This window comes from Carboxylicivirga agarovorans (assembly GCF_050589845.1).
Lineage (GTDB): Bacteria > Bacteroidota > Bacteroidia > Bacteroidales > Marinilabiliaceae > Carboxylicivirga > Carboxylicivirga agarovorans.
On the sequence record NZ_JBNGPA010000009.1, the window covers coordinates 115,343 to 173,013 of the forward strand.

Genomic DNA, 57,671 nt, shown 5'->3' on the forward strand with positions numbered 1-57,671 from the left:
TCATCGAAGCGTGGAATATAAGATGTAAAACGTTGTTCGAGTATAGCCTTATCAGTAACTGAAAATCCAATATTATATTCTAATGATAACTCTTGCAATATCTTTTCTAATCGTTCATCTTTGAAGACAAACAATCCTTCCTTCCAAGCCGTAGCTTGCTCAACATTAGCTACAGCGACATTAAACGATTGTTTATCTTTATTATAAGTGGCATGCTCATTAGGTTTGACAAAATGCTCATATCCCCCGTCCGAGATTCTAACAGAAATGCTCCCTTCAACAAGGGTCGTTATTATTTGATTACTGAAAGAGCGGTTGTATACGTTATAGGATGTACCATAGTTTTTTATTTCAATACCGTCTGCCACAACAATAAATGGCGAATGCTTATTGTGTGCTACTTCAAAATAAGCTTCTCCTTTTAAGTTTACTTTCCTCACTTCACTGTCGGAAAATTGATTCGGATAATACAGCTCTGATTGTGAATTAAGATAAACTTTACTCCCATCAGCTAAAATAAGGGTAAACTTCTTACCTATCGGTACTCTCAGTGTATGATACTCGACTGAGGCACTTTTATCCTGCAGTATCTCTTTTGAATAGTCAACCTCTGATTTGCTTGCAGAAACTAGTTCATTACTTACCACCAGATTCACATCTTCTTCTTTCGATAAATCATATGTTTTACCTGGATTTGAGATAAGTGTAACCTCCTCATTGGAAACGGCCGCAATTATTATTTCTTCGGCAGGCTGATTGATATGCTTTAACACCAAAACTGAAGATACGAGAGTAACGATAACAACGGCAGCATAACGCATAAAGAGGTTCATTGCATGTTTACGACTCAATTGTTTTCTGTTTGCTTCTACTCGCTTTAAAAACAGGTACCGCCTCTCTGACATATCAATGTCCGCACGTTTATTTTTAGTGAAAAATTCTTTTAGTTGTCTGTAGTATACAACATTATCCTGACTGTAATTCAACCAGGCATCCAAAAGTTCAGATTCATCACTGGTGATATTACCGGTGATACTTCTGCTTAATATTCTCCACTCTATATTTTTCATTTTTTATGCTTCTAATATTATGACACTTGGGCATTGAAATACAGTGACTAAAAAAAATATAAATTCATTAATAAATGTATAATGATCGTGATATTTACCCCTAATTCTGTCCTGATAGCTTTATAAGCCCGTTTTATCAAGGTACCGACCGTATTAATGGATACATCTAATTCTTCAGCTACATCTTTATATTTTTCACCATAAATAACACACCTGGTAAAAACCAATTTAGATTTTGGTGACAGTTTATCAATTAGCGCATGTACCTGCTTAACCTTCTGACTAAAAAGCTCATTTGGCTCATCATCTTGTTCGGCTAACAACATGGCTTCCATTACCCGGTCTTTGTGATTATCAACCACCCCCAGGTTGCGTAGTCTATTGAGTGACTTATTTTGCACAATTTTACCCAGATATGTATAAACACTTTTTACCTCATTAAAACGCTGTGGCTGTTCAATAAATGAAGTAAATACATCCATTACAATATCCTTTGCTGTCTCTGTATCCTGCAAATGATACTCAGCCACTCTGACCAGTTTTTCGAAATAAAGATCAAATAACTGTGCAAAGGCATTACTATTACCCTTTTTTAATTGATTTAATAGAATGGAGTCATTACTTTTCATTCACATTTCACTTTTCCCGATTGCAAAACAAAATTAAAAAAAAATGAGTTGCTGAATCAATACTCAGTTAATCATTCAAATGATAAAAAAATAGCTTTAAGCAGGACTCAAAGCTATTTTTTACTATTAACAAGCAATTATTCACCTGTATTTAGTCTTCGTGGGTTTTATTTAAACAACACTTTCAAAACGTGTTTATCATCATAGAAACGTTTAGCCAATTGTTGGATATCATAGGCCGTTATTTCATCAAATTGCTTGTGTACATCATCTTCTGATAGTTCATTTCCTGCCATATAACACGATAATGCATTATCACGGATCGCATTGTTATTTACTTCTTCGTTATCAAGGGTGCGTTTAATACCGTTTAACTCAAAATCAGATATAGGCGTTTCGCTAATGTCCTTAAACTGACTATCAATGTAATCCAGGTAAGGTACTACTTTACTTTTCTCAGTACCAAAATTAATTCTTAATTGTGCATAAGCTGTAGGCTGTGCGCTATACTTACTCGCCAGGTGTACATTATACAAACCACCTCGCTTGATTCTTAATTCTGTTTCGGCGCGTGACTTAACCAGTTTTTCAAGAAATTTTAAGGTCGCCATTTCTTTGTAGGATAAGGACTCAAACAAAGCGTAATAAGTATTGGTGCCTCCGACTAAACTTGTAGCAGGTACTTCTTGTCTCACAACATATTCTTCATCGTCAAAGTCAAGCGGATAGTGATTGATGTACTGTTCTTTTTCACCACCTTTATCTAATGAACCAAGGTATTTGATTAACATGGGTTTTACTTTTTCCACAGACATACTACCAGATATGTAATACATCCAGTCGTTTCCATGGTTGAATTTAGCATTAAACATGGCTTTCGATTTTTCGGCTTCAATGCTTCCAAAATAATCAGGATCTTGTGGTGAAAGGTTTTGTCGGTTGGCCAAAAATACCTCATTGCTAAACTCTTGCTCAGCCTGTGCCCGGTTCCTTTTTTGCATCAAACCTCTCAAGACAAAAGCCTGTGTTTGTGGCGCCAATGCTTCAATTGTCGGACCTTTTATATTCATTAACAATAGCTGAAGAAGCTTCTCGAAATCAGCATTGGCACATTGTCCCTGCACTTGCTCGTGCGTCTCGTGCATGGCCAATTGAAACTTTAGGTTATTCAATTCCTTATATGTCAAGATCGATTCATGGGTATTATTGCCGCATCCTAATACGCGATTATAATATGGTAATACCTCCGCAGCCGGCACATCGGATTCATCATAAACGGAAGTCCCCCCCGGACTGACTCCCAAGATATTCATCCCTGGCTTTTTATTCTGATTATAAACAATGGTTAAGCCATTGTTCAGTTTAAACTGCACCACTTCTTCGCTCAAGTGTTTTGAGTCAGCAATTTTACCTGATTGCGTCAGCAGCGAAGCATCAAACTTTGCCATCTCATGCTTTACTTCACGATAACGGTTGTTGGACTTGTCATTGACAATATCCATCACTTGATTTTTAGTCAGCACTGGGGCATTCGCAGGCATATTGGCCATGATAACCGTATTCTCCAATTGAAGATGGGCCTGACAGTATTTAATAAAATCAGCATTACTGAATTGCTTAACTGCCCGGTCGTATACACTCGAATAATCAGTGTAAGAATAATAGGGTTGTCCCCATATAAAACTATATTCCAGTACCATCTGATAATCAAAGTCTTCTTGTTTGGTTTTCCAATGGCGGTAATAATGCTTTTTCAAATTGCTCACTTCCTTATCCGTCAGTCCAAATTCCAACATATGGTGATATGCTGACATTATCTTTTTCAGGGCATCGTATTCGTTATTCGGTGTAGGCACCACAGATATTACCAATTGGCGATATCCAACCGGTAATGTCTTATATTCAACTTGCCCATAACGCATTAACGGGCTCTGCAAGCTCTGGGTAATTCTTTTATTAATAAAGGTCTTAAACAGGCTCCCGTATATCTCATTTTTAATAAACGTCTCTTTGTCGGCACATATTTTTTCCTTGTTACGGCTCATCACCGCAATGTTAGCCGACCTGATCTGCTTGTGCCTGTTTTCCTCAAAAACAACCTCTTCACTATCTGCACTTTCAAAAGGTGTAAATGTAGTGGCATTGTCAGCAGCTTTTACATTGCCAAATTTTGACGCTAATATTTTTTTAGAGGCTTCGATATCAATATCGCCCTCAATGGCAATCGCTATTGTATGCGGATTAAACCATTTTGTATAGAATTCTTTAATTCGATCAACTTCAATGGTTTTAACCAATTCCATATTACCAAGGTTATCCATTCCTGCATACGGACTATAAGCATATAATAGCTTTGAAACCACTTCTTGTTGAGGATTAACAGGTGCTTTACTTAACTTCTCTTCAACAATCACCTTGCGTACTTTATCGATCTCTTCTGGTATAAAATTCAGACCATACATCCAACCGTGAATAATGCTCAAAGCCTTGTCGTTTTGCTCCTGGTCATTTTTATCTATCTCCGAAATGCCATAAAGGATCTTATACTTATAAGTGGAAGCTATACTCTTAATCTTGTGTGTATCAAAAAACTCCTCGCAAGTACCCTCCAGGTTATTCTGAGAACACTGCACTGTTACGTGCTCAACAAAATGCGCCAGCCCTTTTTCATTATATCCTTCAATACTACTACCTGTTTTTTGCAACATGGTGTAGTTAATGTGCTCTGAATTCGTCTTAATCAGATAATAAGTGAGTCCATTTTCTAGAGTTCCCTTAACTATTTTATCGTTTACAGGCTGCGATGCCATCGACACCAGGGCTTGAATAGAAAGCACAATGCTCAGACCTATTTTTAAATACTTCATTATTTACTTATTTAAATAGTGGCTTTTCCACTTTTGTTGTATTCAACCCGAAATATGGATTAATCCACCGAATTGAACGAACTATTGAAAAAAAGAGCCCGGGTTATCATCCATCCGGGCTCATCGTATTGCAGTCAATTTAATTACTAGATTACAATGGCCTCTTCTCCGTACAGGCTGATAATTTTATCTTCTACTTCTTTAATCATCTCGACCTCTCGGGCTTTGTAAGCCTTTAAGTACTTATAAAATTTGGTCAATACCTCTTTACTGGTATCGCCTTCATCGTATTTATCCCATAGTACAATGCAAGCATCTTCGGTGATGGCCGTTTTGGCATTTTCAAGCATAATATCTACCGAACGGGCACCGCTCATAAAATGAAGCGGCTCTTCATCGGCATCGTACCAGGCATAAAAAGGATAGCCGGTAGCACCAAGCTCCTGAGCTAATGCCAGTGCTTTTTTGTCATAGCTAATATTCAGGGTGATACTAATGAACTCTTTGTTATAAAAATCGCCCAATACCTTTTTAGGAAACACCGCTTGCTTCATCTGGGCACAAGGGCCGCACCCGCGCATGGTAAAATCAACAAATACCCTTTTGTTTTCTTTTTTGGCCAACTCACAGGCCTCCGTAAATTTTAAGTCGTGAAACTTAACCCCTTGCGCATTAGCCATGGTTGCCGCCAAAATAACCATGGCAAAAATCATCATCTTCTTCATAATACGATACTTTGTGGTGCCGCTTACACGGCACCGTCATTTATTTTTTATATTTCCATTCCAATTAATTCTTCAAACAACTGCTGAGCCACCAGATAATTTGCCTGTAATTCCGGGTATTGAGCCAATAACTCGTCTTTATCTTCACGCCCTGAAAATTTAAGCCAACTAACCACTATATCATCCATAAAAACCCGAACTCTTCCCCCGGGAGTAGTTGGCCAAAAGTAAACCTGAGTAACAACAGGAAACCCCTGGCTATATACAAAATCCATAATGGCTTCATCATCTTGTTCAGCATAACCACCAGGGAAGTCAGCGGAAGGAAAAATGAACAATTGATTTTGTTCATCCGTATCGTAAAAATCACCCATTGTATCACTCCAATCCCATCTTATAAAATCACGGTTAGGATTAGCCTGAGCATATTTGCCATATAGGGGGGCAAACTCCAATGCCCAATCATTTCCATATTTTGGTTCCAGAATATTATCAAAAAGGATTTTTTCCATCATAACAGCCTCGAAATTAGTGGCGCGTCCCCATTTATCGAACAACAAAATGGTACCATCCTCCTGAATTTCCAATTCCTCATTGGCAGTAGATATAATGCTTAATGGACCTTCAACATAATAGGATTGACGCTCAAAAACAAGTTCAGCCACCCGTTGCCAACCAGTTACCGGATCATATTTCCAGTTATACTTTTCAACCATGCCCCCAATGGAGTCTGCCAGGATTAATTTTAATGGCGCAAATTCATTAGCGAAATATTCATTATTGCTATAAAATGACTTTTCAATAGCCTCTAATATAGTTACCTTTTCATCTTTTGACTTTGAACAATTTCCCACTGTTAAGTCCAACTTTTTACCTCCTGTATATTGGTAATCGGAGATATCTACATCGTCGATGACGATGACTCCATAATTTTGATTAAATACATACTTCAGGTGCTGAAGCGGGTCATCTGAATCGGACAAATCGTATTTCGGCTCAACAGGATCAAATTCCAGTTTATCTTCGTTACAGGCTATAAGAGAAAGTATCATACAACCTAGAAACAGTAATTGATATATTAACTTATTCATGTGTTTTAATTTTATGGATTCGTTTAATTAACAGTTTCACCAGGTCGTTCCGGTCGCACATGTCGCTCAATTTTGTCGTTAAGCTCAGTAACATCCATTGGCAACGATAAGGTGTAAGCAGGATCCCCTTCATAAAGGGTAAACACGACTTTACGGGTACCATCCTCCAATGGAAACTCGTGTGTTAACTCAGGCATACCCCATCGGCGCAAGTCGAACCATCTTATACCATCGAAACATAACTCACGATAGCGTTCTTGTTTAACAGCCGTTAAGGCATCTCCACTAATGGCAGGTACTTCTGATTCAAAGCGAGCAGCCCTTAGTTTATTTAACTCAGCAATGGCATCACCTGAAGTCATGGCCAACGCTTCCGCCTTATTTAGAAATGCCTCTACACTGCGTATATTGGAGAAGAACACTGTATGCTTATTAATATTTTCAGTAACTTTTGATAAGTTGTTCTCTCTATCAAAAAATACAATTTTTCTTAGGTCTCCTGTTTCGTAACTTTCGACTAAGGCTGGTGATGGAACATAAGCACCCGCTGCCGAACCAGTGGTATTATAAGTAAAAGCATTAGCCTGGAAACCATTGAAATGGGTGAATAGTATCTCTGAGTTGCTTTCATTGATAAAGTTGGGAATATCAATATCTTCAAATACATCAACAATGGTATCATTCTTTGCTAAATGATCCGATAAGTTATAGAAGGTTTCCAACTGTTCCATTTTATCGGCATATTCAATCACCTTAGTGAATTGCTTGGTCGTCAGAAAAATACGGGTAGCCAAAACACAGGCCGCTTCGTAATTAGGACGATAGATGGTGACTGCTTCAGTACTTTCAGCAAATTTGTCAACACTCCGCACAATGTTCTCAATCATCAAATCATACACCTCTTTATGAGTCGATCGTACATACAACTCATCAGCAATACCTGTGTTCGTATTAATGGGCACACACTTGCTTTGGGCAGCCGATGCGGCATCCACATAGGGCGTTCCATACAGGTTGGCCAGGTAGTAATAATACAAAGCTCTGTAGAAATAGATCTCACCGTACAAACTGGCCATCTCACTCTCCGTTCCGCTAACGGATTCAAGCTCTTTCTCTATGGCATTACACAAGACAATACCGGCATAAAGCTCTTCATACATCTTATCTTTAGCCTCGGCATTGTTATAATCATATTCAACACTTTGCTGCCAGGCATAAAAACCAAAGGTCTTCACCCGATTATCTTGTTCGGAATTTTTCACCTGATAGATGGAACTCACGTTATCCGACATTAATTCCACATTGTTATCAAGAGGAACCTCCCCCTTAATCAGCTCACCATAGATGAGCTCTTTAAAATGATGTGGTTTTGTTGGCACAATTAAGTCTTGTGATGTTTCTTCCAGGAAATCACCACATGAGACCAATGCCATTGCCGTTATGATATATATAAATAGTTTTTTCATTTCTTAATTGATTAGAGTGTTACATTAAGTGAGAATGAGTAAGAAGGCATGGACGGCAATACTCTTTGGCCTCCCAGCTGCTCTGGATTTTGTCCATTTAGTTCCGAATCGGCAATAAAAAACAAGTTACTGCCTGTAACACTGCAGCTCATAGCTTGTAAACCTATTTTTTGGCAAAACCGCTCAGTAAACTGATAACGTAAACTCATGGTGTTACACTTCAAATAATCGCCTGACACCACCCGGTGATTACCTTGATTATACATTTGCCAGTAGTTCTGGCCAACGATGAAATCACCTGAACGATCGACCATTAAATTATTATCACTCAACACCGGAATATCAGTGATTAATTCATCCCCGGGCTTTTGCCATCTGTTAGCAAACTCGGACGACATGCTTTGCTCGGGCAATGGTAAAATACTGTTTGTATTATCGTACAAATCAAACAGGCGAATTTTATTCCCCATGGACAAGGTGAAAGCAGTTGAGAAACTTAATCGTTTATATCTCAAGTTCATATTCAAGCCTGCTACTGTAATCGGCTCGCGACGGCCACTGTATACCAAAGCCTGGTTAATGGCCTCTTCCTGAGTATTTACCAAAGCATTGCCTTCTTCATCATAAAACACCTGCCCACCAAAAGTTGGTAAACCTTGATTATCAAGACCTGCAAACTGATAAGAATAGAAACTATTGACGCTACTTCCATCTTTAATTAAGCCACCGTTAAGGTATGCCTGATAGTCATTCAGGTTAGGATTACCGCTATCGGTCACCGTATTTTTATTATAACCTGTATTTACGCCTAAACTCCAACTAAAGTCCTGCTTCTGAATCAGATTCATACTCATGGTTAAATCCCATCCTTCATTCACAATAGTACCTGAGTTCATGGCAAAACCGGTTGCACCATTGGTTGGTGTGACTCTTCTTCGGATAATCTGATCTTCACCTTTCTTGTAGTAATAGGCATAAGACCCCATGATAAAACCATTAAACAATGCAAAATCAGTCCCGATTTGATACGAACGGGTGCGCTCCCAGCTTAGGTTTGGATTAGGATATTTTGAAAGCAAAGACAAATACTGTTGTGAAGTCGCATCTAACGAACCAACACGTGCAATCATACTAGGGGTTTGTTCATCACTGACATTCCCCTGGTAACCATAGGAGCCCTTTAAGCTTAATCCATCAATAAAGCCAATAGTCTCCTTTACAAAGTTTTCCTGGGCAATGTTCCAACGACCTGAGACGGACCAAACAGGCAGAAAGCGAGCGTTTTGATCCTGCCCAAATCTGTTGGAGCCATCGGTTCTGACATTAAAATTAGCGATATACTTGTTTTGAATACTATACCTTAGGGTACCATAAAAAGAAAGGGTATTATTTATCGTATTACTAATGATCGGCCTGTTATTAACCAGGTAATTACGATAGGCTTCATATTCCTCCGGCACATTGGTAACAAACTTCATTCCCCGCTCGGGGTAATAGCCAAACAACTTTTGCTCAAAACCCTCGTATTTTACACTTCGCACTTCTGTTCCTAGCTGAATATCCAGGAAGTGATTATTAAAGTTCTTAGTATAAAGAAAGGCTCCCCTGGCATTTAAGGAGGAGGAAGTTGGTTTTTTTGAATACAACTCGCCTCCAAAAGGATTTTCAACAGTTAGCTTATGTCCATCAGGGATAGGCTCACCATAGGGTACCTGCCTTTTTCCTGTAATGTAAAATGAACGGTCATTAGCCCACTCCTCCAAGTCAGTTATACTCGTATTATACGAAAACAGTCCGCTAAATTTAAAATCTTTATTAAACTGATAATCGGCATTAAAGAGAGTATTGATAACTGTGGTAGTTTGATCAGAACCAGTATTGTTAAGTTCATTCATGATATTGTAATACACATATTGCTCGTTTTCGACTACTGCATTAGTACCTGGATAATAATGTAAGGTCCCATCGGCATTGTGTAATGGTATTGCACGTGAGGTATAACGGGCATAGTTGGTCAAATCAACCGACGAATGAGTGCGTTCGGTATTAGTAAAAGACGAATTTAAGCCAAATCCTACTTTAAACTTATCTGTAATGTTGTAATTAACTTTCAAATTGGCCGTATAGCGCTTTGAACTTGTATTTAGCTGAATACCCCGATCATCGGCAAAACTTACAGATGAATAATAATTTGATTTACGATCTCCGCCGCTAATACTTACATTATGATTTTGACTGAATGAATTATTCATTAAGTGACCTAACCAGTCGGTGTTACTGCCTCGCAGGTAATCCACTTGTTTATTAAACTCATCATAGCTCAGTTCTTTATTATGCAACTGTTTCCACAACAGTTCATATCCAATCTCCGGATTGACACTACCGGTATAAGACAAGCCACGATTAACGATTTCTTCAGATACGGCCACACGCTGGGCAGAATTCAATACCTTATAATCGTCGTAAGTCGGCGCCTGGTTAACGGTTAAGTTAGTAGAGTAGTTCACGTTCATTTTTCCGGACTTACCTTTTTTGGTTGTAATAACCACCACACCGTTGGCCGCTTTCACACCATAAATGGCAGTAGCAGATACATCTTTTAATATATCGATACGCTCAATATCCGATGGATTTAAAAAGGAAATGGCATTACCCACTAAGTTAACCTGATCTAAGCTATTTAACTCGGCATTGGTAATTTTCACAGGATCAGTCATGATGACGCCGTCTACTACCCAGATTGGTTCCCGGTTACCCAGAATAGACGATGAACCCCTGATACGGATTTTAGGTGTAGCTCCAGGAGTAGAAGAGGCATTTAGAACCTGCATACCAGCCACTTTACCCTGTAACATTTTATCAATTGTTAAACCAACTGGTTCCAATGCTTCTTCAGCCTTAAGGCTCTGCACGGTTCCGGTTAACTGTCGCTTGTCAATTTTTTCATAACCGGTTACCAGCACCTCACCAAGGTCTTGCATATCCCTCACCAGCTCCACATTCACCATTAATTCATGCATTGGCACTAAAACTTCCTGTGTTTCCATACCAATAAACGAAAACTGCATCACCACTTCCTTTTGCTCAATCTTAAACTGGTATTCACCATTGGCATCAGAAATGGTTCCCAATGAACCATCCTGTAAAGTAATATTAGCACCTGGCACCGGCTCTCCGTTTTCATCACGGACCACGCCGACAATTGTTTTGTACCTTCCCGTTTGTTTCTTTCGAATTGAGATGGTTCCACTCTTAAACTCATAAGTAAGGCCAGTATCTTCAAGTACTTGATCTAAAACAGTTCTGACACTTTTATTAGTCACATTAAGCGTAATGCGTCCTAACTGCTCCACATCTTCATTTCGATAGATGATGTATATTCCTGACTGTGAACGTAACTCATCAAAGAATACCTGAGGCCTTACATTTTCTAATTTTATACTCACCTTGACTTCATCAAGCCTATCCTTTTTATCTTGAGCGAACAAAGAAACTGAACTGATGCAACTATGCACAAGCATAAAGCATATAATTGCCCAGAATCTAAGCTGCGTTTTATTGTATAGTCTATTTTTTTTCATTGATCTCTTTTCAGTAATTTCTTTCGGATGGCAAAGGTATATTTTCAGGTTAAGCCAATTAGAATATCATTGAAACAACCTGAAAACACACAACTACACTATAAAATTGATTTTAGGTATTTAATCACACTCGGATTATTGGGTAACATGCCGTTAAATGCTTCGGTTTTCATTTCAGGTGAAATAATAATTGCCTTTGGCACATATTTGGTCTTATAAACGTATTTGAACGATTGGTTATATGGTTTACCCAATCCTTTTTCATAATCAGCATCGTACCATAAATTCACAATATCAGGCATATGCATCGTGGTTAATAAATCTTTCCATTTTTTATCAGCCGGCGTCGTACAAACATTAATGAATACCACATTTTTCTTTTTAAACTTCTCAGCCAACATCTGCAGGTTCGCCAATTGATCGCCTGATTGAGAATTGTCAAAGTCCCAAATGTGTAAATAAATATATTTGCCTTTAAAATCGTATAAATTCACATACTCTCCTTCAGGATTCATAAAAGAGGCATCCTCACAAGGGGTACCTTTAATATACATCGAAATAATCTGATAGCGCTGCAACAGTTTAGCAGCATAATAACTCTTGCTAAAATAGTTGTCACCCATTACTTCCCTGTATTTTTCAATAATAGGTTCAATAAAAGAATAACGATACGGTGAATATTCTTCATATAATTTCGCATCAAAGCCAATATTCACTTTACCAGGTTCCATTAAGTCGAAAATCTGAGCATACATGTCTAATTCCGCAAAATTGACTTCAGACTCCAAATCCCTTACCTCTTTTTGCAGTCTACTTTGTTCCAAAAAATTACCTGAGGCCTGCATCTTATCCTGTGCAGTTTTTAATTTTTTTGATGCTGCCACAACACCTGTGTTATCCAATCGATCTTCAAGCGATGTAAAAACATCATAGGTATCTGAATTCAATTGCTTGAATCGACCAATTGCGCCTGCTCTCATACGTCCACTCAATTCAATGGTTGTATTATCCACATAGAAGAAACGATTCCAAAAGGCATCTCTTTTACCATCATCCACACATGAGAAATACACAAAGCACTTCTGACCATCTGTATCCGCATTAATCTCAATACTAAAACTGCCATTGTCTGTCATGGCTTCACCCAGGCACTTACGACCTTCAAAGTCGTAAATTAACACTTTACTTTCTTTCATCCCTTTGATGGTTCCCTTAACGGTCACGGGTTCCACCTTTGCATAAATAAGATTTGCACTAAGCAGCAAAGTCAATCCTATTGCCAACCTTTTCATTAATTTAATCTTCATAATTTTCATCTATTAATTTAATCACACTAATTATGGTGTATTAAATAGTACCCGAGTATTTTTTCTTCGGTGACAATTATTTCAAAAAAAATGAGATTTTTTATTTATTACTTAACCATAAAGCTTTATATGCGTTATTGTTCTTAGGTCATTTAATAACCACAATAAAGCCAGTATCAGAAATTATGAATAGGTTATTGAGAAACTTGTCTTAGTAGTAATAGACGCCATAAATTTCATATAATCTCCAATCCCGATCATTCTACTAAGCAGGTGCAAGGACTCATAAGAACGGATTTCATTAGTGCAATATCAAATAGATAATTCAGCAAAAACTAATCTATCGATGTTCTTTTTTAATACTCTAATTGCATTTTGAACACGCTCTCTTCATTTTCAAATTTACACACCTATATAGTCAATCTAACCAAGGAATAACACATAAATATTTGAGGATTACCCGGATTTTAAATAGCGGTTTACCACACAAATAAGTAATTATTCATAAATAATATCTCCAACTCCATTTCTGCTGGCAAATCCGAAGTTAACGCCATGAAGAGTTTAGTTTGCCGAGACGACTTGCACTGTAAAAATATATTTTCAAAACGGATAAAGTCGAATATATTAAATTTGTGATATATGAAATAATATTAGTCCGCAAAATGGCTGTTACACGCTTCGTACCAACCAGTAATCTGCTATGACTATTAAGCGGTCCAGGCGTTATTAAGCCCTTGCAAGTGCAGCTCTGACCATTTGCAGAACTGATGATGAGTAAATCAGAGTGTCTATAATAAGTCGTAGGAATACTTTCGCGAAAACTGCAGCAATTACCCATTTCGATCCATATAACTTCTATGCATACATGAAGCTATACTCCTCAATCATCAAATGAGCATTATAGCTCACAAAAGTTGCATAACTCACTAAATTTTATATCTTTACACAAACACCTTTTTATTTCCTCACCAAACCAAACAGGATGAAACGCACTGGTTTTATATTCCTCTTGCAACTTTTAGTATTCACACTATTTGCATTTAATAACTCAATTACCCTTACCATTAAAATTAACCAAATTGAAAACAGTGATGGACATATTCTAATGGTGGTTAGTGATTCAGATGGTAACACGATTAAAGAAATTACTCAAATCATTATCGATAACCAGTGCACCATCACACTTGGTCAACTAAAGGCAGGTAATTATGCCTTTAAATACTTTCACGATGCCAACGAGAATCAGGAATTAGATACGAACCTTTTTGGCATTCCCAAAGAAGGTTATGGTTTTTCAAACAATGCAAAAAGTACATTTGGCCCTCCCGCTTTCGAAAAAACAGTTTTTAGCCTGCAAAATGACACCATCCACAATTGTGTGATCACATATTTTTAAAAATACAAGCTTAGTTTATGGAAATGATGCAAATTGTTAAAGAAGATATCCAGGCACAAGCGATACGGTGCATTGAAACTGTAAACCTCCTTTGGTCGCAAACTTACAATACTGATGGAAAACCTGACTGGTCGCATATTTTACCTTTTTACGACGATACAATACTATTTCGCGACTCCATCCAGGAAATAAAAGGGAAAGATGAATTTAAGGCCATGACCGAGCGCCTGACAAAACGCTCATCCGACCTAAAAATGAACTTAATACACTCGCAGTTACTCGTCAACATTGTTTTTATCGAATGGGAAATGACTATTGGCTTTAAAAAATACCCAAATTCATTATTGTATGGTGCGTCTCGCTTGACACTGAACGAGTCTGGTAAGATCATTGAGCAGCGTGATTATTACGATTTATGGGGTGATATTTTTGATAACATACCCCGTTTTGGTAAAGCATACCGTCGATTTATGAAAAAGAAATTCGGCTAATTAAGCACCCTAACACACTCACCACAAGGAACAGACAAAATTTAGCACAAACTATCTTATAATTAAACGCTATGAAAAAAGAACTTTTTATCCTCTTGCTCTTATCTTCAATCGTTTTTATTGCACAGGCACAAGATAAAACAGGCATTCGTCTCGGAATAAAAGGGGGCTATAATATTGCCACCCAATATGGAATTACGCCACCTGATTTGACTTACGATGTTAGCTCTAAAGCTCTAAACGGTTTCAGTGGTGGCATCATGCTTCTTTTCCCTATAACCAATGCTTTTGCTGTCCAGCAAGAATATATATACAGTAATAAAGGATCGATACAGAATATCAGTATGACCCTCCCTCCTGAAATGGGCAATACCCAGGTAAATACATCAACTGAATACAAAATCAATTATTTTGAAATGCCCATAGTGTTCCGATATACCTTTGCACGCATTGGCAATGTTGGTATTTATGGATGTAGTGGTTTCTCTCTATCCATGTTGCTGAATGGTGAATACACACTGGATGTAAAAACCAATACGCCCACATTTACCACTACCGATGGTATCAACTTCGAAGCAGGACATGATGTATCAACTGCACAACAATCCACGCATGACATTGAAGGACTAGATGAGTTTGATTACAGCTTTATCTATGGCATTGGTGCCCATTTTAAGCTGTTAAAACTAAACCTATTTGTGGATTACCGACAAGTTATAGGCTGGAATACCTTAGAGATGCCTGTAGCTCCAGATGAGCCAGACACCGCACCACTGCGCAACCAAAGCTATACCATATCATTTGGAATGTATTTTTGGTAAGTTCACTTTCTCTGCAGTTCGAAATAGCTATACACAAACGAGGAACACAACTAATGAAGAACAAAAACTTCAAAAAATACTTTAAACAATACGAATGGTCCAATGTATGGTCCATGCTCAGGAATAGCCGATTAGATCCAAATATTTGCACAGAGCACTTTAAAGATAAACTTGTTGTTCTAACAGGCGCTACATCCGGCATTGGCAGGTTAACGGCGCACAAATATGCCTCACAGGGAGCCAACCTGATTTGCATCAATAGAAATCCAGAAAAATCGGAGCAGCTAAAACAAGAGATTGAACGCCAGCACCAGGTTAACTGCAACTATAAAATTGCCGACCTGAGCATTCTTAGTGATATTCACCGGGTGGCTGATGAATTGTCAGAACTGAAGGAACCCATCGATGTGCTCATCCACAACGCAGGAGTATATTTAACCAGAAAAGAAACAACAGTTGATGGACTGGAAAAAGTATTAGTCGTACACTACCTCTCATCCTTCATCATCAACTATAAACTCAAAGAGAAGTTAATGCAGCAAAAAGAGGCTCGCATACTTCTCATTAATTCTGAAGGACACCGTTTTGCTGCCTGGGGCCTTAATCTTGATGACTTAAACTGGAAACATCGGCGCTACTCAGGTCTTAAGAGTTATGGCTCGGCTAAATTGGCTCAGTTACAATCCATGCTCCTATTTAACGAGCAATTTAAAAAGTCGGGGGTCATTATGATAGCCATGCATCCCGGAGCTGTCAAATCAGAAACAGGACAGGAAAATGGTGCAATCTACCGCTGGTTAAAACATCACTTACTTGATAAAACATTAAAAGAAGCTGACATATCGGCTGAAGCCATTTATTATTTGGGAGTATCTAATAAGCTACACGATATGGGAGATCATTTTTTTAACCTTACCACACCAGAAAAACCTGCACCTCCGGCAATGGATTATGAAGCAGCAAAGCTTTTATGGCAGGTAAGTATTGAACTGGCACAAATAGAAAAGAGCATGTAATAACAACACGCAAATAAAATCATGATGGAACAAAATACATATGATAGTATTGTAGTTGGTGCAGGAATTGCTGGCTTGACATCGGCCACCTATTTAGCGCGTGCAGGACAAAAGGTATTGCTCATTGAAAAAAACAAAGAAGTGGGCGGTTTGGTCAATACTTTTACGCGTGATGGCTTTCAGTTTGAAGCAGGCGTCAGAGCATTGGAAAATGCTGGCGTTATATTCCCCATGTTGAAAGACTTAGGCATTGAACTCGATTTTGTCGAAAGTCCCGTTTCACTTGGTATAGAAAACGAAATCATCCATATTAAAGACATCTATAGTCTCAAGGATTACCAACAGATGCTTACCAGGCTCTTTCCTGAAGATAAAGATGAAATATGTAATTTGATGGTCATCATACGAAAGGTCATGAAGCACATGGATGTCTTGTATGGCATTGAAAATCCAGCTTTTAAAGACTTAAAGACAGATACTTCCTACCTTTGTAAACAGTTATTGCCCTGGCTACCCAAATTTTTATTGACGATGGGTAAAATCAATGGCATGAATATGCCTGTTGAGGATTACCTTAAGAGATTGCTCAGCAATGATTCATTGAGAGACATGGTGGCTCAGCATTTTTTTAAGAACACACCTACGTTTTTTGCCCTCAGCTATTTCTCATTGTATCTTGATTATTTTTATCCCAAAGGTGGTGTGGGCAGGCTTGCCGAAGCACTGCACGACAAGTTCCTGAGATATGGTGGTGCGTTTGCAATGCAAACAAGTGTTATAAGTATAGATGCTGGGAAAAGACAAGTTGTCGACAATAAGGGACTGTCTTACAACTATAACCATATGGTTTGGGCTGCCGACCTAAAAACGTTTTACCAACAAACAAACACAGATAAATTACAGGCCAAAATCGCGCGTGCCTTTGAAAAGAAAAAAGCACCATTATTAGCGAGTCGAGGTGGTGATTCTGTCTTTAGCCTGTATCTGCAGATCGATGAACCGCTTCATAGCTTCAGGCAGATAGCCAATGGCCACTTCTTCTATATCCCCTCCGCAAAAGGTCTTGGCAATACCCACTGGGGTGAACTGAAAACCATGCTTCACAATTGGGCTGACACCAGCAGGCAAGACATATATAATTGGCTGGACAAATTTACAGCTCTCAACACTTATGAAATATCAATCCCCGGATTAAAGGATGAATTACAGGTACCGCCTGGTAAAACCGGAATGATTGTAAGTTTATTGAGTGATTACGACCTTTTTAAACAAATTAAAGAAGATGGCTGGTACGATGATTTTAAAAAAGCACTTGAAGACAGAATGATACGGGTTTTAAATAACAGTATCTATCCCATGCTGGCTAACAAGCTTATTAAACAATTTTCCTTCACCCCGCTTGGAATTAAAGAACGTGTTGGTAGCTCAGAAGGTGCAATCACCGGCTGGTCATTTCAAGAGCAAATACCTGTTATGCACAAAATTCAATATTCAGACCGATCTACCCATACACCTATTCCTAATATTTTTCAGGCAGGCCAATGGGCATTCAGTCCGGCAGGAGTGCCTATGTCAATACTTACCGGAAAGTTAGCTGCTGATAATATTTTAAAACGAGCCAGAAGATATTAGTGCAAGTTTGCCTAGTTTATGAATTGGTATGGGGTACGAGTTTTATAAATTATAAGATTGAGTTCTGAACACCACGAAAGAATGGAGAAGGAAAAACCGGAAGGCTGCATTCTAGCATCTATTGAAAACTCTTTGAGTTTACAACAGTTTCAACAGCTCATCATTATCATCATAATTTAGCTGTTTGGAGAACTAAAAGTATCTCTTAATTTTATGGTTCAATTTGTCCAATAAGTTTTGAAGTCAAACAATTAAAACACTCCAATATAAAAATCAAGACATGAAAAAAGATATTTACGGATGTGCCTGTTGTAGTCCCCAATTTGGAGAGATTTTTAAAGAAAACAAGAGTGTTGGAGAGTTGGCTTCAATAGATCCGGCAACTCTTAAAACAGATCAACTCCTAGATGAGAGTAACAGCATGATCCCTCGCCGTACTTTTATAAGGAACAGTGCGATTGCTGCGGGATCAGCATTTCTTTTACCTGGGGTTATTTCCTGCGCAAAGGGAAAGCATGAGCCAGCAACTGTATTCAAGGGTGGAACGATTCTTACAGTTGATGGTAATTTTTCCCAGGCTGAAGCCATTGCGATCAGAAATAATAAAATCATAGCCGTAGGTGATGAGAAAAAAGTGCTTGCTGATGCGGGTAAGGATGCAAAAATTATTGATCTTAAGGGAAAAATCATGCTTCCAGGATTCATCGATCCGCATACCCATGTAGTTGCTGGATCGGTGGTTGACAGCATAATGGACTACGTCGGGATGGCTCGATTTGGAACTGTCAGTGAGGTTCTGGAGCACCTTAAGAGTTTAACAAAGGCTAAGGCTGAAGGCGAGTGGGTTGTAGTCCGTAACTTTGATCCTTCTGTTCAAACGGGGCCGGATGAGCTAACTTTCACTGAATTGGATGCGATCTCAACACAACACCCTATTTTTCTTCTAAACGCATCGGGGCACCTGGCCTATGCCAATTCAAAAGCCTTTGAAGTGGCTGGAATCACCGAAGATATAGAGAATCCTCCTGGAGCTGAATTTGTGCGAGATGCCAATGGCCAGTTAACAGGCGTAATGAAAAACAATGTTACCTACGCAAAAGTCCTTAATAAGTATCCGGCAATGGCTGAAGTCAATCCTTCCGAAGCATTGCTGGAATTGTTGGAAAAGTGGAGCCGTTTAGGTCTCACTACAGCGAGTGAACTAGCACTGGGCGGGCTCTCGCAAAGTCCTGCTGATGTATCGATCCTCCGGCAGGTATCACAATCGGGAAGGCTCAATGTGCGCCTTCGTTCCTATCCTTTTTATTCCATTGGAGAGAAAGCCTGGGATGCAGCCGGCGTTAAACCCGGCGATGGCGATGCCCTGTCGAGAATAGCAGGATATAAGCTGGTGGCTGATGGTTCCAATCAGGGATATACAGGCTTACAGCGTGAACCCTACTTAAATTCAGACAGCAAAGGGCTTGCCTATATGGCGGCTGAAGATTTGAAAACCAGGGCTATTGAGCGTGCTAAAAAAGGTTGGCACCTCGCCATACATGGTAACGGTGATGCAGCGATTGATAATATTTTAAATGCCTGCAAAGCCATGCGCGATGCAGGTATTGATATGAAAAAGGTACGGGTTCGAATTGAGCATTGTTCCATACTTCACGACGAACAAATTGCCCTTATGAAAGATTTGGGGGTATCGGCAAGTTTTCTCATTGGGCATGTTCATTACTGGGGTGTTGCCATGCGCGATGAAATATTTGGTGAAGAGAAGGCCCGTCTGTTAGATCGATATAAGAGTGCGGAGGAAGCAGGTGTCGGATTCACGCTGCATTCCGATTTTATGGTTACTGATCCGAATCCCTTACATATGATAGAGATGGCTGTAACCCGCAGAACCTGGAAAGAGCCAGATTACAAATTGGCACCGGAAGAAGCCATTTCAGTGGAGATGGCCATACGGGCATTAACCTCAGAAGCTGCCTGGCAACTGTTTTCCGAGCATGAGATTGGAAGTATAGAGGTTGGCAAACTTGCAGATTTAGTCATTCTGGATAAGGATCCCCGAAAAGTTAATCCTGATGCTATTAAAGATGTTAAGGTGCTAGAAACCTGGATGAATGGAAAAAAGGTTTATTCGGTCTAGAAAATCTTCCAGATCACCTGCGTTGATGAAGTAGACACAGGTGTTTCCAGAATATCTGGGTTTGTGGAGACAAATTATACTTATTCATCGACTTTTCAAGAATTTTATATCATAAAAAGCCTGTAAGAAATTCTTACAGGCTTTCAATAGTGAGAATATCTAATATAATTACTTACCGACCTTTTTTAAAATTGTCATCGTAATAGGCACTTAGCGATTTGTAAAAACTAAAACAAAGCACAATCAGCAATAATGCAAAAGGCAAACCTGTTAAAATGGATGCCGTCTGCAAGGCTGTTAAGCCACCGCCAACAAGCAGAATGCCGGCTACCAATCCTTCCATAGATGCCCAAAATACTTTCTGTCCTACAGGCGCATCATGTCGTCCGCCAGAGGTAAGTGTATCTACCACCATAGATCCAGAATCAGATGATGTAATAAAAAAGCTGGCTACGAGAATAACTGCAATAAGCGATGATAAAAAAGCAAATGGATATTGCTCCAGTAACTTATAGATTGCTGTTGCTACATTTTCATTCACCGCTTCTGTAATGACAGTATTACCTATTAGCTCCTGATAAAGTGCACTACCGCCAAAAACAGACATCCAAACAAATGTCAACAAGGTTGGAACAAGCAATACACCCAAGATAAACTCTTTCACGGTTCTTCCTTTTGAAATGCGCGCAATGAAAATACCCACAAATGGTGACCATGAAATCCACCAGGCCCAATAAAACACGGTCCAAGAATTTTGCCAGTGCTTGGCTTCGTTAACGCCTTTATATGATTCTGTCCAGAAGCTTAATTCAAAAAACTCATTCAGGTAATGCCCCAGGTTCTGTACAAACGATTTGGCAATAAAGACGGTTGGCCCTACAACAATGACAAATATTAAGAGGATAAGTGCAAAACGCATATTCCACTCACTTAATCGCCTTATGCCCTTATCAAGACCAAGTATTAACGATAAAGTTGCCATGCCTGTAATGGCAATAATCAATACAATCTGAACGGTAGTGTTGAGTTCGAAATTAAACAGGTAGCTTAAACCTGCATTGACCTGTTGTACGCCAAAGCCAAGTGAAGTAGCCAGACCGAAAATAGTTGCAATCACTGATATAATATCTATTGCATCACCAATGGGTCCGTATATTTTATCACCTAACAGGGGGTGGAAGATGGAGCGAATAGTCAAAGGCAGCTTGCGGTTAAAAGTGAAGAAGGCCAGAGCCAGTCCTACAATGGCATACACTGCCCACGCATGTACTCCCCAGTGCAAAAAAGTGATACCCATTGCTGATTTGGCGGCTTCTATTTTATCAGTATTATCGGTTAAGGGGTTACTATTGTAGTGAAAAATAGGCTCCGCCACACTCCAGAAAAGCAAACCAATACCCATACCTGCACTAAAGAGCATGGCAAACCAGCCTTTCTTTGAGAACTCTGGCCGAGCATCCTTACCCCCTAATCGTATCTTACCAAATTTGCTGAATCCTAAAAACAATGCAAATAACAGCATGACGTTCACCATTAGTATAAAAAACCAACCGGTGTTATTTGAAACTGTAGATTGTATCTGGGAAAAATACTTTTCCATTGGCTTTCCAACAATAAGTGTGGTAACTACCAACACTGAAATAACCAATAAGGAAGTTATAAAAACAGGCCCATTAGCTTTAATGCCTAAAAATGTCCGTTTGTCGCTTCTTTTATATTTCTGTTCCATAATATCTTACTAAAAATAATAACCGATGTTAATGTTAAAGCGCATATGCCAATCGGCATCTTCTGTTCCCGCTGCAAAGGCATTAGTCCACTCAGGTCCCAACCAGGCGTGGTTTTTACCCCAGGCTGAATCCACATAAGTATAGATTGGCCCAGCTGCTATAAGGCAACCAAGCACATTCATATATGAGTCGTGAAAACCATCTTTGGTTTTATTAAACCAGGAGAAATCATTGTAAAACATGAGGTAATCAATCAGTTCATGCTTGCAGGGTATTGTATAAGAAGCACCAGCACTAACAACCTGACCTTTAGCTGCTACATTGTACGGAGCGCCGTATGCGGCCATTTCAATCACATCTTTGTATTGAGCCGAGTCATTTGGGTTCTTATTAAAGGTCAATGCCTGTAATTTCAGTCCCAGCTTTTTGCCACTATAGCGATAACCTACTGCCAATGCAGAGTGATTTCCCATCTTATTAGTGACAACATTGTACAATCCTCCATACATAACTGATAATGACAGGCTGGATATATTGTTCGACCCAAAGTTATAAGCCACTTTTATATTAGCTTGGTTAACTTCTTTGTTTCGGCCTGATACATCATAAGAATAGCGATTGGGAGAGATAGCTGAGGTATTACCAAAATTCAATTCTTCTGCATTTTTATAAAACGCTGCTTGTAACTGTATATGCGTATAAGTCTTTACCCATTTAATTCCCATATCATGGTCATCTTCCAACCCGACATAATAAGGCAGGTTAAAAAACCAGCTATTGGAGTTGTATGGCTGCAAACCAAACGGCACCTGGTTAAGTCCAAGCTGCCATGTACTGTTATTTTCACTGTTATACTCTATCCAACCCTGCTTTAACATGCCTCCTCCAAAACCATTCGAATAGAAACGATATTCGGCGTTAAAACCGATTTTCTTATAGCCACCTGAGGCATTGATGCGAAAAACATCATACCCAAAATCACCCCCTCTCTTAACTTGTTCATCTTTCCAATCCGATAAGTTGTAGTTGAAGCGCAAAGCTCCGCCTATATTAACTTTGGGTTTCTCATTGGACTGTGTAAAAGCAGTAATCCCACAACACATTAGCATTAAAGCAATAATAAAAACCTTTCCCATTTTCATACAGTATTTTTTACACTATTTCCCAGTAGCAACCAATCCTCTAATCACAAGTGTTCTTATTAACACTTCTCTCCCGCAGTTCTTATCAATAGTATTTGTAGATATTTTTTTTGAAGTGGCAAAGGTATATAAGAAGTGCGGCACTGCCAAATTTGTTCTATACAAACAATAACAACTCAAGTAGTTTTAACATTAAACAAAGATCTCAAAACAAGAAATTTTAAGACTTAGAGCTAATATGTAGATTTATTAAATAATCATCAAATAATTATTTCTATAGACCTAACTCATACCTTTCGATTGTCACTTCTCTTTTTTATTCCGATATGATTGACCAAAACACTTAAAAATATCTCTTTTGAGCAATAAATCGTTCCTCACATTCACATCGTTTTCTAAACGTCTACCCGCGCCTTCTTTATTCATTGTTAACTCATGGTATCTGATCAAGTTGAATACATCATTCATGATAAAAAAGATTTATAAGCTCTAGTATTTACCTATAACTGAATCGGACTGTTGTAAGCGCGAAACAGCATGTTCTATAAAATACGTAACAGCCGATACTGTAATACCTACTATGTTGGCATCAAGATCCATGAAGATTGGTATCTCAAATATAATCAGACACAAGGTTGTCAATCCCCCTGAAATCATTGAAATAAGGGCTGCATTAGCATTAGGTCTTTTGATAAACAAGGCAACCAATACCGGAATTATCATACCCGATACCATAAAAGAATACGAGTGAAGCATCAGCTCCAGCACGCTGGTAACTTTGAGAGCAATAAACAAGGCCAGTATTCCAATAATTAATGTGATCAGTTGCGAGTAACGAAGGTTATATTTCGATTTGTGCAATTTAAACACATCGGTCAGCACATTGCCCGATGCAGCCATTAGGCAACTATCGGCGGTTGACATGATGGCTGAAAAGTATGCAGAGAGGACAATTCCCATAAAGCCCACCGGCAATATGGTTCTTAAGAGCACAGGCAGCCCCATTTCAGCATCAAGGTTAGATAAGGTATAGTCAACCAGCAATCCGTTTTCCAGTGCAACACGGGCAAACATCCCCAGGGTGACACCCAGAAAGGCCATTAAAGGATACTCAAACAAACCCGCAATAAACCAGCCTCTTTGCGCTGTCCTTGTGTCTTTTGCAGCATAGATACGCTGATAAAGGGTCATACCTATAAACCAGATAGGTACAATGGTAAACATCCAGTTGACAATTTGCTGCCAGGAAATAGCAGTCAGACTCAGAAAGTCAGGCTCTAAGGTATTTCTAATCGTTTCTACACCACCAACTTTGATATAAGCAAAAGGCAAAGCAACCAGTAACAAGCCACTCATCAATACGATCCACTGTATGGTATCAGTATAGATGACCGCCTTTAGCCCGCCCAGCACGGTGTATATCACAGCAATGGTTCCCATCACCAATAAAGCCATTTCAAGACTCAACTCCGGGAAGGTGGAGGCAGCCAGTTTTGCACCTGCCAGTATTTGTGAGGATGTAAAACCAATATAACCAATAGCCGAAATAATACCGGCAAACAAGGCCACCCGCTTATTGTAAACGCTGCCAAGAAACTGCGGAAAGGTTAGGAATTTTTTGGCTTTACCCATTTTTGATACCTTGGGAATTAGTATAACAGCACTCAGCCAGGCTCCGACCAAACCGGTAAACAGCAACCAACTACCGGATAAGCCCATCAGAAAACCTAAACCTCCCAGACCAATTGAAAAACCACCACCCACATCAGTAGCTACTACCGACAAACCAATATGACCGGCTTTAAGAGTCCTTCCACCCACATAGTAATCATCAGGCGTTTTATTTCTCATCATAAAGAAAAAGCCTACTCCGAGCATCGCAAGGAGATAAATAACAAAAATGAGAATATCGATAATATGCATGTAATCTACTGTAAATTTGGAATGATTATTAACCAAAAAAGGGGTAAAGCGCAAAACTTAAGCTTTTAAATATTACTTACTACTAGGTTTAGCAGCTGTTCTGGTTTGAGTGAAATAGCAAGCTTAAGTTATTAAGGATATACAGGAAGGAGGAATTAATGAACACAAAAAAGAACATCATTTCTGATGCCTGAAGAACCTACTAAACCCTGCAACAAAACCAAGCTGCAGCTTTACCCCAATTCACTTATTTAAGTTCTATTGCGAGCTCTATTTTAGTAGTACGCCCAACATACCTGACATACCCTTTACTAACTAAAGAATATATAACTTCCTTTCCTTTGCTGTAAGAAAGGTTCGTTTGCCTTATTATTTCGCCATAGATACATTGTCCTTGTTGTTGTAAGAGCAATAGTATTTCCTTTTCCTTTTCGTTACTTAATGATGTGAGTTTGATAGATCTTACTTCTTTCATACCTACATTTTCTTTCTATTGTTGATTGTTGGTTATAGCTTTTATATAGTACTTACAGTTATTCCATCCCTTTGCACCCCGATGACAAAAAACATTTTTGTAGATGAGTAAAGGGGGATTCTCAATCGTTATTTGTCCCAGATACAATTCGCAGGTTTTGGTATATGGACATACATATTTAGACATAACGGGAGGTTTTATCAGGTGAAGTGTGTTTATAAAGAATATTCATACTCTCAATACTACCGGCAATGTTGGTATTTTTAATTAGTGTACCGGCATAATGATAGTTGGCTCTTAAAAACGTTTTATTCATTGGTAGCGAATTGAGACGGGCAATAGTATACAAAGAGGAGATTCCCTGCTTGCACATTTCAGCCTCCATCGTTTGCAGAATATAAGTTGCCAAACGATTACCCTGATGCGCTTTCAGAGTGGCAAAATCGGTCATTTCTGCATTACATCCTTTTCGATCCACTTCGGCTGCTGCCACAGCTACTATTTGCCCATTCTTCTCGGCTCCAAAATAGTGAATATCGTTCTCCATAGACTCCAGTAAGAAGTCCGGGTCATGAATAGGAAAAGGATATGTTTCAAAAATCTCGTTATATATATGCGCTATCTGATCAATGTCATCAACAGACAGAGGTCGTATTGTACAGCTTGAGTCACGCAACTTTTCCCCCTCTGTTTTTTGATAAAGCAGCTGCCCCAACCCATTCAGCTTATCTTTTTCAATCCCAAGAAGTCTGTCTGAATCAAGAAATTTAGAAATAAAGAATACATCTTCATCATCGCTATAAAACTGAGGTATGGCTGCCTCAAGTATAAATCCATTGGCATAAAAGAGAGGGGCTGCCCACTTAGGCACCTTACAAAATATCTTACTATAACCTTCTGTACGTGCCATTTTTGATAAACGCTCAGGCATTATAGTAGCATCACGCTTATCCAGTTTCATCAGGTAAACACGATCATTGTGCTTACCATGTTGTATCAAAGAACCGTTTCCAATACTTTCTACTACATCACTTACTATCGTCTCTTCTTTGTAAACGTTCATTGTTTTCAGGTATTAAAGAAATTACATCTGACGAATCAGATAAAAGTTTTTCAATCCCAATGGCTTTCGATTCATCCCGTTCACTGATATTCAGTTCAAGGGTACAATCCTCGCATTGGTGCTCACACATTTTATGGTCATAGTTATCCGGCTCCTTATAGGTTGTAATAACGCCTTCGTAATTGCGCAGAACAACTTTATTGGTAGACCATGAAATAATATAGTTAGGCATCACCGGAATTTTACCTCCTCCTCCCGGTGCATCTATAACATAGGTAGGTCGTGCAAAGCCACTGGTGTGTCCAACCAGACTCTCCATTATCTCAATACCCTTGCCTATAGGAGTTCTGAAATGCGATAGTCCTTCAGAAAGATCGCATTGATACAAATAATATGGGCGAACCCGGTTCTGCACCAGTTTATGCAATAGTTTTCGCATAATTCTCGGACAATCATTGACATCAGCCAGCAATACTGATTGATTACCAAGAGGGAAGCCTCCATCTGCCAGGCGAGCAAGTGCTTCTTTAGCTGAGCTGGTGATTTCATTGGGGTGATTAAAATGAGTATTAATCCATAACGGCTGATGCTTCTTTAATATCGAAACCAGCTTATCGGTGATACGATATGGCAACACCACCGGCATTCTAGTTCCTATACGAATGACTTCAACATGAGAAAGAGCCCTTAATTCAGTCAATAACCAGTCAATCTTTTCGTCAGACAACATAAAAGGGTCACCACCAGACAACAAAACATCCCTTACCTGCGTATTTTGCCTGATATACTCAATACCTTTAAGCATTTGTTCTTTAGAGGGTACAAAGTCGGTATCGCCAACTTTTCGTTTGCGCGTGCAGTGGCGGCAATACATAGCACACATGTTACTTACATGAAACAATACCCTATCAGGATAACGATGTGTAATACCCTCTACAGGACTGTCTTTATCCTCCGAAAGGGGATCAGGCATCTCTGATTTTAAAACAGATAATTCTTCAATACCTCCAAAGGCCTGCTTAAAAACAGGGTCGTTGCGGTAATTATTCTGATCAATTAAAGAAAGATAATAGGGCGTAATGGATAATGGAAATTTCTGAAAGGTTTCTTTTAAAGCTTGACGCTCCGTATTGTTGAAATTTATGCCCGTAAGGTGTTCAAAGGTTTCTAGATTGCGAATGGAATTTTTAAGCTGCCACTTCCAATCTTTCCACTTGGAAGCTTCGCCTGTTTTTTCAATTTTATTTTCGATCTCTTGCTGAATCTCATTATAAATCATCCAATTGTTTAATTGTTTCTATGCGAACAAAATTAGATAAAAAACAAGAGATATCCTAATTCCGGCATTTCTATGCCATAACAGATAACATAAACCTAAGCCTTACTCTACTTATTCCACTTCTGAATCTAATTCACCTTGTTGCTCATTATCAATCTTTAACATGATAATAGGAGAAGCATCCACCTGATCAATATCCAACAGGGCAACCAATGATTCCAATCCACCCTCTAATTTTGACAATTCTTCACCGTTTAATTTTTCCAAACGTTCAGATAATTGTTCGTGTAGCAAAGGAGGAATAGTTTTTAATAGTTCATCGCCTGCTGATGTCAGCACAATATTAGCTACGCGCTTATCACCCGCTTTAGGTAATCGGGCCAGATAACCTTTTTTTTCCAGTCGGTTAATAATACCACTGACGGTACTGGAATTCAGGTTGACATACTTACGTATTTCACCTTGTGTCGCCTGGTAGTTAGGCGACTCTCTAAGGTAGCTAAGGCATAATACCTGTGGTATACTTACGCCATGCTCCTTTTGTATTTTCTTAGATTCAATATCTATTGAACGAACAATCTTCCTGATTTTGATGAGTATCTCTTGTGTGTCCATTAGTTAATCTTAATTAACGCAACTATCTATTCTTTATCAAAGCTATCTACAACAATGGCACCCATAGATGCCGGGAATGAGATGATTATTATTCTTTTTATAGCAATATACGTATCTGAAAGTATCGGCAATTTATTTAGTGCAAATAGTACAATTATTACAACACAAACAGTGACAAAATAATCAAACAAAACTCTAAATATATAGGTTCTAATTCGGTTTTTTACTTTACCCTCATATATACCCCTGAAAGCATAGATACTAATAAAACTTAGACTTAGAGTAAAAACGACAACTAAGTTAATAGCTGGTAGGGTTCTACTCATATTCCACGCCTCTTCGGTAAAGGCAATAGGGACAGAGAGAACTGATGAGCCAATGATAAGTTGGCTTAAATCTTCTATGTCAAGTTTTTTAATCATTTAACAAATGTACTCAATAAAGCGATTAATCAAATATGGGTTTTGTGAGACATTTAATAATAGTAAATTACAAGCGTTCCACTCATCCAGCACATTATTAGCAATTTAAACATTCTGAATATAGAGTCCTATTTACTTCTTGTTTCAATGTTTATTGCAAATTGAAATTATAAGTTAATAATTAACAGCCACAACGCGATCTGTAGGAAATGGAAAAATAATCTATCTATATAATATTTCATTAACAGGCTTAATTTCGCATTCTTTTTTGGCGTATCTTACACACGGTATTTTTATTGTTTTACTAGCTGTTGTAAGTATTTTGCGAGATGTTGTTAGTCATTGATAACCAAAGTGCTTTTATAAAGAAATTTAAACGTCAGTTTCTTTCAGAGCAGGATTTTGATTATGTGTTTTTCGACCATAATCAGCCTATTACATTATCTGCCAAAACGGAGATAAAAGGAATCATCTTATCAGGTGGTAAGGGCAACCCGTATGAACCTCTAAATCTCACTTCCAATTTTGTTGCGCTAATGAATTTTGATGTGCCTGTGCTAGGTTTTTGCCTGGGACATGAAATTATTGCAGTAAGTTACAGGGGGCGTATAAAAAAGCTCTCTGAATATAGCGGTAAAAAAGAAACAATCACCATTACCAAACCTGACGATCCCATTTTTGAAAACTTGAATAAAACTGAGGTAGCATTAGTGAAGCGTCATGCTTATTATGTTGCCGAGCTTCCAGCTACTTTTGAAAGCCTCGCAACATCAGATACATGTTTTTCTGAAATCATAAAGCACAAAGAAAAACCAATTTACGGATTTCAGTCGCACCCCGAAGTATCTGGAACCGATGGAGTACTAATGGTGAAAAACTTCCTGAAAATTTGTAAGATCATATAATATAAATAGTTAATCTCTGGCATTAATAACCATTTACACCCATTGTACAGGCTATTGATGTCATTTACTTAAATTCAATTAGTATTATAAATTAATAAATGAAAGTTGCTTTAATTTACAACAAAGATATCAGCGGTGTAATTAACACCTTTGGTATGCAAAACAAGGAGTTCTACAATGAACTAACTGTTAAAAAAGTAGCGGAAAGTCTTGAAAAAGCCGGCCATAATGTGGCTGTACTCGATGGCAATAAGCAAATTATTGAACGCCTGGAAAATTTTATGCCCAGAGTGAACGAAGGAGAACAGATGGGTATGATTTTTAATATGGCATATGGTATTCAGGGCGAATCTCGCTATACCCATATACCAAGTATGCTCGAAATGCTTGGTTTACCTTATGTTGGTTCTTCTCCATCGGGCCATGCTCTCGCATTAGATAAGGTACTGACTAAAATTATATGGAAAAACAACGGCCTACCAACTCCTGATTTCTGGGTCTTCAACAGTCCCGATGAAGATATGTCATCAGTGAAATTTCCAGTAATTGTAAAACCCAAAATGGAGAGTGTATCATTTGGATTAAAAGTAGTTTATAATCAAGAAGATTTAAGAGAAGCGGTTCATTTTATTGTTACTGAATTTGGCCAGCAGGCATTGGTAGAGCAGTTCATTAGAGGCAGGGAGTTTTGTGTGGGGCTAATTGGTAACTCTCCGGTTGAGTCCTTTCCAGTGTTAGAAATCGATTTGGAAGGAGATCCGGATGCCATTCAAACAGTTGACGACAAACAAAGTAAACCTAAAAGAAAAGTATGTCCTGCACATATCTCTGATGAACTGTCTGAAAAAATGCAAAAGATCAGCATTGAAGCTTTTAAGGCATTAAACTTAAGAGATTTTGCACGTGTTGACATTCGACTGGATGAAGATGATAATATTTACTTGCTGGAAATTAACTCCATGGCTAGCCTCGGGGAATCAGGTTCATATCCTACAGCTGCAAAAGTTGCCGGGTATAACTTTGAAGCTTTGGTCAATAAAATGCTCGACGTAGCCTCAGTACGTTATTTTACCAATACCTTACCCCAAGCTGAAACTTCAAAACCAGTTGCCAAAAGTAACCCTACAGCACGTATGCGTACATTTATCAAAACAAGGCAGCAACGAACAGAGAAGCTCTTAAAACAGTTGGTAGATACTGATACTTACGTAAGAAATGTGGAAGGTGTCAATTACTGTTCGGGAATGATCAGTTCAGAACTGAGTCAACTGGGATTTACACAAGAGGTTTATCCGCAGCTTGAAGTGGGTAATATACTATATTTTTCAAATTCATTCAATCAGGATGTTGATTATCTAATCATTCAACCATTGGATAACCGTATTAAGCTGGCAAAACACGAAAACTATAATGAGCAAGAACAATACCTTGAAGGAACAGGGATTTGGGAAAACAAAGGAGGAATTGCCATTTTAATATCTGCATTACAAGCACTAAAGTTTTCAAGAAATCTTAGAAAACTTAAAATAGGCATCCTCCTGATAACCGATTCTTCGATTGACGGAAGGTATTCCAAAGCAATTATTCAACAGAAGACTGAGAGAGCTAAAGCTGTCATATCATTAAGTGGCTCTTCTAAAAGCGGCGGGATGATTTTATCCCGTTCCGGCTCTGCCTTATATCGCCTTGAAACAAAATTGATTAAGAAGGATAATTCTGAGAATGTGTCAGCCACCGCCATGAATTTTAATAAAACACTGGCATCAATTACTGACATTTCGCATAATGATAGCAACAATATTATTGCACCTTATAACATTGAATTCAGAAGCAATATTTTTAAGATGACTGCATATGGATCGGCCGGAATTAGTATTCGATATAATTCTCCTGAAAAACTTGATGAGATAGAGAAAAAGATAAAAAAAATAATAACCGCACAAAAACGCAGTAAAATATTTCAGGTTAAAATTGAGGGTGGTTTAAAAAGGCCTGCAATGGCAGTTACAACAAAGTCTAAACAATTTTATAATAGCATTTGTGAACTGGCAAAGAAAATTGATGTACGCATAACCGAAGAACATCGTTGGAGCTCTGCTGACATATGTCACATCAATAAAGATATGCCAATCATAGATGGGTTAGGCCCAGTTGGAGAGTATTTGCCATCGGATAACGAAAGAATAATCCGTCATAGTTTAATTGAAAGGGCCTTACTTCTTGCACTGGTATTAAAGAATTAGAAAACGTATCAATAACCCGAATTAAAAACTCCTGGTGTAATTTTAACCAGGAGTTATTTTGCTAAATATTAATTACATAAAGATAATTAAACAGTAAAAACAAGGCAAGCTATTGAGCTCTTACACGATACAATATTGCTTTCTAATCATTAGAATAAGGACTACCAAAAACATTTTAAACATTAAGAACCAATAGTTCTTATTACAGTTTTTCTTTCGTTTGCTTTTACCCATGCCACATATCTATAAAAAGTAGCACGACTTATATTTACAATTTGAAGAATATCATAGATGGTTCTGGATTTATCTTGCCACAGCTGGTAACATGCATAAGCCGTTTTCTTCGCTTCAAGAGTTAGGCCTTTCTTTCTACCTCCGATTCGTCCTCTCAACCTGGCAGTCTCAAGACCGGCAAGTGTTCGTTCACGAATTAGCTCTTTCGAACTCTTCAATGTATGCAAATATATTCAAGTTCAAATGACCTTGTACAGTAGTTGTGTCTATACAATTATTTAAAGTTATACATTCAACACCCTTGTCCCGAAAACCAGATACCATGTCAAAAAGATGCTTTAATGATCTTCCCGGTCTATCGAGTTTCCAAATAACAACCACATCACCTACTCTTGTGTGTCTAACATCTTTTCAAGTTCAGGACGTCCTTTTACTGCACTTTTATATTGTACCTAAACATCAATGGTAAAATACTGGAGTATTTGACATTTATAAATCTATCATCGAACTTGAATTTCATGTGCATTCCTGGTAATCAAAATAGAAGCTTACTTTAACAGGGATATAAAGTGAGTTATAATACCGAATAATGCACTTTCTTCTACAAACTACCAATCGATTAATCATTTTCTTACTTAGGAATGGACGTGTGCATTTTTAGGCAGGACAATTGCTCTGGGTCAATACCAGGCAATGGCGCTAACTACATATTAAAACTAATTATCATGTTACTAAAAAAAGGTTCAAAAGGTGCTGAAGTTAAGAAACTCCAACAGGCTTTAAACATTGATAATGACGGTATCTTCGGCAAAGACACCGAAGCAGCTGTCAAGATTTTTCAGCAGGAAAATAATCTTGTTGTTGACGGCATTGCTGGTCCCAATACTCTCAAATTAATAAATGAGTTAAGTGCCTCAACTGATATTAGCGAAAAGGTATACACCCCATATCAGGACCTCAGGGTACACAAGTACTTTCTGCCCAAAGGTGAGTATAAAGAAGGTCCCACTTCAAAGGAATACCTTTTCCTGCATCACACTGCCGGTTGGCACACCCCTTACAAAACCATTGCTGGCTGGGCCAATGATGAGAGGGGGCCTGTGGCTACCGAATTTGTATTAGGTGGTCAGTCCATAAAAGGGAATAATAAGCAATATGATGGTGAGTTGGTGCAATGCCTGCCTGAAGGTGCATTTGGATGGCATCTTGGCAAAAACGGTTCTCGACATATGCACACCCATTCGGTTGGTATTGAAATATGTAATTTCGGTTACCTTAAAAACGGTAAAACCTATGTGAATACAAAAGCTGCCAGTGATCAAATAGTGAAGTTGAACACCCCGTTTCGTGGTTATCAGGAATGGCATAAATACTCTGACAAGCAAATTGAAACACTACGAATGTTCATTCTGTGGATTGCCAACAGGGACTCCATTGATGTTCGCAAGGGCCTGGTGACTGAAATTAAACAACAGGGGCCTAAGGCCTTTGAATATAATCCTAATGCTTTTGATGGAAGTATAAAGGGTATGTGGTCGCATTCTAATGTGAGGAAAGATAAATTTGATGTGTTTCCTCAGGATAATTTAATGGATATGTTGTTGAGTTTGTAGCGTGCAAAGACATAGCCGGATACTTACATTTTTATTATCCAAACTCAATTTCTTTTCCCTCATGCTTCTTTAAAACTTCTTTGAGGTTATTCTTTAGAAGAGTTGCAGCGACTTCCGGTTTTCCATTCGAATCGCTCAGTAACCGACTTGAATCGTAGTAAAAATCAAGATCCTTTAATAGCTTTTTAACAACATACTTACCAATGACATCAAAACCGGAGTTTGCCTGTAAATCATCGAGGTAATCCCCTACTTTATCCAGTACTTTACTCTTAATTTTATCTAAATAAGTGTCATTGTATTCCTGTAAGGCTCCTTCTTTGGCTTTGACATACGGTTCACTGTTATATAATTTATCAAAACTGTATAATTCATCGGTATGCTGCGGATATCTGTATAAAAACCTGGCCCAATACACCATCTCAAAATCAAAGTTATTGCTTGCACCAATATTCAACAGTCATTCAGTTATTGAATCTTTCCACCATTCCTGTAATGTACCGGCATCAGGCTTGTTGGCCAAGCCATGAATACCAATTATTATCTTGCCCATAGTCATTATTTAAAATTTTCACATTACTACTTTGGGTTAATTATCTAGAACTTACGTTTTAAAGAAGTTCTTGATTTTCTTTTGACCATCTTTCTTATATGATACCTGGAAGACTGTTTCAATATCATTTGCTTGCCCTATGATATTTGCATAATAGTGCATAATATATCCTAGCACTTTCAGTCGGTAGATGTTATTATGAAACTTATTAAAGCCCTTGAATATTTCTGTTGATAACTTCCTTGAATAGGCTTCATTCCCCCTGTTTAATATTATCTGAATTGAATTGTCAAGAGATTTAAAATGACGGCTTCCAATATATCCGCTATAGCGTTGTACAGCTGGGTGATTAGGATCAGTTCCTCGCAGATATAACAAAAAGTATTTACCATGATTTTTAATGCGCTCATCTATACTCTCCTTCCCAGGCTCCATACAGGCAGCCATCGCTTTAGCAAATAATGAGTTATAGGATTTAGGATTGTTATTTTTAACCTTATCGATTGTACGCAGTAATTCTTTAAAAATTGCGTGCGGTACATTCATTGAAACCGAAATTTTAATGTCTTCAGCATTGCTCAATTCCTTTCTCAGGTATTTTCTCACATCGCTCACCTTGTTATGATCGATCATTCCCCAAAGGGCAGCTGCATCAACAATTTTTCTGGCTTTTCGTTTGCGTAACGTTCCTCCTTCTTCCCATTCAAAACCTAAATTCAAACTAAAGTTAAGATCATCAATTTTAGGTCCTTTCACAAAGCCCTCTGTTTCGGCCATCAGGTCGCCTGACCATGAAAAGGAATCATCAAACCACTTATCGTCGCGTGACCTTTCTGAACTCGAAACAACCTGCAAATCACCGTTTTTATTTTTACGCTCAATAAATTCAACTTCCTTTCCATGCTCGACTCCCACTCCTTTATTGGCAATTTTTAATTTCATACCAAATCCTCGTGAGCGTTTGATTGTTTTCTCCAAAAGAAAGCGCTTAATCAGCAGTCCATCTTCCTGTTTGTCGAGAAACTGGTTGACTTTAAATTTTAGGAGGTCAGTGTGATATTTAGTTAGAATATCTTCGGTGAACTCAGCAATCATAAAACAACTGTTCGTCTTTATTTGACCATACTCAAAACGAACACCTGCCTCTACCTTCGATTCAACAATTGTCTTTATTGTCTTCTTTACTTTTTCAACAACATCGTTCCATTTGTCTTTAAGATGTTGAAGCTCTTCTCCCGGCTTGGAAATACCAAGTGCTTTGGCAATTTTATTGATACTTTGTAATTGTTCATCAGTGAGATCGCCAATGGAACTATTTTCAAAGAGATCTTTTGTTTTTTCCTTCCCTAAATCATATAACTTTTCTAATAAGCCGTCCACAAGTTTATCAATATCAGGTCCCGATATAGACGCCGAAACACCAATATTGCCACCCATTGCCAATGACTGATACTTATTTTTTTTAACCCCTATTTCGTACTTATCGCCATCTGTTTTTTTAACTACCAGTAAGAAATCATCTTTTATTTCTAAATTAAATCCTACAGATAAACCAGCATCAATATCTATGGCCAAAGGTGTACCTAGTTTTATAAACCTGGATATACCCATTAAACTTCCCGAGTACAGGTCACTCCAACTCAATTCAATAGAAGACTTCAGATCGCCGGCGAATTCCAGGGTACAAGCTTCTTCTTCCTTCAGTTCTTTCAAGTCCTTAAGGCTAAAAATCCACTGAAAGTTACCAAGGTCCATCCTTGCCGACTCCAGCAATGATTTGGAATTGGAATGCTTTTTATAGGTATCTACTCTAAATTTTGCGTTGGCGGAAAATGAAAAATCCAGAGGATCATAATCAACTCCTGTCTTAATAGAAGCAAACAGCCCATATTTAATATAGGCATTGTTCGCATAGTCGGGCACAATCACCACCTCTTCCTCTTCACTGGTGCTGCTCAGAATATCATATATCTCTTCATTTTCATCACGCCTGTTATCATTGGGATCGTTATATACATATAAGTCAGGTCCAACATTTAAACTTCCAAGAATTTTAATTGGTTCACTGCCGAAGGGTATCGTTTCATCAATATCCACAATGTCAAGTTTATAAAGCTCATTAGGAATATCGCGTAATTCTTTCTTAAACGGAGGTAATTGTTGTAGAGTCTGCAAATAGTTATCTAAATCTTTAATTACAGGCATGATTTTTACATTTAATGTTATTAATATCTTCGTGTTTTAAATTTTATATCCTGGCAATGCATCAATACTGAGACTCTGCTAAAAAGTAGAATAACAATAGTACTGGACTAAGACCGTGTCTGGTTGCTGCATTTAACTGGCAGGTCGCCAGGCTGACACACCATAATATGCTGCTACTATAGCGGCCAGAAAACCTTCAATCCATATGATTAAGGACTGGCTATCTTCCACCGCTTTTAATATTCCATCCTTTGAGTTACTTAGTCCATCATAGAAGGCTGCAATAAACAATAATCCAAGGGAAGCAATTATCGTATACAATGCCACATACGCCATACGTCTTCTGTTTGTGAAACGGCGTTGAGCGTAAAGTATCAATGCTGTCTTATCTGCATCACTAATTTCCTTATTAGTAGCAATCTCGACCATTATTCTTAGAGGGTCGCGTCCTGATTCTGCTTCTGTTTTTACAGTTACCGGAACAACCTGACCTTCATTTTCTTTTTTGGACATAATAAACAGGATTTATGCAGTAGAAAGTTAATTAATTCTACTACTGATTAATAATAATATTCATTAATAACTTAAGTGATCATCTAACTAACAGCTTCGCTCCGCGTTTCATATGACTCGAATTATCACGGGAATTATGATCGCCATATAACTGCAACCTTATTTACCAGTAGCTTTCGTCATAATTACAAAGCACATCAGGTAAGCAGTTAACAACGCCATAGCCAGATAGCACACAACCGAATAGTATTTGCAGGAAAGTAAGACTCATATAATATACAGATACATATCCCTCAATAGCAGCTGTATATTTCACATATGAAGAATCAACGTCAGGCAAATTAATCAATAAGAATAGCAAAGTCAATTAAACTAAAGACTTGACACTCTTTATTTTTTGAAATAACTTGCTTTAGCTTTTAGTCATTAGGTGTTTGATTGGTGGTGGGATAACCAAATTAAAAGCATTCATTAATTACTATAAGCTTTTCTACAAACTACTTGTCGAGAATATGCATTGTCATCTCCATGGAGTGTATTCAACTTTATTTGTATGAATGAATCGGATGCTTATTTGACATCCCTTCAACTAATAACAGGTATGCTCCTCATGCTATTTTAACTATTAAACTATATCTGTACTATTATGAAGATTTGTGATTTACACTCCCACCCTACCCTTAAACCATACTTAAGGGATAAAGCAGGTGATCAATATTGGAAGAAGGTAAATATGAAGATTGACAAGCTGATGGATAATCTTCTTGACAGCCAGAGTTCGCTGGATCAAATATGGAAAGCATCAAAAGGAACCATTACCATTATCGCACTTCACCCCTTTGAAAAAGAGTTTGGTAAGCAAAAAATATTACAGAAGCTTGCTCTCTTTAGTAAAAAAGCAAATAAGAGACTACTAACTCGTGTGGTTAACGGTAAGTTGCCCTACCATGAATTGCTTGATTATGAATTAGACTTATTCAATAAGCACAAGACAAATGGTACTAAATCGGCAAAAATAATCACCCCTGACAATCCTGCCATAAATCCAGATGGTCTTAACCTGGTATTGTCGGTTGAAGGTGGTCATGCCTTTTGCTCTCAAAAAGAGATTTTCAACGACAGAAGCAGAACTAAAGCCAACTCATTGCAAGCAGCTATTGAGCGCTTCAAGTCATTCCGTAACAAACACCATCCTATATTTTTAACTGTAACACACATAGCTTACAACTATTTCTGCAACCAGGCCTGGGCGTTACCAAACCTTATGATCGGTTTCCCGTTCAGGCGTAAAGACTTCTTTCCAAAATCATACGGAATAGCTCCTAAAGGTATGGCCTTGATTAAAGAGGCACTATGGGGTAACCCCGATAAAAGAGTATTGATCGACATCAAACACATGAGTCTGGTAGCCCGCATGCAATACTTCGAGCTGATTAAGGATAAGGATATACCAGTGATCGCATCGCATATGGGTGTGACCGGTATGAAGCGAGGTGAAATTAAATCACAAATCAGGAAATTACTCACCCTTCGCTCTCGCATTCGTGTACGTTACAAAAAAAAGTATGCCTATAAACCCTTAACCCAATTTAATACCTGCTCCATAAACCTTTACGATGAAGATATTCTGTTTATCATGCACTCAAAAGGATTGATAGGTGTATCACTTGATGAACGTATACTTGGCAGTTCGAAGAAAGAATTTGGTGAGTTTGTATACCCTAAAGAGTTTAATGAGGCGTTTGCGGATGAACCGGCCAGTGAAATGTTAAAGAAGAACTCTGATTTAGTTGATCCGGAAGAAGACAATACCAAGCTGGAAACAGAAGAAGTAATGGAGGTCGATGAAGATGACATGGTGATTGATTATCCAGAAGGAGGCGACATTTATCATCTGGCTAATAATATGATACATATACTTAAAGTCGGTTTTGAAAACAACATTCTAAAACCATGGAAATACATGACCATTGGTTCGGATTATGACGGTTTAATAAATCCAATTGATCAGGATGATACCAAAATACAATCCATTACAATTGATGAGGTTCCCGCTCTAATAGAAGCTCTTCCTCAAGTTCTGATCGCCACAGCCGATGCTGCAGGTATTAAAAGTGAAGTAGAAACTAATATTAATGAAATAATCAGTTGCTTCGCCCATAAAAATATTGAAGAGTTTGTAGATAAGTATTATTTAAAATAGTCAGATTTCCAATTAGTTAATTAAACAATTACCGTAATGACGAAAATATTAAAACTAGGATTTGCAATGGGAGGAGGCGTATCATTAGGTACGTTTTCAGGAGCAGCACTAACTGAAGCTATTAAACTTGCCATATTACATGCCAAAGACGAAAAAGGTAAGGCGTACGATTCTGTTGAAGTAGATGTTTTTAGTGGTGCAAGTGCAGGATCAATGTCGCTTGGAGTAATGTTAAGAGGTTTGCTTTATCAATCAGATGATGCAAGAGAAAAAGCCAGAAAAAAACTAACAAAACTGAACATTAAATGGGAGAATTTGCCAAAGAAGAAGCAGAATGCTCTGATAGCAGCTCAGGCAACTCAGGATTTACAGGAAAAAATATGGGTGAACGAAGTTAACCTGGACCGACTACTTGGAAAAGCTGAAAATGGACAGAGAAACCTAACCAACGAAAAGGGCATACTTGACAGAACTACTGTAGACGAAATAGCCAAAAAGCATTTTGATTTAAAAAACATATTTCCGGACGGGAAGTTTACAACCCAACGCAAAAGTGTTCTAGCCGACAGGGTTTTGTTTTGTAGTACTCTTACCAATTTAACTCCATTGCTTTATGATGCACGCCCTAATTATACCAATACAGATATTTTTCATCCAGGATTGCAAGACGGACTAACATCTAAAGGCCATAAAGAAGCGAGAGTATTCGACTTGTTTTTTAAGAAGCAGTCTGATGACTTTAGCTCTAAAAACTATCCCACCAGATGGAACCGATATCACCCTGGAACCAAACAGGATGGAAATATAGGTGATATCAGATCGCAAAAAGCATGGTCAAAAATAATCGCTAGCTCTATTGCCTGCGGTGCTTTCCCATTTGCTTTTGAACCCGTTCCTCTCACCCGTTCTTATTTTGAATATGGAGATGAATGGCCCATTGAATTAAAAGAAAAAATGAAACAAAGCAACTTATCACCTGCAAACAGAGATAAGTTTAAAACAGGAGAACAATATATTTTTAATTATATAGATGGTGGTACCCTAAATAATGAACCAATCCGAGAAGCCTTTAAACTAGCGGCATTTCTAGATGCAATCGAAAACAGAAACATTGAGTTTGACCGGAAAATTATCTTTGTTGATCCAAGTGTTGGAACAATAAATACAGACTTCAGAGTCCCCATTCTTCAGGAATATAGTTTTTCCAAAGACAAAAATATAATTCACAATCAGGAGGTTTTTAAAAACAATACGCTTGACCTGTTATTGCCCCATTTAGGCCAGGTTCTTGGATTATTGATGAATGAATCAAGATCAAACATTAAAGATCGAATTTACAACACTACCAAACATTTCGCATCAAGACAAGACGTTAGGCACTTTGTAAAACTAGGCACTTCAAACGCCACTATTAATAACAATACTTTTGACTCCTTAATCAAAGAAATAAAAGAAAAGCTTGATAAGGATACATCAAAGAAACTATTTCCATTCAATACTCTAACCCTTGAAGAAGAATTAAAACGCCTTATCATTGAACAGGAAGGGAAAGGCTCCCCTAAGTTAGATTTGATTAATGAGTTTTTAAACAGCCGGGACAAAGGCACTTTTAATCAGGCTTCGGAATGGTATTCTTTACTCGTTTTCATTCTCATTGACGACCTTAGCAATCTGATTGACAAGGATTCAAATGCCAGGTTGATTGCTATTGCTCCAATTGGTTACAATAAAGATGGAGATCTTAAACCGTTTGACTTGCCAGGTGGTAAACTTTTTGCGTTTGGAGGCTTTACATTTGAAAAGATTCGTCAATACGAATTTGATGTTGCAAGGTATTGTACATTACTTGCATTAAGTAATCATCCGAATACTCAACAGAATTTAGTTCAGATACCATTTAATAAACAAATAACCCCAAAGCCTTCAAACGCCATACTAAAAGAATATGAACGGAAATTTGAGATTGGTGCCGAAATGCTTATTGAACGTGTTGAAGAAATGGTTAAGAAATCACATTTAATAAATATTCTACCTGGAATAAATACTGTGGTAACCTACTTCCTTCAGAAATACATAAAAAGTGCAATACGTAAGAGTTTAGATAACAATGTTGATGATTCCTTTGAGTTTAGAATTAAAGTAAAAAACTCAAAAATGGAGATAGATGGAACAGGGTGGGGAAACGACTTAAAGCCATTTAGACTTGATGATGGGTTCTACCTTATTGTTGTTCTTGACCACTTAATTCAACCAATTAACAAAAAAAGGTGGGCACTTAAAGGTACTGATATTCGATTAAGCTATTTAGATATTGATAAAGATCGATTTATTGTAGATAATGACATTGTCAACCTAAAATTGCCAAGTGAGGAACTTGTAAGAGAAGCACAAATGTTGCCGAATCCAATTTTCACTCTTGACCTTACTAAGAAAATAAATAATAATTGGAAAATTGTAAGTGGTGTTAAGGCACTCGATGAAACTATAAGTGATTAAAAGTATTAAAACATTGATTCAATTGAATAAGCGGTTTGAATGTGTATCCCTGGGGCAAACTTCGTTTACCCCGGGGCTTAATTATACAAACATGGACTGCATCAATTTTCAATGCCACATATAGCCTGGTAATACACCAATAGCACAGCCATTAAAATCCGCAAATTTAAAACAGCAAAGCTAAATCACTTGAATCCGTGGTTTTACATATTTGAGGCAGTGAACCAATACTACTAACAGTTGGGGATTATAAAGTTCAAGTTATTCATATAGTCTCATAGATATCCTTCTTTGGCATCTCATACCTTAAAACCTTTTGTCATAGGATTGGCAGAAATACCATGAGCAAAAACGCTTAGTAAAATGGTCACAAGGGCAATCTCTATAATGGTTGTTCCATGCGGCAATTGTTCTTCAAATACCATTATGGTAAAAACTATACTGGCCAATCCCCTGGGACCAAACCAGGCAGTAAAAACTTTGCCGTATAAACCTATGGGGAAGTTAAGTAATGAGAGTAATACAGGTATCATTCGTATTACTGTCAGGCTCAGAATAGCATATACAATAACCTCCCATGTCAATTGATGAAGAATCCAGCCGGTAATAACACATCCAAATACGAACCAAACCAAGGCGTTGAGTATTTTACTAAGGCCCTCACTCCCCTCTAAAAATGCCATCTTATTGTGCTTAAAAAGCATATTGAAAGTAAGGCCACCCACAAAACAAGCGATAAATCCACTTCCGCCCAGCGACTGAGCGAGAGCAAAACTAAATAAGGACATCAAAATGACTATGGACGTTTTCCATGCCGATTCACCCCATTCTTTCTTTATGCTTCGCTTAATTAAAATAGTACCAAAGAGGGACACAGATACACCAACCAATACACCTATTCCAATTTCTTCGCCAAATACACTAAGACCGTAGCTCAGTGAGACACTTTCATTAAGGCTTGTACTGTGGATTGCCAGTAACAACATTAGTATGGGAACGCATATACCATCATTCAATCCGCTTTCAACATTAATACCCTCCCTGATTTTAGAAGGTACAGATTTATTGGACACGACAGGTTCTCCAAGTGCAGCATCAGTCGGAGCCAGAATTGTTGCTAATATGGCCACTTCAACCCACGAGAAATCAGGAAACATGATTATCCCAATCAGAAAACCAAGTAAAATGGTTATGGGCAAACCAATCAACAGCAATTTGGATGGCAAGGCCAGATGATGCTTTAACACCTTTAAATTGGCCTTTGACGCATCACTGAACAGCACCAATGCCAGGGTAAATTCAGATAGAAGCTTGTAGTTTTCATAGTTAAAATCAATCTTATAAAAGTGGAATACCAGTGGGCCTAAAGCTGCGCCAATAACTAAAAAGAATATGGGCGCACTAAAGGGGTATCGCTCTATCTTCCCTGCTATTAAACTATAGCTTAGAATTATTGCAAAAAGGATTGCAAAGTGCAAATACATAGTTGAGTATGCTTAGGTTAGTGGTCTTTAAATATTGCTTAGATCCAGCTCATTCAATATTTCTAAAATATGACTGTTGTTGAACGAAACCTCAGCGTTGATCTGCTCCAATTGTTCAGGTTTAAAGCTGGTCGGTTCACTGTGGTCAGGAATTAAATAGAGTCCACTCATTTCCAGTACACCGGGTGCAATGTTCCAGGAGTTGTTTTCATCATAAAACTCAGTTGGCTTATAAACAGCCCTTGGGATAGCGATCAGAATATAATCCTGCCCTTCTTTCCACATGACCAGGTTGATGTATGGATGATCATTGGTTGAATAATTAACACCGATGTGGTTTTCTAACTCATGGAAAGCATTGATAATAGTGTCTGCAGATGGGCTTTTTATACATATAGGATTGCGACCATGAACATTAAAAATACCAAATGATACATTATCCTGGCTTATCACCTCCTCAAAGAACGTCTGGTGAATATCAGCAGTGATGAGCAGGTGGCTTTTATCTGAAATATAATGACATGAGAAATGGTAATTTTTAATGGGTGCATTCTTGGAACCCTCAAAAGCAATAGCAGCCTTATTGTTTTCGTCTACAATATTAAGCATGTGTTTTAAATGAACACCGATATACTCTCCGCCATGCACAGGTGCAACCAGCAGTTCATGGCCGGCAAACAATGAGACATCAGTCTTTACCAATGAATGCATGAGCTTTTCTTCAGCTTGACTAAATTTACAAAAGTCACATTCTTTTTTAGGGTACTCCTGTTTGTTATACCATGAAAAAACCTGTTGGTCTGCAATATGCATTAGCTTAAATGTCAAGCCACTTGCCGCACTTAAAATGTGGATACGCTTGTTGTTATTTACCATTTTCGAATAAATTGAACTCGTTTACAAAAAGAAATGAAATTAAATATATGAATAATATCTTTGATTTGTTTGGCATAATAAAACCTGATATCGGTAATAATCGGATTAAATATCCGACTAACGACCAGCAGCACCCATTCAAAAATATCTCCATGATGAAACAATTGTAAATCGACCGAACACATACTGGAGAGGAGTGCTATCCTAGCTTGAATGAGTTTTATTCTCTACTAATTTTAATTTTTCTGTTAAAAAACAGACTATCTGAATAAGAAATTACTGATGTTATTCAATTCATACTTTAATTTTCAATAAAAATTTATAGTTTAGTGAAAATATAATTTAACTCAGATATGAATAAACAAGAATTAGTTTCAGCTATTGCTGAAAAAGCTGGTATTACCAAAGCAGACGCAGAAAAAGCAATCAATGCATTTGTTGAAACAACAAAAGAAACACTGGCTAAAAAGGAAAGCATCCAATTAATTGGATTTGGTACATTTTCAGTATCAGAGCGCTCAGCTCGCACAGGTAGAAATCCACAAACTGGTAAAGAAATTCAGATAGCTGCAAAGAACGTTGCTAAATTCAAAGCTGGTAAAGCTTTAGATGAAAGCGTTAATTAAGAGTTTCTAAAGAAATTAGAATAAGGCTACCATTATTGGTAGCCTTTTTTATTTCTTATTCGTTTCAGAAGACAGTTTATCAATTCGACAATATCTCATTTGAACCAGGTCATTAGCTTAATAGACATTAGACTATTAGATAGTTTTAGCAGACAGTTTAGTAGTTGAATAGTTTAACGAAACCATATTGTAAACTCTTAAACTTGTCAACTCATCAACTCTCTTATCAGTTTGACAGTTAACAGTTCGACAGTAATAATAAGCCACAATATAATGGTTATAATTTTGTACCTTTTAATTTCATAGTTCATCTCAAAATAGAATAACAATGAAAAATATAATCGTTTTATTGATTTTTGCCTGTCCTTTAATCTCTTGTAATGAGGAGATTAAAACCAAAAACAAAGAAGACCGTAGCAAAATCGTAATAGAAAACCCTACTAATAATGTTGGACTTAGCAAAGATATTGTGTTTATACCTTTAAATCCTGCCCGTGGTGATAAAGCGCCTCAGGCAGGGGCTATCTACGGAAACATTCGAGATACTGTTGCCACTGGTTACATCGGCAAATTTAAAGATGGCTTTTCGTCTCCAACACATATTCACAATGTAACTTACCGGGCGATTGTAATGAATGGCGAACTGCACAATGCTGATGAAAATGCCCCAATGATGTGGATGCCAACAGGATCAGCCTGGACACAGCCCAAAGGACAATTACATATCACTGCGGCACGGGGTAAGAATGCAATGGCTTATATTGAAATTGATAGCGGTCCTTATTTGGTTTGGCCCCCCTATAAAAACTTTCAAAGCGATGGAAGACCAATAAATATACATGCTTCCAATATGATTTATTTGGGTAAAGATGAATCTAAACTCATAGAAGAAAACTGCAATGCAAAAATCGCTTATACCTGGGAAAAGAAGAATGGGGAAAATGGTTATTTGCTTAAACTACCCGCAGGCTTTAAAGGACAAATCCATAGTAAAGGAAGCATTTTCTACGGAATTATTATCAAAGGTAACCTGGCTTATACTATGCCCAATATCGAAAAGGCAATAAATTTAGATCAAGGCAGTCACTTTAATTCAACAGCCGAAGCAATTCATGATGTTACAACTCAAGAAGCATCTTTGGTTTATATAAGAACCAATAATACGTTTAAGGTTAAGTAGAGTCACTTCGAATAAGGATTTGAAAAGAGTCATCAACTGTTAAAAGGTTTTGTGGGACTATAAGCCACCTTGCTATAATGACAGACTACCTAAACATTTGCCAATGTTACAACCTAAATTGAGCATGGGTTAAAGAATATACCTTCCGCGGCATTTCTTAATCTATATTAATGCACACCTATATTTTCCACTCTAATTTTGGCGTATTAATAATTTAAGCGATTTAGGGAAATGACAAATTTACAGAAAACGGAAAATATGGTCCCGGCATTTATGGTGACTTTCGTACGCATTGAAAATTAAGCAACTTTCAATAAAGAATATATCGGCAAAGCCAAAGAAATAGTTACTAGATATGGTGGCGAAACTGTCGCCATGGAAGAAAATCCTAAAGCCATTGAAGGAACTATTCCTAAAGGCCGGTTGGTTATTTTAAAATTTCCATCAAAAGAACATGCAAAAGGATTTTTTAATGATCAGGAATATCAGCCTTTAAAGTTAGTTATGCACCGGCTGAAGTGGGATGAATTAACTTTGGTATTTAGGTGTCAATTATGATGAGAGGATTGCCAAAATGCCGCAAAAGGGATAATATCAGACTAACTGCACATCCCGGTGTTATTAAATGATATACTAGCTGGGTTTGATGAGACTACGGTTTTATTACAACTAAACCTTACAATCTGAAAAATATTCCCATACCAGTCTTCGATCATTTATCTAAATCACTATAGAATTTCTTTAAAGTGAAAAAAGCTTTCTTTTTGTTGCCGGTCTCGGATATGAGCCCTTTGCGGTTCCAACCATTCTGGTATGGAATAAGCATACGCCTGGGAGAACGGAAATCTGCTAAGATCCATGGAGTGATACCACTAAGCTGAGGTATTCTGGCTAAAGTAGGCAAGGTTTCCTGGTATAGTAAATCCTGAAATTCTTCACTCCAACGGGTGAGACTATCCGCGTGATATCCTTGTAAGGCTCCGGCTCCAAACTCTGAAATGATAATTGGTTTATCCATATCAATCTCCCACCTGATATTCTTAATGCTTTCTATATCACCACCATACCAGCCATAGTATTGGTTGAAGCTTAAAACATCGACCTCATCAGCATATTTATCTTCAACCACCATGCTATTGGGATTATCTTGTTTGCCATGGTCTTCCAAAGCAGCACTGATTAATCTTGTGTTATCCAGCTGCCGTGTTGTCTGAGCCAGCTTTGATAAAAACTGAAAGCGTGCCTCACTTTGAGGTGTTTCATTGGCCATAGACCAAATAATCACGGATGCCCTGTTTTTATCTCTGCTGATTATCTCCTTTAACTGTGTTTCTGCTTTCTTATAGGTTTCCGGATTATCCCATTGGATGGTCCAGTAAACCGGATTTTCTTCCCAAACCAACAGGCCCAACTCATCGGCCAAACGAACCATGTTTTCGTTATGTGGATAATGTGCCAGACGTACAAAGTTACATCCCAATTCTTTAGCCCAACCCAATAGTATTTTAGCATCCTCCATTGAATAGGCTCTTCCACCTCGCATCACATTTTCTTCATGAATGCAGATACCTTTTAAAAATATCACTTCTCCATTCAGCAAAATATCGGCGCCTTGAGTTGAAATTTGTCGAAACCCAATCTTGTCAGATACGATATCCATCGGGGAGATAATGGAAACATCATAAAGTTTTGGATCGGTATCACTCCAGTAGTTCAGCTTACGAATCGGGATTTTTATTTCTGCTTTTCCCTCTGCATTTGTTACGAACTCTTTGGTTAGCTTCAATTCCGGGATCTTTACACTCACTTTCTGATTGGCTTTATCAGCCCCATTTAACTGAATGTATCCGCTTAATAATTTATTATTTATTTTATCCAACTGCAGATTATAATCTTCGATAAACGTCTGGCTCACTTCATAAATGGTTACATCGCGTGTGATGCCACCATAGTTCCACCAATCGGTATTTAATGTTGGAACTTCATCGGCTGCACGCTTGTTATCAACACGCACAATTACGAAGTTATCTTTGGCTTTAACCAGGTGCGACATTTCAAAATTGAACGGTGTAAAACCGCCTTTGTGTACACCAAGTTTTTTTCCATTCACATAAACATCAGCCCGATAATTTACAGCTCCAAAGTGAATATAGTATCTTTTTGAGGCGTCAAATGTTGGAATATCAAAGGACTTTTTATACCAAAGGGTGCCTTCGTAATAAAACAGTTTTTCCTCCTGAGAGTTCCAATCACCCGGTACCAGCATCGTTGGTGATGCATCAAAATCATACTCCACCAAATCCATTTTGTCTTTGGGTTTCGCATTCAGGTAAAAGGCTCCTGCACCTGGATTGTCAGAACCATCATGTGGTTGCCAACGGTAATTATAATAACCTGTTTCATACATATCAACAATGTAATGCCAGCGACCATTTAAACTTATGCCTTCTCTTAAATAGTTGTTGTGTATCAGGTTATCTGACAAAACCAGATTAACATTTAGCAATAAATAAGAAAGGAGCATTAATACCTGTTTCATCATCATTTTTGTTATTTAGAATCCAAGATAGAAATCAAATTCTATAAACACTAGCGATAAGTATAATAATGCCTGATGAAGAGATTAAAAAGACAACTTTCGGAGATTTTTTTTTAAATATTCAGAAAGCAATCATCTTACATTATCTTTCACTTTAAGAATTGATAAGTTTTAATCGTGTGTTTAATGAAACTCTTCCCTACTAACAATTCATATTAGCTAAAGACAGAAAGAGGCAACCAATAATAGTTGCCTCCTTTTGTTGTGTATTGGTTTCTCCTGGTTAAGTAAAAAACCAACTACTTTCAGCCTTAAGTTTAAATCAAGTGCATTACTCGGCCAACACACTAAATTCAGAACCACCGGCATAATCCTGTCCATTCTGTGAACTTCTGCCGGTAAAGCGTATATAACGCGCCTTTACAGGTTTATTAAATATTACGCGCTTCTCTTTTTTATCTCTGGTGAACTGACCCTCGTGTACTGCTTCACCCCAGTTTTGACCATCCATACTGATGTGAATCGTATAGTCCTTTATGTCACCATTCCAACCACCATCCTGTCGCGGCATATAGGTAAAGCCTTTAATGATTTTAGCTTCACCACAGTCAAAGTCCACCCAGTGTGGGTACTGTGCCACCGTGACTGAATACATGGTGTGCCAGGTCGTTGACGGATCTCCATCCACCAGGTTGGTGGCTGCGGTGCCGGTACCGGGTTCTTCACTGCTCACAAAGACAACTGCTGTTTCAATCTTCTCAATTTTATTGAAGGTAGCAGACACTTCAGAATCCTTGTTGCTCTTGAACCAGGCTTTAATGTTGCCTGCATCGCGCATAGTAAATGGCTCACCATAAACCCTTGTTTTACCGCCGTTTACAGAATAACGGTATTGGGCATTTGCTTTCGTCGATGAGATTTCAACAGTTCCATTAGCTGAACGTGTGATGGCTATCGGTACTTCTCCTGAAGGTGCCACATGGGCCATTTGATCCAAATCTTTAACGGCAGGACGAATCATAAAACCAAAATCGTTTTGACCGGCATACACACGGTCATGCTTGAGCGGACCTCCCTGTCCACAACTGGCACCACCTAAACCGGTTACTTTCATGTCCAGGTGAAGGGTGATATCACCCGGCTCTGGTAGTTCATAAATATGTGCAGCTGTACCCATATCCTGAGCGGTGTATGGCAATGCGCTCACCACCATTTCACTATTTGCCACAAAAACAGCTCCTCTATGACTGCTATTGGTTAAAGCACACCAACGGGTTTCCTCGTGGTTGGCCATATCCTGCGGTTTCGGGAAGTTGACAAATTCTTCTGCAACCGTTGTCACATACTTCTGAATATTCTGAGCCGTTTTACGGTCGTTGTAGTTACCAATGGGTCCACGTCCGTAATACGTGAAGTTTTCATAGGCCTTAGGAATGGTCATCGAGTAACCCAATCGCGGCAATACAAATTGTGCTTCATTGCTGGTGATGCTCGACTGCAACTCCACTGAGCCATCCTGGTATACCGTCCATATCTGGTTTGTTACAAAGCGGAAGTCATCCTCTCCGAATTTCTGATCAGTTAATTCTTCAACAGACAGCACATTACCACTGGTTCCTCCATGTTGTTTGGCACCATTAGGGGCTTGCGAAACCACCGTAAAAGCCAAAGTCACTGTACCATCGGCATTGCTTCTGATTTTAGAATCAATGGCTTTGTGTTTCAGGTTATGTAAACCTTTCTCGTACCAACTCTTGTATCCCCAGGTATCGTTATTCACAAAGGCACGGAAGGCATCCAGCTTTGGCCCATTGCCATCAGCGATAATGGTCTCTCCATCGTAAACTAGGCCATACAAAGAACCATCTGCCAGGTTGAATCTGGCGATGAAGTTTTGACCACTCACCTCCTTGATGTTATTGCCTGCATCAGTCAATGTCAATTTACCACCTGCTGCCTGGGCCACTTCAGCCAAAGTTGGCACTTCTGACTTTGCTTTCAGCAGGAACTGCTCTTCAGCCTCCACATAACCTTTATCGGCCCATGGCTGATTGTCTTTGAGTGTCAACTGTAATTTCACAAAGTATTCAGATTCGGCTTTTAAATCGGCAAAATCATAAGGTAACTTGATTGTTGTTTTAGTTCTTGCAGCGATTGGCTCAAAAGCCAACTGACCAACTTTAATCTCAGAACCGTTTTCCCAAAGCGACCAGCTTAAATTATAATCTGATAAGGATTTGAAGTAATACTTATTGAAGATTTCAATCGTCCCTTCCTCCATATCCAAAGCTTTGAAACCAATGTGTTGGTACACTTTCTTCACTTCATAATACTGCGGTTTGGGGTCACGCTCGGCAAACAAAATGCCGTTCATCACAAACTGACCACTGTTGGGTTTATCACCAAAGTCACCACCATAGGCCAGGTAGCGCGTACCATCTTCACGGTAGTTGTAAATCGCCTGGTCAATCCAGTCCCAAATGGCACCTCCACAGAAGAAATTGGTGGACTCAATGGCCTTCCAGTAATCAATCAGGTTACCACAGGCATTACCCATGGAGTGCGCATACTCAGAGATGTGGAAAGGGTATTTGATATTCATTTCACCGGTCACCGCCTTATTCATCCAACCGATAGAAGGATACTGATTAGAGCCCATATCCACAATGTTGTTGTTACGCTCGTACTGCACCGGACGTGACTCGTCTATCTCCTTCAATGCATTGTAAGCGTGTACAAAGTTTTCTCCCGGTCCAGCCTCATTACCCAGCGACCAGATAACGATAGACGGGTAGTTCTTATTCTGGTGTGTCATCTCCACCACACGGCCCACATGTGCGTTTTTCCACTCCGGGGGATGTGACAGGGAGGCTTCACCATAGTAATACTGGTGGGATTCGATGTTGGCTTCGTCTTCCTGGTAAATACCGTATTTATCACACAGGTAGTACCAATAAGGATCTGCCGGGTAGTGCGAATTACGAACGTGATTGATATTGGCACGTTTCATCAGCATCACTTCCTCTTCCATCTGCTCGCGGGTCAGGGTATGACCTGTTGCCGGATGTGTCTCGTGGCGGTTAACCCCTTTTAGCTTGACTGTTTTACCATTGATGTAGTAGTAACGACCGGCCAGGCCAAATTCATCGTCTTCAGCTTTTGTATCTTTAATCACCACTTCACGGAAACCGGTGTAAGTGGAAATGGTCTCCACCACCCTGCCTTTCTTATCTTTGAGCTGAGCTACCAATGTATAACGATAGGGGTATTCGGCCGACCATTGCTTGGGAGCCTTCACCTTCATCACTGCAGTAGCTTTAACTTCGGCGCCACTACCAACTACCGGAACAGAGGCTGTGGCCACGGCACCTTCCACTAATCCATTGTCATCGGAATACAGTTTATTGGCATATAGTGAATAATCCACAGAGTAGCCTTTGGCTGCTTTTTTATTGAAGTTACGGATATCAACCGCTATCTTTAGTGAACCATCCTCGTAGTTATCATCAAGTTCAGGTAACACAAATAAGTCACGAATCTGCACTTTAGGTGTCGAATACAATTGCACGCTGCGGAAGATACCCGGCAAGCGGAACATATCCTGTGCTTCCAGGAAAGAACCATCAGAATTACGATACACCTCTGCTGCAATCACGTTCGTTCCTTGTTTTACATATGGGCTGATGTCAAATGTAGCCGCATTACGCGAGTTCTTTGAAAAACCAACATACTCGCCATTGATCCACAGGTAAAAGAACGAATCAACGCCATCGAACTGAACGAATATTTCACGTCCATCCCAGTTGTCGGGAATCTCAAACTCACGGCGGTAAGAACCCACTTCATTACGGGCTTCGTAAGTGACCCAGTCTTTAGCCGGCTCACGCATCACGCCACCTTTCCAGTCATCTACGGCTACGGTGTGTTGGAAAATAACCGGCTGGTTACAGTAGATAGGTGTTCCATATGTCTGGCCGCCATCTTTCTCCAAGCCAACAATATTCCAGTTAGAAGGCACAGGCATATCATCCCACCCACTGACATCAAAATCAGGCTTATAAAAATCAACGGGGCGTTCATTGGGGTGTTTCACCCAGTTAAACTTCCAGTTACCATCCAGTGATTGCCAGTAGGCCGAATGCTCAGGTAGTACCTTACGTGCACGTTCTACATCTGTGAAGGAGTAAAAAGTAGCGCGTGGCTGTTCTTTATTATGGGCGATATGTGCGGGTGATTCCCACTCATTACCTGTAGGTGCTTTTTCATCACCGTATGTATAGCCAGCAAGCTGTGCCTTGACTGAAAAACTATGTGCCAGTAAACACATCGTTATTCCAATTATTGTTTTATTAATCTTCATATAACTTCTTTCTTTCGTCACTATTCAATCTGATTAAATCATTCATCTGAATATCCAAGATAAAATATGGCGGTTGTTCATTGTATTAACGTTTACCAGAAGAGTTGAGTTCTATTGTTAATTCATCATTCATTAAAACCAACTCACTGACAGCCATTCTTTTCAGTAAAATATTTTGACCGAGAACATCCTTGCTAATGCGATTTCCACTAATTTCTACATTCTTACAAGCATCCAACAAAAAAGTGTGCTTTTGAAAATGCCATGGCTGATAGTTATAACTCCGTGAGATTGAATTATTCTTAAAACTCAATCCATCAACTGACAAAGCATAAAGCACCGGATAGTCAGAAGGATTAAAGCTGTTATTTTCTATTCGTATATTTCGATGGAACGGACTCTCTGAATCCGGCTCCGGCACTTCAGGGAATATACTGATGATGGCATTACAAAACTGATAATAAGATGAATTGCAAGGCCACCTGAATTCATTATTTTGAATAAGTACATCTCTTACAGCACCACTCTCATACCAGTAGTTGGCATCACCGGCAATTAAAATGGCCGAGCCGCTTGTTTCAAACACATTGTTTTCAATAATAACCTTTCCCGGTGTTGATATCAGGTATCCTCTGGCTCTGCAGCTACCGGCAAAACAATTCGTGATTTTCACATTAGGTATACACGATAAGTTCTCAATTGAATAATTACTATCCAGGAACTCAGGAACTGTCTCTTCAAACTTCAATAAAAACTCATCTTTACTTTCAGGTTCGAAGCTAGCAATAGTACCCATACCAACCGACTTCATTGTTTTTTTATGGATGAAACTTAGCGAATCGCCAGGTTGTGCCCAGATTAAACCGGTACTCATGCTGTGTGCAAATCGACATCTGACAATTGACGCATCCACTTTCTCAACCACTGGCACACAGGTTCCATGAATGTTAATTGGGTCATCCATCAGACCTTGTGCTTTGCAACTATCTATTATAATATCGCCTTTGCATCCCATAAAATGAAGACCGTCATCATGACCGCTTAAAAAACGATTTTTTACAGGATTAGGAATCATATTCACACGTCTCATCTCAATATTTTCGCAGTACTGAGATAAAACGCCTAAGCCTGAAGTGTGATAAACATTTATATTTTCTAATAGTAGGTCTTTACTATGATACAAGAATATCCCAGCATGATCCCTTGTACTGTGGCGCATAATCAAGCGATTGCCAACAGCTGGTGTCTTGGTAAATTGCCCTTCAATCTTCAGCAATCCATCTTCAATAAGGATGTACTTCAATGCTTTTTCATCTTTATACTTAACGCATCCATGCCCACCTGTATAGGCAGGTATAATATGGTTTTGATCAATTTCAATTAACCATGAACCTTGCGACAATTGCCAGTTTTCTTTCCAGTCTTCGCCAACAAAGTCAATACCTTGTTGAGAACTAAGCTCAAAAGGAAATTGCTTCGTGTCTATTTTTAATAAAAGATGAGATGATGAGGATTCCATTACTTCCGATTCGGCTGTTAATGGAATATCCCAATCGATATTGATGTTTTTAAGTGTGATATTGCGAGAATGATCGAGAGTGAAAGGTTGTATGTGACCATGATAAATAAATTCAGAGCCCTGTCCATCTATGGTAATATTTGCTTTTTTATCCAACAGAATACCCAGGCGCTTGGGATTGATATCATAAGTATTTGTTTCAAAATAGGGTCTTAAGTAGTTGGAATCAGGATAAAAATCGTATCGACCCTTCGGAAATATTATAGTTACATCTTGTGCATCCAGCTTTTCAATCAGCTGATTTATTTGAGCTACAACACACTCCTTTGTATTAGCATTAATACCATAGTCTTTTACATTAATGACTGTTTCGCCTTTTTTGGTGCAAGCTTGAAAAGCTACAGCCAGAATAAGGATTATAAATGCTGTATTTATATTTTTAATGAGTTTCATAAGTGAAAGTTACTGGCCAGTTATTAAAGAATGGTGGATGATCATTATGACCACCCACACATTTTCCTATCTATTAATGTACATTCAACTGCTTATCAGAATCTGCTTCTTTCAGATTACGTACACCAGTTGTTCCACCGCCCTTAAGCGTTAATTCTACAGGCTTATTAGTCTTCCATTTGCCACGCGTAAAGTCAGGCACATTAATTGGCTTTGAACCATTTAATATTGACCATTCGCTCAACGGTGTGATACAACTCCACGCTGCAGCATCATACACATCCATATCCATTGGTAAACCGTTACGCAGGCAGTCAATCAGGCGCCAGTCCATCATAAAGTCCATGCCACCATGACCGCCTACTTGTTTGGCCATCTCACCTATGCGACGTACAATCTCAGGTGTGTATTTCTCTTGCAGTTCTTTCATTTTGGCATCATCAGCTTTTGAATGACCGAAAGCGATGTGTTGCAAAGGCCATTTCTGAGCAAAACACTTGGTGCCACTCAGCATGTGGATACGTGAGTAAGGACGAGGAGAACTGATATCGTGCTGAATCATGATGGTACGCCCTTTTACGGTGCGAATCATCTGCATATCCATGTTGCCACGCATCTCCTTACCAATGAATTGCTGTAAGTCCGGACGATCAGGAGCCAATTCCTTAATACGGTGTTTCAAAGTGAAATCATCCGACATCATAGCTGTCAGGTAATCCATGCGGTCGCCACGGTTGATGTCCATGGCCTGACAGATCGGGCCTAAGCCATGAGTGGGGTACACATTTGCCTTACGGGTATTCTCGTGCAAACGCCAAAGCTTATCATAGGCACCATCACCGCGAGGCTTGTCATCCTGTGGCTTGTTAAAGTGCCAGTAATCTAAATCGTGGATATATGCTCCCTCACCATGCACCAAGTCACCAAAAGCCCCCTGGCGTGCCATATTTAAGGTCAATAACTCAAAGAAATCGTAACAGCAGTTCTCCAGTATCACACAGTGTTTCTTTGTCTGCTCTGAAACTTCAACCATCTCCCAGCATTCATCCATGGTTTTGGCCGTTGATACTTCTACGGCAGCATGACTACCGCCACGCATAGCTGCTAAAGCTACAGGTACGTGCCATTCCCAAGGTGTAGCAATGTAAACCAAATCAACCAAACCACTATCACATAATGCTTTAAAAGCGGTGTCGCTACCGGTAAACTCCTTTGCTTTAGGTAAACCAGCTTTAGCTAATGAGGCCTGTGCACCATCAATAGCAGCCTGGCGAGTATCACAAAGAGCTGTTACTTCCACACCTTCGATAAAGCCCATGCGATCAACCGCTCCAATACCCCGGTCGCCTATGCCCACAAAACCTACACGTACCTTCTCCAGCTTAGGAGCAGCATAACCACACATGTTAAACTCCATCTTTGGCACACGCTCTGCATTTTCGCGTATATACGCCACTGCCTCTTTTTCATTCGAACGGGTATTACACCCAACCATTGGTGCTGTGGCAGCTACGCCAGCTCCTACTGCTATATTTTTTAAAAATGATCTTCTGTCTGTTGCCATGATAATATTAGATTTTGATTTATTTTAATAGAAAAAATTGGGGTCGCCCATAAATATTTATGTTATCGACTCTTGTTTTTTCCGGATTTCTTTTATGAATTCGTATGCTTTTAATGGACTGTATTTCTCCAAGGTCAATAATGATGCAGTCAGCTTTGGAAGAAGGTTGTACTTCCCAATGTGAACCAAAATTACCATCTATGGCACAGTCTGCTCCAACTTGGTATTCAAGTTCTTCTTCTGAGTTTACATATACCACTTCCCAAGTATCTTTGGTCAATAATGATCCATCAGCATTAATAACATCTATTTCTGTTATGGCCGTCTTTTTGTCATTGACTAGAATTTCCAAAGCCAAATGACGCATGGTATGCACATTATCAAAAATAAATTCGTCTTGCCAATTATTTTGAGCGACTAAGCTATAATTTATCTTATCCCCATCATCTAAAACAGGTGTTTTACTATAATCATGTACCCTGCGCTCCGGTTTGTTTTTATCAATTCCCAGCTGATCTAAAATCGGCTTTTTAAGGCCTTTTGCTTTTCTGGCTCCTGTATCTTCAAAAGTAAATATGACCAGTTCATTCTTTCCTTTTTTCAACCAGGGACCAGGCACATATATGGTTTGTTGAGGACCAATATTCCAAAATTTACCTAATGAGCGACCATTGATCCAGGCAGCTCCCTTGCCCCACTGACTCAAATCAAGAAAAGAATCACCTGTCTCATTCAAATTAAAAGTGGTTTTATGAAAGGCAGGTTTTCCTTTTACATCCGATGCTTCATACTGGTAATCATTTATCGGAGCGTTATATAATGGAAGCGGTGTATTTATCCATCCTAATAGCTCTTCATCGTTTAGGGTCACTTTTTCAGTAATACCTTTCCGATTATTTAAAATCTCAGAACCATAATTCACACGTCCCACATTCTCTACAATGATCTCCAGTTTGGCAGGCACTTCAGTCACCTCAATTTGAATGTTGCTTTGACGATGACGTCTGTCGAGGCTGCCAATTTGTTGGCCATTTAATAAAACAACAGCATAATCGCGCACATCTTTTATTGTCAGTTTGCCTTTAACTGCTCTATTCAAAGTGGTTTCATAATGGATATAGCCAAAATCCTGATTGACATCTTCCATCGAAAGCGGTCTTTCTGATTCTACCCTTTCATTAAAAGCATTGGATAAAGGCGCACTGTTGGTAAACTCCATTATTG

General features: G+C 38.6%; 42 protein-coding genes (2 of these 42 running past the window's edge). 14 read left to right on the top strand and 28 right to left on the bottom strand.

All coding sequences use genetic code 11. From position 1 onward, the window contains the following. The 8 genes from ACRD69_RS11645 to ACRD69_RS11680 all read right to left on the bottom strand — a co-directional run. Positions 1 to 1,070, bottom strand: the 5' portion of a protein-coding gene (locus tag ACRD69_RS11645; protein ID WP_430815263.1) for a FecR family protein. The gene continues 91 nt to the left of window position 1, outside the view; only the first 1,070 of its 1,161 coding nucleotides appear in the window; the start codon lies at positions 1,068 to 1,070; its stop codon lies beyond the left edge, outside the window. Positions 1,071 to 1,117: 47 nt separating this feature from the next. After that, positions 1,118 to 1,699 carry an RNA polymerase sigma-70 factor gene (locus ACRD69_RS11650; protein WP_430815264.1) on the bottom strand — a complete coding sequence of 194 codons (582 nt, stop codon included), beginning with the start codon at positions 1,697 to 1,699 and terminating at the stop codon, positions 1,118 to 1,120. Between the two features lie 167 nt (positions 1,700 to 1,866). Further along, positions 1,867 to 4,566: a M16 family metallopeptidase gene (locus ACRD69_RS11655; RefSeq protein ID WP_430815265.1), complete on the bottom strand. Its 2,700-nt coding sequence runs from the start codon at positions 4,564 to 4,566 to the stop codon at positions 1,867 to 1,869. Between the two features lie 146 nt (positions 4,567 to 4,712). After that, entirely contained in the window at positions 4,713 to 5,291 is a 579-nt protein-coding gene (locus tag ACRD69_RS11660) for a thioredoxin fold domain-containing protein (protein WP_430815266.1), read from the bottom strand. A 47-nt stretch (positions 5,292 to 5,338) separates the two neighbouring features. Next, a complete protein-coding gene (locus ACRD69_RS11665) occupies positions 5,339 to 6,382 on the bottom strand; it encodes a hypothetical protein (RefSeq protein ID WP_430815267.1) in 1,044 nt (347 codons plus the stop codon). 23 nt (positions 6,383 to 6,405) lie between these two features. After that, positions 6,406 to 7,848, bottom strand: a complete 1,443-nt coding sequence (locus tag ACRD69_RS11670) for a RagB/SusD family nutrient uptake outer membrane protein (RefSeq protein ID WP_430815268.1) — start codon at positions 7,846 to 7,848, stop codon at positions 6,406 to 6,408. An 11-nt stretch (positions 7,849 to 7,859) separates the two neighbouring features. Continuing rightward, positions 7,860 to 11,429: a SusC/RagA family TonB-linked outer membrane protein gene (locus ACRD69_RS11675; RefSeq protein WP_430815269.1), complete on the bottom strand. Its 3,570-nt coding sequence runs from the start codon at positions 11,427 to 11,429 to the stop codon at positions 7,860 to 7,862. A 98-nt stretch (positions 11,430 to 11,527) separates the two neighbouring features. Continuing rightward, positions 11,528 to 12,736, bottom strand: a complete 1,209-nt coding sequence (locus ACRD69_RS11680; protein ID WP_430815270.1) for a peroxiredoxin family protein — start codon at positions 12,734 to 12,736, stop codon at positions 11,528 to 11,530. 985 nt (positions 12,737 to 13,721) lie between these two features. On the opposite strand from ACRD69_RS11680, the gene ACRD69_RS11685 reads away from it, so the two are divergent. The 6 genes from ACRD69_RS11685 to ACRD69_RS11710 all read left to right on the top strand — a co-directional run bounded on the left by ACRD69_RS11685 (position 13,722) and on the right by ACRD69_RS11710 (position 20,232). Beyond that, on the top strand, positions 13,722 to 14,135 hold the full coding sequence (locus tag ACRD69_RS11685) for a DUF2141 domain-containing protein (protein WP_430815271.1): 414 nt from the start codon (positions 13,722 to 13,724) through the stop codon (positions 14,133 to 14,135). Positions 14,136 to 14,158: 23 nt separating this feature from the next. Beyond that, positions 14,159 to 14,626 (top strand): nuclear transport factor 2 family protein, encoded by a 468-nt coding sequence (locus tag ACRD69_RS11690; protein WP_430815272.1) that lies wholly within the window; start codon positions 14,159 to 14,161, stop codon positions 14,624 to 14,626. A gap of 71 nt (positions 14,627 to 14,697) precedes the next feature. Beyond that, entirely contained in the window at positions 14,698 to 15,447 is a 750-nt protein-coding gene (locus ACRD69_RS11695) for a porin family protein (protein WP_430815273.1), read from the top strand. Positions 15,448 to 15,500: 53 nt separating this feature from the next. After that, positions 15,501 to 16,463 (top strand): SDR family NAD(P)-dependent oxidoreductase, encoded by a 963-nt coding sequence (locus tag ACRD69_RS11700; RefSeq protein ID WP_430815274.1) that lies wholly within the window; start codon positions 15,501 to 15,503, stop codon positions 16,461 to 16,463. 24 nt (positions 16,464 to 16,487) lie between these two features. Next, positions 16,488 to 18,095, top strand: a complete 1,608-nt coding sequence (locus ACRD69_RS11705; RefSeq protein ID WP_430815275.1) for a phytoene desaturase family protein — start codon at positions 16,488 to 16,490, stop codon at positions 18,093 to 18,095. Positions 18,096 to 18,375: 280 nt separating this feature from the next. Next, positions 18,376 to 20,232 (top strand): amidohydrolase, encoded by a 1,857-nt coding sequence (locus ACRD69_RS11710; RefSeq protein ID WP_430815276.1) that lies wholly within the window; start codon positions 18,376 to 18,378, stop codon positions 20,230 to 20,232. A 172-nt stretch (positions 20,233 to 20,404) separates the two neighbouring features. On the opposite strand, the gene ACRD69_RS11715 is transcribed toward ACRD69_RS11710, so the two are convergent. From ACRD69_RS11715 to ACRD69_RS11750, 8 genes are all read right to left on the bottom strand, one after another. After that, positions 20,405 to 21,961: a BCCT family transporter gene (locus ACRD69_RS11715; RefSeq protein WP_430815277.1), complete on the bottom strand. Its 1,557-nt coding sequence runs from the start codon at positions 21,959 to 21,961 to the stop codon at positions 20,405 to 20,407. 9 nt (positions 21,962 to 21,970) lie between these two features. Then, positions 21,971 to 23,104 carry a hypothetical protein gene (locus ACRD69_RS11720; RefSeq protein ID WP_430815278.1) on the bottom strand — a complete coding sequence of 378 codons (1,134 nt, stop codon included), beginning with the start codon at positions 23,102 to 23,104 and terminating at the stop codon, positions 21,971 to 21,973. A 489-nt stretch (positions 23,105 to 23,593) separates the two neighbouring features. Beyond that, complete coding sequence (locus ACRD69_RS11725; protein ID WP_430815279.1) at positions 23,594 to 24,958, bottom strand: sodium:solute symporter family protein; 1,365 nt, start codon at positions 24,956 to 24,958, stop codon at positions 23,594 to 23,596. 316 nt (positions 24,959 to 25,274) lie between these two features. Beyond that, on the bottom strand, positions 25,275 to 25,502 hold the full coding sequence (locus ACRD69_RS11730) for a hypothetical protein (protein WP_430815280.1): 228 nt from the start codon (positions 25,500 to 25,502) through the stop codon (positions 25,275 to 25,277). Positions 25,503 to 25,680: 178 nt separating this feature from the next. Continuing rightward, entirely contained in the window at positions 25,681 to 26,565 is an 885-nt protein-coding gene (gene ablB / locus ACRD69_RS11735) for a putative beta-lysine N-acetyltransferase (protein ID WP_430815281.1), read from the bottom strand. Next, on the bottom strand, positions 26,531 to 27,844 hold the full coding sequence (gene kamA / locus ACRD69_RS11740; RefSeq protein ID WP_430815282.1) for a lysine 2,3-aminomutase: 1,314 nt from the start codon (positions 27,842 to 27,844) through the stop codon (positions 26,531 to 26,533). Before kamA ends, ablB begins: the two co-directional genes overlap by 35 nt. Positions 27,845 to 27,955: 111 nt before the next feature. Beyond that, positions 27,956 to 28,459 (bottom strand): MarR family winged helix-turn-helix transcriptional regulator, encoded by a 504-nt coding sequence (locus ACRD69_RS11745; protein ID WP_430815283.1) that lies wholly within the window; start codon positions 28,457 to 28,459, stop codon positions 27,956 to 27,958. Between the two features lie 26 nt (positions 28,460 to 28,485). Next, positions 28,486 to 28,881 (bottom strand): DUF2391 family protein, encoded by a 396-nt coding sequence (locus tag ACRD69_RS11750; RefSeq protein WP_430815284.1) that lies wholly within the window; start codon positions 28,879 to 28,881, stop codon positions 28,486 to 28,488. A gap of 329 nt (positions 28,882 to 29,210) precedes the next feature. Here ACRD69_RS11750 and ACRD69_RS11755 point away from each other — a divergent pair, with 329 nt between their 5' ends. Continuing rightward, a complete protein-coding gene (locus ACRD69_RS11755) occupies positions 29,211 to 29,786 on the top strand; it encodes a glutamine amidotransferase-related protein (protein ID WP_430815285.1) in 576 nt (191 codons plus the stop codon). A 98-nt stretch (positions 29,787 to 29,884) separates the two neighbouring features. Further along, complete coding sequence (locus ACRD69_RS11760; protein ID WP_430815286.1) at positions 29,885 to 32,029, top strand: ATP-grasp domain-containing protein; 2,145 nt, start codon at positions 29,885 to 29,887, stop codon at positions 32,027 to 32,029. A 182-nt stretch (positions 32,030 to 32,211) separates the two neighbouring features. Here ACRD69_RS11760 and ACRD69_RS11765 read toward each other — a convergent pair whose 3' ends face one another. Together ACRD69_RS11765 and ACRD69_RS11770 are read right to left on the bottom strand one after the other, a co-directional pair. Continuing rightward, positions 32,212 to 32,481: a helix-turn-helix domain-containing protein gene (locus tag ACRD69_RS11765; RefSeq protein ID WP_430815287.1), complete on the bottom strand. Its 270-nt coding sequence runs from the start codon at positions 32,479 to 32,481 to the stop codon at positions 32,212 to 32,214. Then, positions 32,453 to 32,644 carry a recombinase family protein gene (locus tag ACRD69_RS11770; RefSeq protein WP_430815288.1) on the bottom strand — a complete coding sequence of 64 codons (192 nt, stop codon included), beginning with the start codon at positions 32,642 to 32,644 and terminating at the stop codon, positions 32,453 to 32,455. Before ACRD69_RS11770 ends, ACRD69_RS11765 begins: the two co-directional genes overlap by 29 nt. 344 nt (positions 32,645 to 32,988) lie before the next feature. On the opposite strand from ACRD69_RS11770, the gene ACRD69_RS11775 reads away from it, so the two are divergent. Continuing rightward, entirely contained in the window at positions 32,989 to 33,876 is an 888-nt protein-coding gene (locus ACRD69_RS11775; protein ID WP_430815289.1) for a peptidoglycan recognition protein family protein, read from the top strand. Between the two features lie 34 nt (positions 33,877 to 33,910). Here the strand turns inward: ACRD69_RS11775 and ACRD69_RS11780 are convergent, their stop codons facing one another. The 3 genes from ACRD69_RS11780 to ACRD69_RS11790 all read right to left on the bottom strand — a co-directional run bounded on the left by ACRD69_RS11780 (position 33,911) and on the right by ACRD69_RS11790 (position 37,147). Beyond that, positions 33,911 to 34,333 (bottom strand): hypothetical protein, encoded by a 423-nt coding sequence (locus ACRD69_RS11780; protein WP_430815290.1) that lies wholly within the window; start codon positions 34,331 to 34,333, stop codon positions 33,911 to 33,913. 147 nt (positions 34,334 to 34,480) lie between these two features. After that, positions 34,481 to 36,634 carry a hypothetical protein gene (locus ACRD69_RS11785; protein WP_430815291.1) on the bottom strand — a complete coding sequence of 718 codons (2,154 nt, stop codon included), beginning with the start codon at positions 36,632 to 36,634 and terminating at the stop codon, positions 34,481 to 34,483. A gap of 132 nt (positions 36,635 to 36,766) precedes the next feature. Next, a complete protein-coding gene (locus tag ACRD69_RS11790; RefSeq protein ID WP_430815292.1) occupies positions 36,767 to 37,147 on the bottom strand; it encodes a hypothetical protein in 381 nt (126 codons plus the stop codon). Positions 37,148 to 37,793: 646 nt separating this feature from the next. Between ACRD69_RS11790 and ACRD69_RS11795 the strand changes: the two genes are divergently transcribed. Together ACRD69_RS11795 and ACRD69_RS11800 are read left to right on the top strand one after the other, a co-directional pair. Continuing rightward, positions 37,794 to 39,350, top strand: a complete 1,557-nt coding sequence (locus ACRD69_RS11795) for an amidohydrolase family protein (RefSeq protein WP_430815293.1) — start codon at positions 37,794 to 37,796, stop codon at positions 39,348 to 39,350. A 36-nt stretch (positions 39,351 to 39,386) separates the two neighbouring features. Further along, entirely contained in the window at positions 39,387 to 41,846 is a 2,460-nt protein-coding gene (locus ACRD69_RS11800; protein ID WP_430815294.1) for a patatin-like phospholipase family protein, read from the top strand. Between the two features lie 299 nt (positions 41,847 to 42,145). On the opposite strand, the gene ACRD69_RS11805 is transcribed toward ACRD69_RS11800, so the two are convergent. Together ACRD69_RS11805 and ACRD69_RS11810 are read right to left on the bottom strand one after the other, a co-directional pair. Next, positions 42,146 to 43,330 (bottom strand): cation:proton antiporter, encoded by a 1,185-nt coding sequence (locus ACRD69_RS11805; RefSeq protein WP_430815295.1) that lies wholly within the window; start codon positions 43,328 to 43,330, stop codon positions 42,146 to 42,148. A gap of 27 nt (positions 43,331 to 43,357) precedes the next feature. Continuing rightward, complete coding sequence (locus tag ACRD69_RS11810; RefSeq protein WP_430815296.1) at positions 43,358 to 44,206, bottom strand: hypothetical protein; 849 nt, start codon at positions 44,204 to 44,206, stop codon at positions 43,358 to 43,360. A gap of 353 nt (positions 44,207 to 44,559) precedes the next feature. Between ACRD69_RS11810 and ACRD69_RS11815 the strand changes: the two genes are divergently transcribed. The 3 genes from ACRD69_RS11815 to ACRD69_RS11825 all read left to right on the top strand — a co-directional run bounded on the left by ACRD69_RS11815 (position 44,560) and on the right by ACRD69_RS11825 (position 46,570). After that, a complete protein-coding gene (locus ACRD69_RS11815; protein ID WP_430815297.1) occupies positions 44,560 to 44,832 on the top strand; it encodes an HU family DNA-binding protein in 273 nt (90 codons plus the stop codon). Between the two features lie 328 nt (positions 44,833 to 45,160). After that, a complete protein-coding gene (locus ACRD69_RS11820; RefSeq protein ID WP_430815298.1) occupies positions 45,161 to 46,012 on the top strand; it encodes a DUF4437 domain-containing protein in 852 nt (283 codons plus the stop codon). A gap of 324 nt (positions 46,013 to 46,336) precedes the next feature. Next, entirely contained in the window at positions 46,337 to 46,570 is a 234-nt protein-coding gene (locus ACRD69_RS11825; protein ID WP_430815347.1) for a DUF1330 domain-containing protein, read from the top strand. 154 nt (positions 46,571 to 46,724) lie between these two features. On the opposite strand, the gene ACRD69_RS11830 is transcribed toward ACRD69_RS11825, so the two are convergent. From ACRD69_RS11830 to ACRD69_RS11850, 5 genes are all read right to left on the bottom strand, one after another. After that, positions 46,725 to 48,551, bottom strand: coding sequence for a glycoside hydrolase family 2 protein (locus ACRD69_RS11830; RefSeq protein WP_430815299.1), 1,827 nt, complete (start codon positions 48,549 to 48,551; stop codon positions 46,725 to 46,727). Positions 48,552 to 48,882: 331 nt separating this feature from the next. Then, positions 48,883 to 52,911 carry a glycoside hydrolase family 2 TIM barrel-domain containing protein gene (locus ACRD69_RS11835; RefSeq protein ID WP_430815300.1) on the bottom strand — a complete coding sequence of 1,343 codons (4,029 nt, stop codon included), beginning with the start codon at positions 52,909 to 52,911 and terminating at the stop codon, positions 48,883 to 48,885. Between the two features lie 85 nt (positions 52,912 to 52,996). After that, the gene (locus ACRD69_RS11840) at positions 52,997 to 54,883 is read right to left on the bottom strand and encodes an alpha-1,3-galactosidase-related protein (protein ID WP_430815301.1); all 1,887 of its coding nucleotides are present in this window, start codon (positions 54,881 to 54,883) and stop codon (positions 52,997 to 52,999) included. A 73-nt stretch (positions 54,884 to 54,956) separates the two neighbouring features. After that, entirely contained in the window at positions 54,957 to 56,447 is a 1,491-nt protein-coding gene (locus ACRD69_RS11845; RefSeq protein WP_430815302.1) for a Gfo/Idh/MocA family protein, read from the bottom strand. Positions 56,448 to 56,466: 19 nt separating this feature from the next. Further along, a protein-coding gene (locus tag ACRD69_RS11850) for a beta-galactosidase (RefSeq protein ID WP_430815303.1) crosses the window boundary here: on the bottom strand, positions 56,467 to 57,671 show its 3' portion. Its footprint extends 1,069 nt past the window's final position; the window shows 1,205 of its 2,274 coding nt (coding positions 1,070-2,274); its start codon lies beyond the right edge, outside the window; its stop codon occupies positions 56,467 to 56,469.

Bases quoted from the DNA above. Each gene is read 5' to 3' on its own strand.
- ACRD69_RS11650 (WP_430815264.1), bottom strand. From the start codon at position 1,699: ATGAAAAGTAATGACTCCATTCTATTAAATCAATTAAAAAAGGGTAAT.
- ACRD69_RS11655 (WP_430815265.1), bottom strand. From the start codon at position 4,566: ATGAAGTATTTAAAAATAGGTCTGAGCATTGTGCTTTCTATTCAAGCC.
- ACRD69_RS11660 (WP_430815266.1), bottom strand. From the start codon at position 5,291: ATGAAGAAGATGATGATTTTTGCCATGGTTATTTTGGCGGCAACCATG.
- ACRD69_RS11665 (WP_430815267.1), bottom strand. From the start codon at position 6,382: ATGAATAAGTTAATATATCAATTACTGTTTCTAGGTTGTATGATACTT.
- ACRD69_RS11670 (WP_430815268.1), bottom strand. From the start codon at position 7,848: ATGAAAAAACTATTTATATATATCATAACGGCAATGGCATTGGTCTCA.
- ACRD69_RS11675 (WP_430815269.1), bottom strand. From the start codon at position 11,429: ATGAAAAAAAATAGACTATACAATAAAACGCAGCTTAGATTCTGGGCA.
- ACRD69_RS11680 (WP_430815270.1), bottom strand. From the start codon at position 12,736: ATGAAGATTAAATTAATGAAAAGGTTGGCAATAGGATTGACTTTGCTG.
- ACRD69_RS11685 (WP_430815271.1), top strand. From the start codon at position 13,722: ATGAAACGCACTGGTTTTATATTCCTCTTGCAACTTTTAGTATTCACA.
- ACRD69_RS11690 (WP_430815272.1), top strand. From the start codon at position 14,159: ATGATGCAAATTGTTAAAGAAGATATCCAGGCACAAGCGATACGGTGC.
- ACRD69_RS11695 (WP_430815273.1), top strand. From the start codon at position 14,698: ATGAAAAAAGAACTTTTTATCCTCTTGCTCTTATCTTCAATCGTTTTT.
- ACRD69_RS11700 (WP_430815274.1), top strand. From the start codon at position 15,501: ATGAAGAACAAAAACTTCAAAAAATACTTTAAACAATACGAATGGTCC.
- ACRD69_RS11705 (WP_430815275.1), top strand. From the start codon at position 16,488: ATGGAACAAAATACATATGATAGTATTGTAGTTGGTGCAGGAATTGCT.
- ACRD69_RS11710 (WP_430815276.1), top strand. From the start codon at position 18,376: ATGAAAAAAGATATTTACGGATGTGCCTGTTGTAGTCCCCAATTTGGA.
- ACRD69_RS11715 (WP_430815277.1), bottom strand. From the start codon at position 21,961: ATGGAACAGAAATATAAAAGAAGCGACAAACGGACATTTTTAGGCATT.
- ACRD69_RS11720 (WP_430815278.1), bottom strand. From the start codon at position 23,104: ATGAAAATGGGAAAGGTTTTTATTATTGCTTTAATGCTAATGTGTTGT.
- ACRD69_RS11725 (WP_430815279.1), bottom strand. From the start codon at position 24,958: ATGATGAGAAATAAAACGCCTGATGATTACTATGTGGGTGGAAGGACT.
- ACRD69_RS11730 (WP_430815280.1), bottom strand. From the start codon at position 25,502: ATGAAAGAAGTAAGATCTATCAAACTCACATCATTAAGTAACGAAAAG.
- ablB (WP_430815281.1), bottom strand. From the start codon at position 26,565: ATGAACGTTTACAAAGAAGAGACGATAGTAAGTGATGTAGTAGAAAGT.
- kamA (WP_430815282.1), bottom strand. From the start codon at position 27,844: ATGATTTATAATGAGATTCAGCAAGAGATCGAAAATAAAATTGAAAAA.
- ACRD69_RS11745 (WP_430815283.1), bottom strand. From the start codon at position 28,459: ATGGACACACAAGAGATACTCATCAAAATCAGGAAGATTGTTCGTTCA.
- ACRD69_RS11750 (WP_430815284.1), bottom strand. From the start codon at position 28,881: ATGATTAAAAAACTTGACATAGAAGATTTAAGCCAACTTATCATTGGC.
- ACRD69_RS11755 (WP_430815285.1), top strand. From the start codon at position 29,211: ATGTTGTTAGTCATTGATAACCAAAGTGCTTTTATAAAGAAATTTAAA.
- ACRD69_RS11760 (WP_430815286.1), top strand. From the start codon at position 29,885: ATGAAAGTTGCTTTAATTTACAACAAAGATATCAGCGGTGTAATTAAC.
- ACRD69_RS11775 (WP_430815289.1), top strand. From the start codon at position 32,989: ATGTTACTAAAAAAAGGTTCAAAAGGTGCTGAAGTTAAGAAACTCCAA.
- ACRD69_RS11785 (WP_430815291.1), bottom strand. From the start codon at position 36,634: ATGCCTGTAATTAAAGATTTAGATAACTATTTGCAGACTCTACAACAA.
- ACRD69_RS11790 (WP_430815292.1), bottom strand. From the start codon at position 37,147: ATGTCCAAAAAAGAAAATGAAGGTCAGGTTGTTCCGGTAACTGTAAAA.
- ACRD69_RS11795 (WP_430815293.1), top strand. From the start codon at position 37,794: ATGAAGATTTGTGATTTACACTCCCACCCTACCCTTAAACCATACTTA.
- ACRD69_RS11800 (WP_430815294.1), top strand. From the start codon at position 39,387: ATGACGAAAATATTAAAACTAGGATTTGCAATGGGAGGAGGCGTATCA.
- ACRD69_RS11805 (WP_430815295.1), bottom strand. From the start codon at position 43,330: ATGTATTTGCACTTTGCAATCCTTTTTGCAATAATTCTAAGCTATAGT.
- ACRD69_RS11810 (WP_430815296.1), bottom strand. From the start codon at position 44,206: ATGGTAAATAACAACAAGCGTATCCACATTTTAAGTGCGGCAAGTGGC.
- ACRD69_RS11815 (WP_430815297.1), top strand. From the start codon at position 44,560: ATGAATAAACAAGAATTAGTTTCAGCTATTGCTGAAAAAGCTGGTATT.
- ACRD69_RS11820 (WP_430815298.1), top strand. From the start codon at position 45,161: ATGAAAAATATAATCGTTTTATTGATTTTTGCCTGTCCTTTAATCTCT.
- ACRD69_RS11830 (WP_430815299.1), bottom strand. From the start codon at position 48,551: ATGAAACAGGTATTAATGCTCCTTTCTTATTTATTGCTAAATGTTAAT.
- ACRD69_RS11835 (WP_430815300.1), bottom strand. From the start codon at position 52,911: ATGAAGATTAATAAAACAATAATTGGAATAACGATGTGTTTACTGGCA.
- ACRD69_RS11840 (WP_430815301.1), bottom strand. From the start codon at position 54,883: ATGAAACTCATTAAAAATATAAATACAGCATTTATAATCCTTATTCTG.
- ACRD69_RS11845 (WP_430815302.1), bottom strand. From the start codon at position 56,447: ATGGCAACAGACAGAAGATCATTTTTAAAAAATATAGCAGTAGGAGCT.